Annotated in this window: 33 protein-coding genes and 3 tRNA genes; 11 read left to right on the forward strand and 25 right to left on the reverse strand. The window is 64.1% G+C overall.

Annotation, left to right across the window (positions count from 1 at the left end; all coding sequences use genetic code 11):
• Nucleotides 1–51: 51 nt before the first annotated feature.
• The 5 genes from VNN55_00710 to VNN55_00730 form a co-directional block, all read right to left on the reverse strand.
• Nucleotides 52–930 carry a plastocyanin/azurin family copper-binding protein gene (locus VNN55_00710; GenBank protein ID HWO56068.1) on the reverse strand — a complete coding sequence of 293 codons (879 nt, stop codon included), beginning with the start codon at nucleotides 928–930 and terminating at the stop codon, nucleotides 52–54.
• Nucleotides 931–993: 63 nt separating this feature from the next.
• Nucleotides 994–2,706, reverse strand: coding sequence for an Ig-like domain-containing protein (locus tag VNN55_00715; protein HWO56069.1), 1,713 nt, complete (start codon nucleotides 2,704–2,706; stop codon nucleotides 994–996).
• A gap of 225 nt (nucleotides 2,707–2,931) precedes the next feature.
• Nucleotides 2,932–3,017, reverse strand: a tRNA-Leu gene (locus tag VNN55_00720).
• Nucleotides 3,018–3,224: 207 nt separating this feature from the next.
• Nucleotides 3,225–3,296 (reverse strand) — tRNA-Cys (locus VNN55_00725).
• A 153-nt stretch (nucleotides 3,297–3,449) separates the two neighbouring features.
• Nucleotides 3,450–3,526: transfer RNA gene (locus VNN55_00730), tRNA-Gly, on the reverse strand.
• A 155-nt stretch (nucleotides 3,527–3,681) separates the two neighbouring features.
• On the opposite strand from VNN55_00730, the gene VNN55_00735 reads away from it, so the two are divergent.
• A complete protein-coding gene (locus VNN55_00735; GenBank protein HWO56070.1) occupies nucleotides 3,682–6,210 on the forward strand; it encodes a right-handed parallel beta-helix repeat-containing protein in 2,529 nt (842 codons plus the stop codon).
• Nucleotides 6,211–6,351: 141 nt separating this feature from the next.
• On the opposite strand, the gene VNN55_00740 is transcribed toward VNN55_00735, so the two are convergent.
• Both VNN55_00740 and VNN55_00745 read right to left on the reverse strand, forming a co-directional pair.
• On the reverse strand, nucleotides 6,352–9,630 hold the full coding sequence (locus VNN55_00740; protein ID HWO56071.1) for a hypothetical protein: 3,279 nt from the start codon (nucleotides 9,628–9,630) through the stop codon (nucleotides 6,352–6,354).
• 402 nt (nucleotides 9,631–10,032) lie between these two features.
• Nucleotides 10,033–11,265, reverse strand: a complete 1,233-nt coding sequence (locus tag VNN55_00745; protein ID HWO56072.1) for a dicarboxylate/amino acid:cation symporter — start codon at nucleotides 11,263–11,265, stop codon at nucleotides 10,033–10,035.
• Between the two features lie 169 nt (nucleotides 11,266–11,434).
• Here VNN55_00745 and VNN55_00750 point away from each other — a divergent pair, with 169 nt between their 5' ends.
• On the forward strand, nucleotides 11,435–12,199 hold the full coding sequence (locus tag VNN55_00750) for an FAD-binding oxidoreductase (protein ID HWO56073.1): 765 nt from the start codon (nucleotides 11,435–11,437) through the stop codon (nucleotides 12,197–12,199).
• Between the two features lie 215 nt (nucleotides 12,200–12,414).
• Here VNN55_00750 and VNN55_00755 read toward each other — a convergent pair whose 3' ends face one another.
• From VNN55_00755 to cobO, 3 genes are all read right to left on the reverse strand, one after another.
• Nucleotides 12,415–14,274, reverse strand: coding sequence for a hypothetical protein (locus tag VNN55_00755; protein ID HWO56074.1), 1,860 nt, complete (start codon nucleotides 14,272–14,274; stop codon nucleotides 12,415–12,417).
• Nucleotides 14,275–14,318: 44 nt separating this feature from the next.
• The gene (locus VNN55_00760) at nucleotides 14,319–15,863 is read right to left on the reverse strand and encodes an HD domain-containing phosphohydrolase (protein HWO56075.1); all 1,545 of its coding nucleotides are present in this window, start codon (nucleotides 15,861–15,863) and stop codon (nucleotides 14,319–14,321) included.
• 128 nt (nucleotides 15,864–15,991) lie between these two features.
• On the reverse strand, nucleotides 15,992–16,552 hold the full coding sequence (gene cobO, locus VNN55_00765; protein ID HWO56076.1) for a cob(I)yrinic acid a,c-diamide adenosyltransferase: 561 nt from the start codon (nucleotides 16,550–16,552) through the stop codon (nucleotides 15,992–15,994).
• Between the two features lie 197 nt (nucleotides 16,553–16,749).
• Between cobO and VNN55_00770 the strand changes: the two genes are divergently transcribed.
• Both VNN55_00770 and VNN55_00775 read left to right on the forward strand, forming a co-directional pair.
• On the forward strand, nucleotides 16,750–18,240 hold the full coding sequence (locus tag VNN55_00770) for a hypothetical protein (protein HWO56077.1): 1,491 nt from the start codon (nucleotides 16,750–16,752) through the stop codon (nucleotides 18,238–18,240).
• A 50-nt stretch (nucleotides 18,241–18,290) separates the two neighbouring features.
• A complete protein-coding gene (locus tag VNN55_00775) occupies nucleotides 18,291–19,790 on the forward strand; it encodes a hypothetical protein (GenBank protein ID HWO56078.1) in 1,500 nt (499 codons plus the stop codon).
• 305 nt (nucleotides 19,791–20,095) lie between these two features.
• Here the strand turns inward: VNN55_00775 and VNN55_00780 are convergent, their stop codons facing one another.
• Nucleotides 20,096–20,383, reverse strand: coding sequence for a DUF6504 family protein (locus VNN55_00780; GenBank protein ID HWO56079.1), 288 nt, complete (start codon nucleotides 20,381–20,383; stop codon nucleotides 20,096–20,098).
• A gap of 83 nt (nucleotides 20,384–20,466) precedes the next feature.
• Here VNN55_00780 and VNN55_00785 point away from each other — a divergent pair, with 83 nt between their 5' ends.
• Nucleotides 20,467–21,174 (forward strand): hypothetical protein, encoded by a 708-nt coding sequence (locus tag VNN55_00785; protein HWO56080.1) that lies wholly within the window; start codon nucleotides 20,467–20,469, stop codon nucleotides 21,172–21,174.
• 94 nt (nucleotides 21,175–21,268) lie between these two features.
• Here VNN55_00785 and der read toward each other — a convergent pair whose 3' ends face one another.
• Nucleotides 21,269–22,597 (reverse strand): ribosome biogenesis GTPase Der, encoded by a 1,329-nt coding sequence (der, locus tag VNN55_00790; GenBank protein ID HWO56081.1) that lies wholly within the window; start codon nucleotides 22,595–22,597, stop codon nucleotides 21,269–21,271.
• Nucleotides 22,598–22,784: 187 nt separating this feature from the next.
• Here der and VNN55_00795 point away from each other — a divergent pair, with 187 nt between their 5' ends.
• From VNN55_00795 to VNN55_00810, 4 genes are all read left to right on the forward strand, one after another.
• Nucleotides 22,785–23,060, forward strand: coding sequence for a hypothetical protein (locus tag VNN55_00795; GenBank protein HWO56082.1), 276 nt, complete (start codon nucleotides 22,785–22,787; stop codon nucleotides 23,058–23,060).
• 150 nt (nucleotides 23,061–23,210) lie between these two features.
• Nucleotides 23,211–23,555 carry a hypothetical protein gene (locus VNN55_00800; GenBank protein HWO56083.1) on the forward strand — a complete coding sequence of 115 codons (345 nt, stop codon included), beginning with the start codon at nucleotides 23,211–23,213 and terminating at the stop codon, nucleotides 23,553–23,555.
• Nucleotides 23,556–23,688: 133 nt separating this feature from the next.
• The gene (locus VNN55_00805; protein HWO56084.1) at nucleotides 23,689–25,203 is read left to right on the forward strand and encodes an efflux RND transporter periplasmic adaptor subunit; all 1,515 of its coding nucleotides are present in this window, start codon (nucleotides 23,689–23,691) and stop codon (nucleotides 25,201–25,203) included.
• Nucleotides 25,193–28,312 (forward strand): efflux RND transporter permease subunit, encoded by a 3,120-nt coding sequence (locus tag VNN55_00810; protein HWO56085.1) that lies wholly within the window; start codon nucleotides 25,193–25,195, stop codon nucleotides 28,310–28,312. Before VNN55_00805 ends, VNN55_00810 begins: the two co-directional genes overlap by 11 nt.
• On the opposite strand, the gene VNN55_00815 is transcribed toward VNN55_00810, so the two are convergent.
• The gene (locus VNN55_00815) at nucleotides 28,204–28,707 is read right to left on the reverse strand and encodes a hypothetical protein (protein ID HWO56086.1); all 504 of its coding nucleotides are present in this window, start codon (nucleotides 28,705–28,707) and stop codon (nucleotides 28,204–28,206) included. The genes VNN55_00810 and VNN55_00815 overlap by 109 nt on opposite strands.
• A gap of 633 nt (nucleotides 28,708–29,340) precedes the next feature.
• On the opposite strand from VNN55_00815, the gene VNN55_00820 reads away from it, so the two are divergent.
• Nucleotides 29,341–30,951, forward strand: coding sequence for a DNA methyltransferase (locus tag VNN55_00820; GenBank protein ID HWO56087.1), 1,611 nt, complete (start codon nucleotides 29,341–29,343; stop codon nucleotides 30,949–30,951).
• 645 nt (nucleotides 30,952–31,596) lie between these two features.
• On the opposite strand, the gene VNN55_00825 is transcribed toward VNN55_00820, so the two are convergent.
• The 12 genes from VNN55_00825 to VNN55_00880 form a co-directional block, all read right to left on the reverse strand.
• On the reverse strand, nucleotides 31,597–32,163 hold the full coding sequence (locus tag VNN55_00825; GenBank protein HWO56088.1) for a hypothetical protein: 567 nt from the start codon (nucleotides 32,161–32,163) through the stop codon (nucleotides 31,597–31,599).
• A gap of 242 nt (nucleotides 32,164–32,405) precedes the next feature.
• A complete protein-coding gene (locus tag VNN55_00830; protein HWO56089.1) occupies nucleotides 32,406–33,545 on the reverse strand; it encodes a hypothetical protein in 1,140 nt (379 codons plus the stop codon).
• Between the two features lie 90 nt (nucleotides 33,546–33,635).
• Nucleotides 33,636–34,220 carry a hypothetical protein gene (locus tag VNN55_00835; protein HWO56090.1) on the reverse strand — a complete coding sequence of 195 codons (585 nt, stop codon included), beginning with the start codon at nucleotides 34,218–34,220 and terminating at the stop codon, nucleotides 33,636–33,638.
• Nucleotides 34,221–34,256: 36 nt separating this feature from the next.
• Nucleotides 34,257–34,544 carry a hypothetical protein gene (locus VNN55_00840; protein HWO56091.1) on the reverse strand — a complete coding sequence of 96 codons (288 nt, stop codon included), beginning with the start codon at nucleotides 34,542–34,544 and terminating at the stop codon, nucleotides 34,257–34,259.
• A 16-nt stretch (nucleotides 34,545–34,560) separates the two neighbouring features.
• Entirely contained in the window at nucleotides 34,561–34,935 is a 375-nt protein-coding gene (locus tag VNN55_00845) for a hypothetical protein (protein HWO56092.1), read from the reverse strand.
• Nucleotides 34,936–34,965: 30 nt separating this feature from the next.
• Nucleotides 34,966–35,790: a hypothetical protein gene (locus tag VNN55_00850; GenBank protein HWO56093.1), complete on the reverse strand. Its 825-nt coding sequence runs from the start codon at nucleotides 35,788–35,790 to the stop codon at nucleotides 34,966–34,968.
• Nucleotides 35,791–35,815: 25 nt separating this feature from the next.
• Nucleotides 35,816–37,270 carry a hypothetical protein gene (locus VNN55_00855; protein ID HWO56094.1) on the reverse strand — a complete coding sequence of 485 codons (1,455 nt, stop codon included), beginning with the start codon at nucleotides 37,268–37,270 and terminating at the stop codon, nucleotides 35,816–35,818.
• Nucleotides 37,271–37,578: 308 nt separating this feature from the next.
• The gene (locus VNN55_00860) at nucleotides 37,579–38,682 is read right to left on the reverse strand and encodes a hypothetical protein (GenBank protein HWO56095.1); all 1,104 of its coding nucleotides are present in this window, start codon (nucleotides 38,680–38,682) and stop codon (nucleotides 37,579–37,581) included.
• A 63-nt stretch (nucleotides 38,683–38,745) separates the two neighbouring features.
• Complete coding sequence (locus VNN55_00865; GenBank protein HWO56096.1) at nucleotides 38,746–39,168, reverse strand: hypothetical protein; 423 nt, start codon at nucleotides 39,166–39,168, stop codon at nucleotides 38,746–38,748.
• Between the two features lie 11 nt (nucleotides 39,169–39,179).
• Nucleotides 39,180–39,455, reverse strand: coding sequence for a hypothetical protein (locus VNN55_00870; protein ID HWO56097.1), 276 nt, complete (start codon nucleotides 39,453–39,455; stop codon nucleotides 39,180–39,182).
• Nucleotides 39,456–39,638: 183 nt separating this feature from the next.
• Nucleotides 39,639–39,905, reverse strand: a complete 267-nt coding sequence (locus tag VNN55_00875; GenBank protein HWO56098.1) for a hypothetical protein — start codon at nucleotides 39,903–39,905, stop codon at nucleotides 39,639–39,641.
• Complete coding sequence (locus tag VNN55_00880) at nucleotides 39,902–40,684, reverse strand: hypothetical protein (protein ID HWO56099.1); 783 nt, start codon at nucleotides 40,682–40,684, stop codon at nucleotides 39,902–39,904. Before VNN55_00880 ends, VNN55_00875 begins: the two co-directional genes overlap by 4 nt.
• A gap of 187 nt (nucleotides 40,685–40,871) precedes the next feature.
• Here VNN55_00880 and VNN55_00885 point away from each other — a divergent pair, with 187 nt between their 5' ends.
• Nucleotides 40,872–42,293 carry a DEAD/DEAH box helicase gene (locus VNN55_00885; protein HWO56100.1) on the forward strand — a complete coding sequence of 474 codons (1,422 nt, stop codon included), beginning with the start codon at nucleotides 40,872–40,874 and terminating at the stop codon, nucleotides 42,291–42,293.
• The last annotated feature ends 66 nt before the right edge of the window (nucleotides 42,294–42,359 follow it).

Below are 42,359 nucleotides of genomic sequence, written 5' to 3' on the forward strand. Positions count from 1 at the left end.
GGGCCGCGGCCCGGAGGGGCCGCGGCCCGTAAGAGCGGGAGTCTCGATCGGTTACAGGCAGGGGTCGACGTAATTGGCCGCGGCGGTCTGGCCGCGGAAGGCGACATTGACCACCTTGACCACGTCGGTGACGCTGGTGACGCCATTGGCGTCGACATCGGTGCGCTCATTGGGACAGCCGGCGTCCACGGTCGGCGCCGCGCCGCGAAAGGCGACGTTGACCGTGATCACGACATCCTGAACGTTGGAAATAATACCGTCACACTGCGGATCAAACTTGCAGGGGCAATTGCAGGGAGTGGACACATAGACGGTGGTGCGCATGTTGGCGAATTCGTGGGGCGTACAGAAAAACGGATAGACACCAGGGGAGTTAAAGGTCAGTTGTATGGCCGGGACGCTGGCATCCAGCGGAGAGTTGATCAGATTGCCGGCGTTCGGATCGCCCGAACCGGTGCCCGAAGTCAGCGTGTGGGCATCGTTCCCGCTCCAGTAGAACTCGACCGTCTGCCCGGTGAGCACCGGCACAGAATCAGGGTCAAAAGCCAGGATGTCGGTGGCGCGGACATGCGCGGCCACGGTGGGCGTGACCACGACCTTGCCGGTCATGCCGAACAGTTCATGCGGGATGCAGAAGTTCTGGTAGGTGCCGGGGGCGTTGAACTGGTGCTGGAAGATGGGCTGGCCTGTGCCAAACGCGCCGTTGTAGTCGTTGCCGGCGTCGGGATCGCCGGAGCCGGTCCCGGAGGTGGCGGTGTGGTCGCCATTGATCTGGTACCACTGCAAGGTGTCGCCGGCGGAAATCTGCACGGAATCGGGCACGAAGGTGGGGCTGGGGGTTTCGATACCGCCAACTTTGATGACCGCGGCGCGCACGGCCAGGGTGGTGGCGGCGAACAAGACGCAGAGCGCAATCACGGCTTTCTTCATCTGACCTCTCTCCTATCCGATGGAGCCGGGGTTGCCGCCCCGGCACATTCTCTTTCCGACCGTCTATGGGCACGGGCTGGCGCAGGCGTCGCAGAACGGCGACGCATCGCCGCGGAAGGCGTGGTTGACCATGCTGACCACATCGAGCACGCTGACGACGCAGTCGCAGTTGAGATCGGCGCGGCCGATGTGGGTGCACTGCGGGTCGACGGTGTCGGCGCCGCCGCGGAAGGCGATGTTCACCACCGAAACCACATCCTGGATGTTGGGCACCTGATCGCAGACCGGGTCGGCGTGGCAGGAGCAATCGCATCCCTCGGCGACGTTGATGCGGATGGTGGCGGTGTTGCCGGGGCCGTCGCCGTCATCGGCGTGGTAGCGGATCGAATCGGGGCCGACGTAGTCGAGGTCGGGCGTGTAATCGAAGGAACCGTTGGCGGCGTTGAAGTTGGAGACCGTGCCATGAAACGGCCCCAGATCGAACGCGACAGTAAAGGCGACATCATCGACATCGATCACCGGTAGCGCAGGGACATGCGCGAGTGTGTTCTTGATGGCGTTGAAGTTGGCGTCCGCGGCGACGGGAGGATCATTGACGGCGGCGACATCGATGCGCAGCGTGCCGGTGTTGGACGTCGCAAAGCCGTCATTGACTGTGAACCGCACTGAGTCGGGGCCGAAGTAGTCCTGGGCGGGAGCGTAGGTGTAGGTCCCCGCGTTGGCGTTGATCACTTGCAGACTGCCGTGGAAGGGGCCGCTGGCGACGGTGCGCGGTATCGGGTCGCCGTCGGGATCGAAGGCCTGCAAAGTGACGCCCAGCGGCGTGTCCTCCTGCGCCGCAACCGCGGAGTCGCGCGCGACCGGAGGATCGGTGACTTCGTTGACGGTGATCGTGACCAGTTCGGAGTCGGCGAGCGCGCCATCGGAGACGATGAAGCGCACGACCGGGGCGCCGGACTGCGTGAAGCCCGGGGTCCAACTGAAATTGCCGGTGCCATTGCCGTTGTCGGTGAAGACGGCGCCCGCGGGCAGGCTTTCGGCGGCGAGGGTCAGCGGGTCGCCGTTGCCGTCGGAAGCGCTGACGCCGAAGGCCAACAACTGTCCCTCATTCACATTCCTGGGGCCGATCGACGCCAACACGGGCGCGACGGGCGGACAGGTCAGTGTGGTGGTCTGGCCGGCGTTGTTGCGCGGGGTGGCGGCCGATGCTATCCCCCACTGGGCGGCGTTGTCCTTGGGCAGGATGTAGTCGTGGATGTTGCGCACCAGCGAACGGCAGCCATCGGAAGGAAGCGCCGGCGCCGGCGAACCAAAGTTGGTGTTGCTGCCGGTGTAGTTGCCGTAGGCGACCGCGTCGACCATGGTCGGAAATGGCGGCGGATCCTCGAAGATGACACGGCCGTTGCCGAGGAAGATCGAGTTGGCCGGTATGATGAAATCGGGGCTGAAACCCAAATCGTCGGCCATGGCCGCGGTGGCCAAGAGAATAGTCTCGTTTGCGTCCAGGGCGGGGAACAGCGCGGTGAAATCGAAGACGACATTGGTGTCGGTGCCGTCGGCGTTGAGCGCGATCAGCCAGGTGGGCGCGAGGTTGGTTTGACCGGCGGACCCGGCAAAGAGTTCGATGAATTGCTTGGAGCCGTCGGCGTTGGTGTAGACCTCGTTGATGTCGATGATGTGAAAGGTCTGCGGATCCGCCATAACCCGAGTCGTCGATAATCCGACAATCCCCCAGACCAGAAACAGTGCGGCGGCAAATCGAAGACGTCTCGACATTCAACCTCCCTGAAGAGCCGCCGGTGGCGGCTCGTTTTGTTGAAATTGTGGAACGTGCGCAGACGGCCGTGGAAGCAATGGCCAGCCTTAATCGTGCAACAGGGAGGGATTCGGTTTTGTTTCAGGCGCGGTTAAGAATTTGTGACAGCGCGGGAGCAGAGGCCGCCTAAAGTAAAATACGCATCAACGCGCATATCATATTGTTGTGCAATATGATATATAAAGTGCCGGAGGCCGGAATCGAACCGGCACGTCCCTTGCGGGACAAGGGATTTTAAGTCCCTGGCGTCTACCAATTCCGCCACTCCGGCAGAAGGACAAGGAAAAGTACGAAGCAGGCGGTGATTTGGGAATAGGTTTGCGGAAGGGCCGCCCTGCCGCGGGCATCGCCTCGTTCGGCGGACCATGAGACGACCCGGCTCGCGGAAGAACAAAGACTCCAAGCCGATCGCGGCATAGAGCGCCGCGCCCGACTTGGAATGACGGACTATTTCACGAAATCGGATCTTCGGGGAGAGAGGCGGGTTCCGGAATCGAACCGGAGTATAGAGGTTTTGCAGACCTCCGCCTTACCGCTTGGCTAACCCGCCTTCAATCGGCGCCTTTGTCGTGACGCCGCCACTGCGCAAACAAAAAGGGCCGTCGCTGCGGCGGCCCAAACCAGGAACAGACTTCGGCACCGCCGGGACTAAGGGACCGGACAACAAAGATCGAAATCGGCGCCGTGTGTCGTCATCTTGGTATGGAGCGGGAAACGGGATTCGAACCCGCGACATTCACCTTGGCAAGGTGATGCTCTAGCCAACTGAGCTATTCCCGCCTCATTCGCTCCGTCCAGCCAACCGCTGGACTGTCATTAAAGTATCGGCCGCCGGGGCGGGAGTCAAGAGGGATTGGGATTGGGCGTTTACGGGGGAGAAATTTAGGTTATCTTAGAATTCAGGGGGCGAACCGTTCACAGTCGGGGAGCCCGGTATGCGTCTTCCCATCAGTCATTGCCTTTGTGCCATACTCTGGCTTATCCCATCGGGCTCTGTCTCCGCGACGGTGATCGCGGTCCCGGGCGATCATGCCACGATTCAAGGGGCGATAGCGGCCGCGGCGCCCGGCGATTCGATCCTGGTCTCCCCCGGCTTCTATAAGGAAAACCTGGACTTCCTCGGTAAGTCGCTCGCGGTTATCAGTGTGGCGGGGGCGGAGTTTACGCATCTGCGCCCCGTCGACACCGGCGCGCCCACGGTGCTCATTTCCGGCCCCAGTGCCGCCGGCGCGGAATTTCGCGGGTTCGACGTTCAGGGTTCCGGAGGGTCATCGATCATTGCCTGTCAGTACAGCTCTTACAGCGCCATCCGTGACAACATCATTCACAGGAACGCCGGTTCGGGCGACTGCATCGGAGTCTACGACGATAATGTCCTGATTGCCGGGAATATGATTGCGGCGAATGTGACGCGGCGGGCGATCGGCATCGCCATCGGCACTGCGACTATCCTCGACAACACCATCGACGGCAACTGGGAGGGAATCATGTTCGGCGCCGGTTCGAACGGACTGGTGCGCAACAATGCGATCACCGCCTGCAACCAGCATGGGCTCGCGGGACATCCCGACACTGCCGACTACAATCTCATCTATCTCAACGGCGACGATTACGAGTGCGATGGCTGTTATCCCAACAACCTCTCCCTCAACCCGCTGTTTCTGGGATCGACCTCAGGAGAGTACCTGTTGCGCGATGGGTCGCCCTGTCTGGATGCCGGGCATCCCGACCCGGGCTACAACGATGCCGACGGGTCCCGTAATGACATCGGGGCGTTTCCGAAGGTTCCGGCGGGAATGGTCCCGTGGAATGTGCGAATTGGAAACAACGACCGTTATCATGTCATCGAAGCCGAGCCGTTGATCGCCTGGTTGCGCTATCCGAGCGGCTCGCCATCGCAGGAGGCGTGTGAAATCCAGGTCGGGACCGACCTCGACTGGACGGTGGCAGAAGTCTGGGCGCCGTGGCCATTCACCAGCGCGGCCACCTACCGGTTGTATCAGGGGCCGGAATTGCAGGACGGTGTGACTTATTACCTGCGGCTGCGTCTGCGCGCGGCCGGTGTCTGGGGGCAGTGGCGAACCTTCGATCTGCGCACCAACAGTCTTCCCACCGCGCCGACCCCCCTCTCCCCCGCCGCCGATGCGTTGCTCCCCGCCCGGGCGCAGGAATTGACCGTGATCAACGGCGTGGACCCCGACGATGACCCGCTAAAGTATGAGTTCACCATCTACCGGGATCCGGAGCTTTCGAATGTCGCGGGATCACGTGTCAACATCCTTGAGACACCCGACCAGACCGCATCGGGCAACTTCAAGCCGCTGTTTCCGGGGGCCGAGTACTGGTGGCGGGCGCGGGCGCACGATGGATATCAGTGGGGGGCCTGGTCGGATTCGCTGCGGTTTTTCACCCGCGCCGGGCGAACCCATCATGTGCCATTGGAGTATGCCTCCCTGCAGGCGGCGGTGGATTCGTCGGGCCAGTTGGACACAATCCTGGTGGGCCCCGGCGAGTACAGCGAGAACATCCTCCTGCGCGGCTGGGACCTGGTGATCACCTCCAGCGATGGTCCGGCGGCAACGATCTGGCATCCGGGGTATCATTACGGCAAGACCATCACCGTCGGCAACGCCGAGGGGGCGTCCACGCGCATCAGTGGCTTCACCTTTGGCGGCGGATACGCCGAGGCGTATATCGACGTCAACGGTGGCGCCGCCCCGGAGATTACCGGCAATATCTTCCGCGATTACCAGCCGATGTTCTGGGCGTTTCCGGTGGTCATCACGTGCTCCGACGCGGCGCCGTACATTCATCACAACCTGTTTGTCAACAATGGCGGGATTTCCTGTATCGGGAACAACTTCGGCGGGCGCGCGCGGATCATCAACAACACCTTCGCCAACAACCAGCGCGGCTTCTACTCGATCAGCGGCGCGGGGCTGGCGGCCAATAACATCGTGGTCAATTCGGCCGAGTACGGCATCTACGGCTTCTTCGCTTTGCAGCATCACAACAACGTCTGGGGCAACCATCCCGACTACGACGGCGGGGCGACGGCCGATCCGACCAACCTGTCGGTCGATCCCTGGTTCTGCGATCCGGGCAATGGGGGTTACGCGCTCGCGTCGATCTCCCCCTGCGCGACCGCGGCATCCAACGGCGGGTACATAGGCGCCTTTGCGCCCGCCTGCGGCTTTCCGGCGACCTGCCATTGCGAGTGCCACGCCGACCCGGAATGCGATGGCGCGACGGACATGATGGACATCGTGCGCACCATCGCGCGGGCCTTCAATGCCGACAGCACGGTGTTTGACACGGCGTGTGTGTACCACGGGCCGCTGGCCGACGGGCGCACCGATGTCGATTGCAATGGCGGGACCGACATTGCCGATGTGACGCGGATGATCGATGTGGTGTTGCGCGGGGCCGATCCGGCGTTGCGGTTTTGCGCGCCGTGTGAGTAGCGGAGGGAAGAGCAACAAAGATTCCAAGGGGTGTCCGCAAAGAGCGCGGACACCCCTTGGAATGACGGGGGATGAGTTTTGGAGTCGGGCGCGCTGACACCCCGTCGGATGACGGTTACGTTGTCCGTTTCCCCGACTCGGTCAATCGCCGCAGCCAAAGCACGGATCGATGTAGGTGGCCGCGATCATCTGACCGCGGAAGGCGACACCGACCACCTTGACCGCATCGACGATGTCGGTGACACCGTTGGCGTCGACATCGGAGCGCGCCACCGGACAGCCCGGATCGAGAATCGCCCCCGCGCCACGGAATGCCACGTTCAGCGTTGCCACCACATCCAGTACATCGGAGCGCACCATGTCGCACTCCGGATCGGCCCAGCACGGACAGGCGCATTGCACCCCGCTGCACAGATCGGGTGAACAGGCCAACGCCAGCCCCGCATCCACCGTCGCCAGGAACGAGGCCTCGCTGATGGTGTCGGAGGCGAAGATCGCGACATAGGTCAGGGTCTCGGCGGGGGCAAGAGATCGGCCGCGGTCCAGCGCAAACAACGTGTACAGATCGGCGGCCGAGTCGACGAACATGTCGGCTCCGTTGGCAGGGAGCGTCAGGATGCGATAAAGGAAGCCATCGCTCGGCCCTCCCCCCGGCTGCAAATCGGTGTAGGCGTTGCCGACCTGGGCGTAACCAAACGGCGCCCGTGTCGCGATCCCGGCGCGGAACCGTGTCGCGGTGTTCTGACCCACAGGGACATGGCCGGCGGTGTCGGATCCCTGCACACCCAGCAGATTCCGATTCATGTCCGCAACCGGCGTGTTCGCGGCGCCGTACTGCACCGCCCCCAGGCGTTTGGCGGGCATCGCATTCAGATCGGCCAGCAAGCCGATGGCCAGGTCGGTCACCGGGACCTGCGGGTTGTGGCGGTAGATGCGGTAGCGGGCGATGACGAACTCATCTTTGGCGTAGTCCTGCGGGAAGGCCCACTCCACCGAGATGCCCACCACCGAATCGCGGGTGCACAGCCGGGTGGACGCGTAGGCGCATCCCATGCCGGTGCCATAGGCCGAGGTGTCGATGATCAGATCGCTCAACGGACGGAATCCATACTGGCCGTTGGATGGCCGGTCATAGAACCGCAGGAACACGGTGGTGTCGGGGGATTGCGGGCCATGGGCGATGAGCAGCGAGGCGTCGAAGACCGACCACGACGAATCCGAATGCCGCCACAGCCCGCCCTTGTCATACTGGTCGGCGATACGGCCGTTGTTCTCCACCAGCAACGCCAGCGAACCGGGGCTGGCCACGCCGGTCTTCATGATCACCGGAGATTCCGGGCAGAAGAACTCATCGAAGACGAAGAACTCCACCGGGAAGACCTGCGGCGACGGCTGGGACGGATCGTTGTGCGTGACCGCAATGCTCCCGGTGTACATCCCCTCCGGACCGCCGTTGGCGGTCATGGTGACGGTCAGGATCAGATCGGGGTCGCCGGCGGGAATGGAGTATGGCCCCGGCGCGCTGACCGCCAGCGTTGGGTTGCCGGGGAAGTCGGAGACGCTGACGTCACCGGTCAGTTCGGCGTTGCCCAGGTTCATGATCGTCAGGGTGGTCTGCGTCTGGCTGTAGGTCGGGGCGTGGAACTCGCAGACAGGATCCTCCGCCAGTATGGCGGCGAAGTTGGGCGCCAGATTGGGGCAGAGGTACTGCGCATCGGTGGTGCCGCCGGGAAGGCGCAGGTAATGCACCGGATTCAACTGCCAGGTGCCTTCACCAAGAACCGCCGCGCCCGCGTCCAGGTCGCTGATGAAGAAGATATCGAGGTCGGAGACGACCAGGCCGATGGAGGCCCAATGTTCCGAGCGGCAAACGCTGTCGGGACGCTGGGGAATCCCAGTGAGGGTATCGGCCGGGCCGGGATTGCACTGCGGCGTCTTGGTGTTGGTCAAGTTGACTGACGGGCCCCATGTGAGCCCTCCGGTCGGCGACATTGCAAGATAGAGCTCCCCGTTGGCATACCCCAGCGCGGAGATATCCTCCTGCTCGGCCTGAGACTGTCCGCCAAATCGCGTGTAGACAATGTAGACATAGTTGTTATTGGACTCGGCGCCTCCCCGGCAGGGTGTCGCGCCGTCGCCGATTCCCATCGTCAGTTCGGACACGTTGAGATTGAACAATCCGGGGAGTGGCGACAATGACCACGAGGCGTCGACCGCCGTCCGGATGGTGTTGCGGAGGGAATTCCAATGCTTAATCGACGATGCCGTCGATGCGTTGGCTTCATGCTGCATATCGAAGGCGATGTGCAATATCCCGCTATTGTCGTAGCAGGTTGAGATGTGCAGCCACGCCTGCGGACCTTGGGGATTCGAATAATTGGTGATGACGTGCTTGACGATGGGTTCGGTGCCGTCGATCCAGCCGGCGCCATCGGTGGCTGATTCCAGATAGGCCACATTGTTGAGGCCGTTCATCGCCGTGTAATTGTCGACGTGGACGGCCACGGCGACTTTGTCGCCAGTCGGATCATCGGCAATCGCATAGGAAGGCAGCGGCGTCGAGTCGATCGGCACCGGGCCGGTCCAGCTAGCGCCATTGTAGCGCCAGTACCAAAGGAGATCGATTGGGCAGTCGTTGACATTGGAATGCGCAAGGATGTGCAGGGTCCGATCGCCATCGCGGGAGGCGGCGATCAGCGGCCAGAGGGCTTCGTTGCAGGGCGCGGTCAAACCACTCAATCCCTCAGCGATGTGCGAGGCGTTGCCGGGGGTGGGGAAGCCCAGATGCCAGGGACCATAGGGGAGATTGGGGTCTTCGCGCTGATGCAGAGTGGCCTGGAAGGTGTTGTCCTCGAAGACGGCGCCATTGCCGAATCCGGCGCGGGCGAGCGTGGAACCGCCAATCGCGACACCGCCGAAGGGTTGGATGAAGTTCCCACCGGACACGGTGTAAGACTGGTAATTCACGCTGCGGTCATTATCGTCGATATCTCTGGGAATCCGGTCCCAGGACATCCAGATGAAATGCACGATGTCGGCGCCGGAGGCGCGGGCGGTCTGATACCCATTCCAGCCCTCACCTTGGAAATCGTAGGAGGTTTGCGCCAGCGCCAGGCCGGGAGAGGGCGGCGGCGGTGAGGCGGCCGCACTCTGCGAGACCGTCTGAAGAGGCGATGTTTCGACAACGATCGTGCGGCCGGCATCGGGCGCGAGAGGCCTGTCACCGCGGAGACTGGCGCGTACCTGGCGCAGGTCCAGTGATTGCCGTTTGATTGCCTCGATGCGGGCCTGATCGACGGCGCGGCGGGTTTTCGGGGACGCTATGGGGCTGGTTTCGTTGGCGTGAGGGGTTTGGAAACCGAGGATGGCAGCGACCGACAAGGCCAGGGCAATCCCGACAGACCGTTTCGCAATGCGCATAGAGCACCTCCCGCGGAATACCGCCAATAATATAGTTGATTTCCTCACGGTGTGAGGACCGCGAGAGAGCGAAGGGGTGTGACCGTCCTACGCTTAGAATCTGAGCGTGTGGGGCAGTCTTGTCAAGATGAAATCGGGACATCGATGCGGGGTTTTGACAGCCGTGGTGATCGGGGGCAAACAAAGATTCCAAGGGGTGTCCGCAAAGAGCGCGGACCCCCCTTGGAATGACGGTGGGAGAGTTTCGGAGTCGGGTGCGCGGACACCCTTTGGAATGACGGGGGATGAGTGTAGGAGTCGGGTGCGCGGCCCCCCCTTGGAATGACGATGGATGAGTTTTGGAGTCGGGAGCGCGGACACCCCCTGGAATGACGATTCCTGCTGATGATTTCAACCGGATTCCTACGTGGATTCGCCTTTGGAGACGACCACGGCGGCGGCGAGGTCGCCGGTGACGTTAAGGGTGGTGCGGCACATGTCGAGGAAGCGGTCGACGCCGAGGATCAGGCCGAGACCCTCGATCGGCACATGGACCATGCCGAGTATCATCGCCACCACTGGCAGCGAGCCGGCCGGGATGCCGGCGGTGCCGATGCCGCCGAGGATGCAGATGCCGACCACCATGATCTGCTGGGCGAGCGAGAGATCGACGCCATAGAACTGCGCCAGGAACAGGACGGTCACGCCTTCAAACAGGGCGGTGCCGTTCTGGTTGGCGGTGGAGCCGATGGTGAGGACGAAGCGGCTGACGCTGGGCGGGAGTTTCAGGTTCTCCTCGGCCACGCGCAATGTGGTGGGCAATGTGGCGTTGCTGGAGGCGGTGGAAAAGGCGGTCAGCATGACCTCCTGAATGTCGCGGAAAAACCGCCGCGGACTCATGCCGCCGAGCAACTTCACCGAGAGCGAATAGACCACAAAATGGTGGATCGCCATCGCCGCCAGCACGACGATCACATAACGCAACAACTGCAGAATGACCTCGTATCCCAATTGGGCGGTCAATGTGAAGAGCAAGGCGCCGACGCCGATCGGGGCAAACGAGATCACCAGACCGATGAGGCGCATGGTGATGTCGTAGAGGCCGGAGAGGGCCTCCTCGAAGCGGCGCGCCGGCTCGGTCCTGGTCATGATGAGGCCGATGCCGATCATCAGCGCGAAGAACATCACCGCCAGCATGTCCATGTCGACCATGGCGCGGATTGGGTTGTCGGGGACGATGCGAACGAGGAAGTCGAGGTCGCCCTTGCCCGATTCGGGACGGGCGGTGATCGCGGCGGCCCTCTCCCCCGCGCCCTCGAGGAGCCGTGCGCGGGTCTCCTCCGACATGCCGCCGCCGGGCTGGAAGAGATTGACCAGGAAGATGCCGAGGAAGACGGCGATGGCGGACACGACGAGCGTGTAGGCGAACATCTTGACGCCCACGCGTCCGAGACGGCGCGGATCGCCGATGCCGGCGACACCCAGGGCGAGCGCCGCGAAGATGAGCGGGATGACCAGCATGAACAGCAACCGGATGAAGATCTGCCCGACCGGCTGGGTGACATAGCGGATGAGGTCGCGCAGCGCGGCGGAATCGCCGAAGAGAAAGTGCGAGGCGGTGCCGAGGATGATGCCACCGGCCAGACCGATGGCCATGCGGGTGTGCAGGGAGCCGCGCATGCCCAACGATGGCACGCGACGGGACGCGGCGCAACCGGGATTACGAGGCGGCGAAAACCACTCAAGTTCAGTGTAGACCGGAGTCGATTTCAGGAGTATGATGATCCCGGTTGCCGCCGCCGTGCGCCGCGCGACTCTGGAGACCATGACCGAGACCAAACACATCACCGCGCGTCTGCGCAGCCGCTTTGAGATCGCCGAGGGGCTGGCGATCTTCGTCTTTGAGCCCGCCGCGCCGATGCGCTGGGAGCCGGGGCAGTATGCGACGATCGGCGTGGCCAACGGCGAGCGGATCATCGAACGTCCCTACTCGATCTGCTCGACCGAGGCGCAGGGCTTCCTGGAGTTCTTCGTCGAGTTGGTCCCGGGCGGGACGTTGACGCCGCTTCTGTGGAACCTCAAGGTCGGCGAATGGGCGATGGTCCGTCCGAAGACCAAAGGGCATTTCCTCCTCGACACCGAAAGCGGCCGGACCACGCATCTGATGGTGGCCACGGTCACCGGGATCGCGCCGTATGTGAGCATGTTGCGGCGCTATCGCGCCGATTTGCTTTCCGGCAAGGAATCGACCATCCATCACTTCATCATTCTCCACGCGGGAAGCCGTTCGCACGAGCTGGCCTACCAGGAGGAGTTCCAGGCCTTGTCGATGGATGTGAAGATGCTTCGCTATGTCGCCTCGGTGAGCCGTCCCTGGGAGGAGCCGGACTGGACCGGCGAGGTGGGCCGCGCCGAGGATGTGCTGCGCAAGTACATCGACGCCACGCGGGTGAAGCCGGCGCAGATGACCGCGTATCTGTGCGGGCATCCGGGGATGATTCAGACGGGGTCCGGGGTGTTGCAGCGTGTCGGGATGCCGAAAGAGAATATCCGCATTGAGCAGTATTTCCCCCCGTCGGCGGGGGAGTGAGATTCCCGCACAGGTGAACAAAGATTCCAACCCGGCCGCGGCCAAGAGCGCCGCGACCGGGTTGGAATGACGCCGCTGGAATCATGCGGCCGGGCGGCCCTGCCGTGTGTATCGCCTCGTTCGGCGGGTCCCAAAAGCGGACCCGCCGAACGAGGCGATGGACAGACAGGAATGTCTGTCCTCCTGAATTCAAATCAGACAGTTGGGGGATCTGATCAATTCGCCAGCCAGGGGGCGAGGCGTTTGATTTGCGAATTGGCGTAGGCGACCTGGGCGGAGTCGCCACGGGCGAGGGCGACGACGCCGATGGTCTGCCAGGCGCTGACCATGAAGGAATCGATGGCCAGCGCGCGGTGGGCATAGGCGAGGGCGCTGTCATCCTGGCGCATCTGCATGAAGGCAGTGGCGAGGAAGGCGTCGGCGGCGGCCCAGTCCGAGGGTCCGATCGCTTTCAACTCGTGCATACGCTGAACTGCGCCGGGAAGATTGTCGGCGACCAGTTCGTTGTAGGCGGCGTTGAGCTTGTGCGCCAGCTCGATGTCGGGCCAGACCTCGTCGGGCTTGTTGTAGGGGCCCTTGCGCTTGTGGATGGCCAGCATCCGGGTGGTGCCGGGAAAGAGCACGGTGTAGTAATTGTTGCGGAACTCGGAATGCAGGATGAGGGCGCGTTCGGCCGGCGCCGACGGTTTGTGGCCGGTGGAAAACAGGATCCAGTCGGGGTCCTGCGAGAGGACATAGGTGGCGTTGAAGTTGCGCTCGCGCCAGGTGGTTTCGTTGCCGGGGATGGTTTCGGGATGGCGCGCCACGGTCGAGTCGGTCAACCCCAGCATGTCGATGATGCGGCGTCCGGGGAGATCATAGGCGATCTTGCCGATGGTCGAGACGGCGATGGTGAAGGGACGGTCATCGATGCGGCGCAGATAGTCGGCGATCGTGGTCATCTTGGCGATCAAGCCCAGCTCGAGATTGCGGGTCGAGGTGAGAATCTCGCGGGGTTGAGTGATCGAGAACGTGAGCAAGGCGGTGGTGGCCGCAACGGTGCCGATATAGGGCATCGGCAGACGGCGTGTCCAGGACGGCAGCCAGGCACCGCCGGCCATGATTGCCGCGGCCATGAGAGGCAGAATCGGCACGAAGAACCGATGCGGGCGCAGGACATCGCCGCCGATGACGATGATGTAGCCGGTGTAGATCAAAAACAGCAGCGGCACACACTTCCAGCGTCCGGGCAGCTTCCACACGGCGATGCCGACAGGGAGGAGCATAACCCCATAGATCATGTAGTGCCGGAGGAAGAGCCAGGCGTACTGCAGGCCGCTTTGCACATACTCCCAGGCCAGCCCGGTCTTGGCATAGAATGGATTGGGCAGCAGGCCGCCATAGTAGAGCAGTTTGAACAATCCGAATGGCGCGAGCAGAATCGCGGTGAGGCCGAACAGATACAGCGCGCGTCGCCCGTCACGGCTGATGACATATTCGCATCCCGACAGCAGAATCCAGAACAGCCCGCCTTCGGGACGGGTCATGGTGGCCAGCGCCAGGGCGATCGGGGTCAGCCGCGACTGGCCAAGCCAGAGCCAGACGGCAAGCGCCACGAGGAAACCAAACAGCGCGGTCTCCAGCCCGGAGACCGCCCAGTAGGCCAGGGAGCCATTGACGCCGGCAATCAACGCGCCGGAGAAACCGGCCCAGTGGCCGCCGCGGTCATAAATCTGCTCCCAGCAACGCCGTGACAGCAGCGCGGCAAGGATGATCATGCCTATCCCCGCGGCCATGCCCAGCGCCTTGGCGGCCGGATCGAAGTCGATGCCGACCAGGCCGCAGAGGACCAGCCAGATCACCCAGAGGAAGTTGGTGTACCCTTCGACGCGCTCGCCGATGTTGAACACCAATCCATGCCCCTCGAGGGCGTGGCGGGCATAGCGGTAGGAGATGAAGGCGTCATCCTGGGTGAACCAGAGCTGGCGGGCATTGACGATAAAGACAATCACGGCGGCGACGACGCCGAGGACGACGACCACATGGCTCAACAGCGCGGCGTTGTCCGGAGCATGGGCTTTGGAGCGGGGCGGCATGACGGCCTAAAGAACAGCGGCGTCGCGCCGCTGGCAATGCCTTCTCACGCCGGGGACTGCACCGGGATGGTCGTCAGGTTGTCGGCGTCGCGGTGGCGCTGCGAGACGATCCACGGGAAATCGGTCGAGTCGAGGACCTCGAAGAAGATGTCTACGATCGCCGGGTCGAACTGGATGCCGGAAAAGATGCGCAGTTCCTCGCGCGCGGCGGCCAGCGACTGGCCGCGGCGGTAGGGACGGTCGGAGGTGATGGCATCGAAGGCATCGACCACGGCCAGGAGGCGTCCTTCGATCGGGATCTCCTCCCCCGCCAGGCCGCTGGGGTAGCCGGTGCCGTTGTAGCGCTCGTGGTGATAGTACACATACGGGATTGCGGCCCTCAGAAACGGCACGCCCTCGATGATCTTGGCGCCGATTTCGGGGTGGGTCTTCATCACGGCGAACTCATCGGGGGTGAGCGGGCCGGGTTTGGAGAGGATCGAGTCGGGCACACCAATCTTGCCGATGTCGTGGAGCGTGCAGCCAATCCAGAGATTGGTGAGCCGTTCGGGGTCCCAGCCCATCTTGGCGCCGATGGCGCGCGCGAGCACCTTGACCCGATCGGTGTGTCCGTGGGTGTAGGGATCGCGGATTTCGATGGCGTTGGCCAGAGCGGTGACGGTCTCGACGTAGGTCGCCTGGAGGTCCTTGTAGAGGCGGGCGTTGTCGATGGCGATCGCCGCCTGCTGGGCGATCATGCCGATCGCGCGCAGGGTGCCATCGCCGACCGGCCCGGCGGTGGCGCGGCGCACGATGTTCAGCAACCCGATGGCCTGACCCTTCACCACCAGGGGCTGGCAGATGCGCATGGCGCCATCGTGGTCGTTCGGGAACAGCGCGATCTGGCTGTCCTCGAGCACGACGGTCTGGCCGTTGGCCAAGGCGGCGTTGGAGGTCACGGTCTCGCCGCGCAGGAAGCGCGCCTGCGGGGGCTCCTGCAGGAGGGCCGGGTCGCCATGGAAGGCGCGCATCTCCAATTGACCGGTCTCGGGATGGCGCAACAGCACGCTGGCAGCCTCGGCGGCGCATTCGCGCACCACGGTCTCGTTGACCGCCTGCAGAATCTGATCGACGCCGGAGATGGTGCCGACGGCGCGGTTGAGCTCGGAGACGGCAACCTGCTCGCGCAGTTCCATGTTCTCGCGGCGCAGACGGCAGTTGTCGAGGGCGCGGTGAATGGCGGCCGAGAGCATCTCCAGACGGAATGGCTTGATGATGTAGTCGTAGGTGCCATGCTGCAAAGCCGAGATGGCGGTCTCGACGGTCGGGTGCGCGGTGATCAGAATCGAGACCGCATGCGGCTGGACCTGACGGGCGCGGCGAATGACATCGAGACCCGAGCCATCGGGCAAAAACAAGTCGACCAACAGAAGATCGACGGCGCGCTTGTCGAGCAGGTCGATGGCTTCGTGGACATTGGCGGCCACATGGACGGTCATGCCCGGCTGATCGGCCAGCCAGTCGTGGAGCAGGATGCGGATGCCGGGCTCGTCATCGACGATCAGCACGGCCGCCGGGATCGGCATGGATTGATACAGGGAGTGGGTCATGTCTATGAGATTATCGGCGCGCCCGGGCGAAGCGTTATGCGAAAGATGACACAGCCCCCGGCGAGGGCCGGGGGCTGTGCAACGGTTTGCGTGTCGGTATGGGGACGCCCCCATTGGGGCGCGGCGGCTCAGTAATCGACGCCTTTTTGCGCCAGTTCGCCCTTTTGGTAGGGGTGTTTGATCTCGCGCATTTCGGTGACGAGGTCGGCGCGTTCGATCACCTCGGGCGGCGCGCCTCGTCCGGTGAGCACCAGATGGACGTTGGCGGGCTTGGTGTCAATCAGGGCGACCAGATCGGCGCCGGTGAGGAAGCCGAGTTGGCAGGCAACGAAGATTTCATCGAGGATCACGATCTGCCAGTGTCCCGAAGTGATTTCATCCTTCACCTCGGTTAAGGCGGCGAGGGCGGCCTGGCGGTGGACCTCGCGGGGGAGTTTGTCGTCGACGATGCCGACAAATCCCTCCCCTTTCTGGCGCAGTTCGACATAGGGAGACAACAGTTGGAGGCCATCCAGTTCGCCGTAGTGCCAGGAGCCCTTGATGAACTGCCAGATCAAGGTCCGCCAGTTGTAACCGGCGGCGCGTACGGCCATACCGAGGGCGGCGGTGGTCTTCCCCTTGCCGTCGCCGGTGTAGCAGATCACCAGGCCCTTCTGGACGCGGATTTTCGGGGGTGCGGGCGTCGTCATGCCGCAATGATGGCACGGCGCAAGGGGGCATTCAAGGGAATCCGGTCGCGAAGGAGTTGACAACCGGGAATAATCAGCGACTTTATCGGTAGAGAGATACGAGATGTCAAACCCGCCCGGTCCGGGCGGACAATCGAATCAAGCGGTGCGCGACGCCCGCCGGCGTCGCGGTCCGGCCCAGGCCGGAGGGGGATGCCATGAGACGCTGTGTCATCGTGGTGGCGGCGGCGGCGTTGAGCGCCTGCGGCGCGGTGCGTGTGGGCACCGGTGTGCCCGATTCGGTTGATCGGGAACGGATCCTGGCCTCGGCGGCCGGCCCGGCGGACTCGACGTATGTCCGCGAAATGACGGAGTTCATCAAGATCATCGATCCGGAGTACTGGAAAAGCGAGGTGCGCCCCGCGGCCAACGCGGCGGAGTTCCGTGCCCGGATCGAAGAATTCTTCGCGCGCCAGGACCGGCAGACGCGTCCGGACACGCCGCATCGCAACGAGTGGCGCGAGGAGATGGAGCGTCGGATCGCCTACTGCCGGGAGAAGTTGCTCAGCACAATCGACGCGCCGATCCGGGATGTGCGCTGGGAGTTGATTCTGCGGCTGGGGATTCCGAGTTATATGGTCAGAGCCATCGATACGGCCGTCATTGATACCTATATCCTCGAATGGGATAATCGTGGCATTACTCTGACATGCAGCTCGCTCAACGGTGGCGGCCCTCCGGTCATGCTCAACCGCTATGACGGTGACGACATGATCTCTGCAATCGGAACGACGCAGAATTGCCTCGGCGGCCAGTGCGGACAGAGCGCGTCAGCCCTCGCGGCATCGACGATCGGCTATCAACGACTCGTGGCCGAGGAACTGCAGAAACCACCCGCGTTCGTTCCCTTCCCTGGCCTCAAGCAGATCATCCACTCCAACGTCGCGCCCTTGGTCTTCCCAAATGCGGATGGGACATCGGACCTGTGGATCGCCACGCTGACGCGCGGGGATCAGTTCAGCGATTCGACGTTGGCGCGCGACCGTCTGGGTCTTGAGTTGATTGTTTACGACCGGGAACAGCGGCTGATCGGGCAGGACAGTTGCACGATCGGCGGACTGGCGCAACTGCAGACGCTTGCGGAGCGTGAGGCGGTCGCCATACCGGGGTATGTCGGGCTGAGGGGATTGGCGCCGGGACCGTATGAGTTTGTCCTGTCGCTGCGGGGCGGTGGGCCGGACAATATGGGTGTCTATCGCGACACGGTGACCATTCCGACACGGCGCGCGTTGCGTGGGGCCAGCGACGTGGTGGTGGCGTTTCCGCCAGGGGCGGTGCAGGGCGGCGGCATTCCGCGGCATGGACGGCTGATCCACGCCAACCCCTCGGGACGGTTCGCCCCGCGCGACTCGCTGGCATTGTATGTGGAGTTCCCGCTGGCGGAGATTCCCGACAGCGCCTACCGGGTCACGGTCAGTCTGATCCCGCAGGGGAATCCGTTGTTCAGCGGCCGCGTGTCGCGACGGGAACGTGTCCTGCAATCGGCGATCTACCCGCGCGAGGCATTGGACGGCGCATTCCAGGGGGATGTCCGTCTGGCAGATGTGCCAAGCGGGCGGTACTTCCTCTCGGTGCAGGTGGCATCGCGCTGGGAGGACCCAACCGGCGAAAAACCGGTGATGGCCTGGACGGAGATCGAAGTGAAGTGAAGTGACGGCGACGGCATCATCCCCGACGGAGTACCGGGAGGGATCGCGACATGGAATGTGGCGGTCAGGCCAATAGACGAATAATTACGGCGTTGACGCTGGCGGCAATCGCGATATACAGCGTCGCGGCGGCGGATGAACCGGTGCGGCGGTGGTTGCCGCGCGATCTGGTCGATGCCGCCGATTCGGCCCGCTTTACGGAGTTGTCGTATGTGGCGCAGATGATCGACAGCGGCTGGTGGTCGCTGTACCTGCAGGCGCCGCACACCCGCCAGTCGTTTCTCTCCCTGATTCAGCGGCATCAGGCGGACCATCCCGAAGATTGGGCGCGCGCGCAGGCAGGGCTGGCCTGGGGACGCGACAGCGCCCATTGCGGCGAGCCGCCGTGGGATCCGTACGGTGACGTCCGTTGGCCCTTCTTGCTGCGTTATGGGCCGCCCAGCTCCTGGTGGGAGACCTGGGCTGTGACACCGACGTATTATCACCGCGACACGACACGCACGTGGTATTACTGGTGGTCGGCCGCCGACCGCGGAGCCGCTTTTCAGGCCCCGCGCGGAGACTCGATTCCACGGGCAGCGCTGGTGCCCGATCGACGGAAATCAGAAATCTGGCTGCGCATCGACCCGGTGATCGAGCTGGTGTCATTTCCCAATCGCGACTCCACCGACGATGTCTGGATCGCGGTGGGAGTCAACGGAAGCGATCTCAACCGGGAGAGCATCGCCGCCAAGACGTTGGAGATCGAGTACACGGTTCGCGATGACCAGGGCCACACGATCCGTCACGAGCAACAGCGTTATGGGCTGGGGCTGACAGGCGTGGTGTTGTCGGTGGTCGGCAATCACCGTAATGTGCGGGTGCCGATCCATCTGTGCGTACCCGGTTTGAAACCCGGACATTACGAACTCGATTTGACGGTGCGCGGCCACCGGCACAACCGCGGCAGCGTATCGCTGGATTTTACCGTGCCCTCGCCTTTGGCTTCGCGCGGGATGAGCGACCTGTTGCTGGCGTATACCCGCGGCCCGCGCGGGTTCGATCTGGCGCCCGGGGTCCAGCGCGGCGGACGCAATCTGTACATTGACACGGAGCCGGTGTACGCCGTCGGCGACACGGTTTTCCCCTATGTCGAGATTGCGTTTCCCGAGGGGGACGATTGGTCGTACGCGGTGAGCGTTTATCTGCGGCCGGTGCGTGCGGTCAAGGGCACGCTGGTCCGGACCGGACGCCCGGTGGTTGTGGCCGACAGCGCCGAGACGCCGTTGGCGCGCTGGGCGGGCATCGACATCCGCCGCGAACTGACGGTGCTGGGCATCGATGAGCCGGCGCGTCCGCACAGCGTGACCCTGCTGGCGGCGCGGGTCTACCGCGGCGGCGGGTCGGATTGTGTCTTTGAGTCGGAATTCGTCATCAACGAAAATGTCAAAAGCGGGGAGTACTGGCTGACGGTCGAGATCGAGGGCGCCAACCCGCAGGGACGGCATCTGTGGCGTGCGGCGCAGAAACAGATTGTGATTGGGCGGTCGTGGCGTAATCGAGGGTTGTAGCCGTCTGTCGGCCGTGTCTTGGTATCGTTGCGATCTCTACTGGCGAATGCGTGGGCGTGTCTCTTAGAGCCAAGGGACGAAGCGATGTCGAAGGCCGGGTGTCTCCCCTGACGCCCCTTTTAGGACCACTTATCTACAAGTGTTTCCGCTTTTGTGCTGGCAATTGCCGCAAGTCAATTCCTGATCGCCCCTTAGCGTGTCCCAATTCGCGGAAACGACAGGGGAGTCGTGACGATCCGGAGACGCTTAACACTGCCGCTGCCAGAGGCCGCCGGTGGTCCGTGGCGCCATGCGACATCACCGATTTAGTCAAGGATTTGATACAGGAACCACTCCCCTTCGGCGCTGGACGGCGGGCGGTCGAGGTAGATTTCGCAGATGTCGCCGTTGTCGAGCTTGACGCGGAAGTAGTTCCGGTGGCGGCGGGTGCGCCAGTTCTTCTGGGTGGCCGCCGGCGAGAAACCCCAGTCGAACCAGGCGGCGATCACCTCGGTCACGCCATGCCGCTGTCCGCGCCAGACCAGCGCGACCGGCTGCTTGACGGTCCCTTCAGTTTCGACGTCGATCCTCTCCCCGACAAAGCGCGGTGACATGGCCGCTCCGAATCGCCGCTTGCCCGATCTGCCGACACGCGGCATGTTACGCGGCAGATCCCGTCCAAGATGCGGAGATGACGATGGCCAGACAACTGCTGCTTCTCCCCCTGTGCGCGGCGCTGTGGCATTGCGGCAGCGCCTCCGAGGCGCCGGTCTCGCGTCACACGTCGCCCTCCGGACGGATCGGGATCGCGATCCAGATGATCGCCGATGTCAAAGCGGATGATCCGCTCAACGAGGCGCAAATCGCCTTCATCCGCTACGCCATTGTCTTTGAGGATTCGCTGGGGCAGCCGCTGGCCACCACCACCTTCGATGATGTCTATGGCCTGGAAGGCGAGACGCTGGATCCGGTGAACCTCGTGCGCTGGATGGTCTGGTCGCCGGGGGAGGATTTTGTCCTGTTGCCGCCGGAGAGCTGGATGACGGCGCCGGGGACGGTGGCCGTGAAGGCGGTGAATCTCAACCCGAAGTTTCCCTGGTCGACCGCCGAGGTGGCCATCGACAACCGCTTTTGGATCGACTCGCTGCGGGTGATCGGCGATGACATTTCCGATTGCGCCTACTCGGTGGTGATGTTCGATGGACGCACCGGCCAGACGCGGCTGATCAAGGCCGGCGAAAGTCCGGTCGGCTACCAGATTGAACAGATCATGGACAAGTCGATCCTCATCCGTTCACTGCCCGACAACTGCGCCGATGAGCAATTTCGCGCCGCGTTTGTGCCGGAGTGTTGGAAGTTTTCACTCGAGCTTTTCGCGGTGACAAAGGTGGAGTGTCGGCCCTGAGCCGGAGCGCGTTGCAAGTCGGGACGTCGCGCGCGCATGTGGCCCCTCACCCCGGCCCTCTCCCCCTCCCGAGAGCGGGGAGCAGCGGATCGCCTCAGTCGCGCGGGCTTTTGCTGCGCCACCAGAGACGAATGGGCGCGCCAGTGAAGCCGTAGCGTTCGCGGATGCGGTTGACGACGAAGCGTTGGTAGGATTCGCCGATCAACTTCGGGTGGTTGCAGAAGACGATGAAGGTCGGCGGGGTCGCTTCTGTCTGGGTGATGTAGTTGATCTTGATGTGCTTGCCCTGCACGGCCGGTGGCGGCTTGTCGCGCATGTCGTTGAGGACGGTCTCATTGAGCTCGGCAGTCGGGATGCGCTTGCGGTTTTCGGCGAGCACCTCGCGGGCCATGTCAAGAATCTTGACGGCGCGTTGGCCGGTGAGCACGGAGATGAAGACCACCGGCGCCCAGGCGAAGGAGCGGGCGCGTATGCGCAGGTCATGCACATACTGCCCGGCGGTGGACTCATCCTTTTCGATCAGATCCCACTTGTTGATGACGAAGAAGAGCGCCTTGCCGGCCAGGGCGGCGGCCTCGGCGATCTTAAGGTCCTGAGTGCCCAGTTGTTGGGAAGCGTCGATCAGAACACAGACGACGTCGGCGCGCTGGACCGCCTTGACGCTGCGCAGGGTGGTGTAGAACTCGAGCGACTGATGGACGCGGCTGGCGCGTCGTAGGCCGGCGGTGTCGATGAGCGTGAAACGAACGCCCTCGTACTCCAGAACCGAGTCAACCGAGTCGCGGGTGGTGCCGGCGCGGGCGGAGACGATCATCCGTTCCTCGCCCAAGAGACGATTGACCAGCGAGGACTTGCCGACGTTGGGGCGACCGACAATCGCCAGCGCGATCGACTCGATCTCTTCGGGCTCTTCGGCCGGTTCCTCCGGCGGCAGGATGGCGACCAGCCGTTCGAGCAGATCGCCGGCGGCACGCCCGTGCAAAGCGGAGATGCCCAGCGGCTCCAGCGGGCCGAGGCGGCTGAAGTCATAGATGTCGGCATCCTGTTTGGGGCCGTCGATCTTGTTGACCGCGAGAATCGCCGGCTTGCCGGAACGCAGGAGCATGCGTGCGATCGCCTCATCGTCCTGGTGGATGCCGACTTTGCCGTCGACCAGGAAGATCACCGCATCGGCTTCCTCGATGGCGATCTGCGCCTGCGAGGCGATTTCGCGCTGCATCTCATCATCCGATTGCATGACGAGGCCGCCGGTGTCGACGAGTGCGAAGCGGCGGCCATCGCACTCGGTTTCGGCGTAGAGACGGTCGCGGGTGACGCCGGGGGTCGGATCGACCACCGCCAGGCGCCGTCCGACCAGACGGTTGAACAGCGTCGATTTGCCCACGTTGGGGCGTCCGATGATGCAGACAATGGGCAGGCGCATGAGGTCTCGATCCGAATCGAGCAGGGCAATATACGCACCAAACCTGATCCCATCAGGTGTTGGATTGAAACCATCTTTCTTCTCCTGCCGCCCCAGTCGGCGCTGATCGTCACTTGACCAGTTACTTTAATGTTCTGTCGTAACAACTTGTGCCGTATGCGATTGCGTTAGTGTTCAACGGCGCGACATGCTGGGCAAGTCCTTTGCGATGCTTGGGGGAGTAGGCACGCTGACGAAGCGCAACGAAGCGGAGAAGGAGGCGGATGTCATGAAGCGCGGCTGGAGAATGGCAGGAGTGTTCGCGGTGGTGATCGTGCTCATGAGTTTGTTTGTCATGGGGTGCGGCGATGCGCCGACCGGGCCGATTACCGCCGGTGATGATGGCATCTATGTGCCGCCGGATCATGCGGGCGGCGGCCCGAATGTGAACCTCGATACGAAGGGCTCAAACAATCAGCAGTAGGCCTACGGATGGCTGCCTGTGGGTTGCGGACCACGCGGCCCTGAGTGACACACCGCCTCGGCGCTTCGGCGCCGGGGCGGTGCTGTGTTGTCCGACTTGAGTTATTCTCTCCGGTATACTATCGTTGGGTCCGTGAAGCCCGCCACCGCCATGAAGCGATTGACCGGTGCGATTTCGACCGTTGTGTTGCTGGCGGTCTGGGTCCTCGGGATTCCGGCGCACATCGCCGAGGCGCATGCCGAGCATCCCTCATCGCCGGCAACGTTGGCGGCCGAGTCGCCCGCGCACGATCATGATCACGCCGCGGGCGACCATGACTACCGGGCCTGGCGCGGTATGCGCGGGCCGCTGCACCTGGCGCCGGCGCAGTATTTCGCGGTGTTGCCGCCGCCCGAAGCGCGCTCGCTTCTCATTGCGGTGAGAGCGGAGAATCCCCGGCCGCTGTGCGACACCGGTCCGCCGCTTCTCCGCTCGCCTCCCCTGTATCCCCTGTAATCCCCTGATCATTTCATCAGAGTGAGTCTCTGTCTCCGCCCCTGGCGGCGGCACGGACCGCATCGCAGCGCCTGCGCTCTCCCTGGGAGCGCGGGGCAACCGCCATCCCGGTGATGGCTGCAAGGAGATGACTGTGCGGGCAGTCTTTCGAACATTGATCGTTGTCCTGGGACTCCTGGCCGTGTCATGCGCGCATGAACACGACGAAGCCGACGGCGGGCATGCGCACGGCGGCGAGGCGGCCGAGACCGAAAACTGGGCGGTGACCGCCTGGGGCGAGCACTTCGAGATCTTCGCCGAAGCCGAACCGCTGGTGGTCGGCGCGGTGTCACGATCGCACACGCATGTGACGATCCTCGATGGCTTCCAGCCGCTGGTGGAGGGACGTGTCGCGGCGATCCTGCGGTCCGCCGGCGGGACCGAGGAGGTCTTTGTGCGCGAGGAGGCGTTGCGCGCGGGGATCTTCTCCATCGACATCGCTCCCTCCGTGGCGGGCGAGTATGATTTGTTCTTTCGTGTCCAGACCGCCGCACGCGACGAATTGATTCCATCGGGCCGTGTGAGTGTGGGCACGGCGGCATCACCGGGCGGGCTGGTGGAGCCGCCGCCGGGACCATCGAGCGACGGCGCGGGCGGCTCGGCGCCGGTGGGATTCCTCAAAGAACAGCAATGGAAGACATCCTTTGCGACGGCATGGACCGGGCACGGCGCGATACGCCGCACGGTGATCGGCGCGGGGCGTCTGCGCCCGGCGGCGGGCGGGGATGTGGTGGTCTCATCGCCGGTCAACGGCGTGGTGGACAGCGACTGGCGCGGGTATCCGGGCCTGCGTGTGCGCGCCGGGGAACCGCTTCTGCGTCTGCGTCCCCGCGCCAGCGCCGAACAGTCAATCTCGGAATTGCGCAGCGAGCTGGCGCTGGCGCGTCTGCAACTGGAACGCGCGGAGAAACTACGGGCCACCGGCGCGGTGAGCGAGGCGGATGTCGAGCCGCTGCGCGCGCGGGTGGCGGCGCTGGAGCCCTTGGTGGAATCCTCGGCGGCGGAGGAGATTTTGGTCGCCTCTCCCCTTTCGGGCGCGGTCGCCGAGGTGTGGGTGACGGCGGGCGCGGCGGTGGACGCCGGCGACTCGCTTCTGCGTGTGGTGAAGACCGCTCCGGTCTGGCTGGAAGCGGCGTTGCCGCCGGCGGGCGCGGCGGCGGTCAGCGCCGGGGTCACCGGGCTGCATCTGCGTCTGCCGGGCGAGGCGGAGCCGTTGTCATTTGTGGGTGATGCGCTGCGACTGGTCGCGCTGTCGCCGGCGGTCGATCCGGCCACCGGCACGGTGACCGCGCTTCTTGAGATCGTCCCGGTGGATGAGCGGCTGCGTCTGGGCGCGGCGGTGGAGGCGGCGATCGCGGTGGCCGCGCGCGACAGCGGCGTGGTCATCCCCGCGGCGGCGCTGGTCGACGACGGCGGCACGACGGTGGTCTACTGCCAGATTGAAGGGGAAGCGTTCACGCGTCACGAGGTGCATGTGCGGGGACGCGAGGGAACCTGGGCGCTGGTCGAGGGAATCGCGCCGGGGATGCGTTTGGTCACTCGCGGCGGCGCGATGATCCGGCGGGCATCGCTTTTGTCCTCCGGAGGAATCGAGGGCCATGTCCATTAGCGGAGACCAGGGACGGGAGACGGGGCGCGGGTTGCTCAATCGCCTGATCGCCTTGTCGTTGCGGCACCGCGCGCTGGCGCTGCTGGGGGCGGGCTTGGCGCTCTTGGCCGGCTCGCTGTGGATTCTCGAAACACCGGTCGATGTTTTCCCCGATCTGACCGCGCCGTCGGTGACGGTGATCACCGAAGGACAGGGGTATGGGCCGGAAGAGATCGAGGCGCTGGTCACCTTTCCGCTGGAGTCGGCGCTGAACGGCGCGCCGGGAGTGAGACGGGTCCGTTCGGTGTCGGCCGACGGGATCTCGGTCATCTGGGTGGAGTTCGCCTGGGGCGAGGATGTCTACCGGGCGCGTCAGGTGGTGGCCGAACGGGTGCAGCGGGCCTCGCTGCCCGAGGAGCTGGAGCCGCCGCAACTGGGGCCCATCAGTTCGATCATGGGCGAGATCACCTTCATCGCGCTGACCGCCTCCTCGGACTCCGTGTCGCCTTTGGCCCTGCGCCTGATCGCCGAGACCACGGTGCGTCGCGGGCTCCTGGCGATTCCGGGCATCTCGCAGGTGACGCCGATCGGCGGCGATGTCCGCGAGTTCCAAATCGAGTTGGAGCCGGCGCGGATGATCCAGCACGGTCTGGGCGTCGAGGAGGTGGCGCATGCGCTGGAGGAGGCCTCGGCGCACCCGGCGGCGGGGTTCCACATCGACCAGGGGCAGGAGTATCTGGTGCGCGGATTGGCGCGGGCGCGGCATGTCGACGATCTGGCGGCGGCGGTGGTGCGTGTGCGCGACGGCGTGCCGTTGCGGGTGGGCGACCTGGGCACGGTGCGCGAGGGCGCCGAACCCAAGCGCGGCACCGCCTCATACCGGGCGCGTCCGGCCGTCATCCTCAGCGTGCAGAAACAACCCGGCGCCAACACGCTGACGCTGACGCGGGCAATCGATGAGACGCTGGCCGCCTTGGCGCGGTCGCTGCCTGAAGGTGTGGTGATCGAGAAGGAGAACTTCCGCCAGGCGGACTTCATCACCGTGGCGATTCACAATGTCCTGGTGGCGATGCGTGACGGCGCCATCCTGGTGGTCGGGGTGTTGCTTTTGTTTTTGGGCAATCTGCGCAGCACGCTGATTTCGGCGGTGGCACTGCCGTTGTCGCTGGTGGCGGGGATGCTGACGTTGGCGTGGTTCGGTCTGTCGATCAACACCATGACGCTGGGCGGCCTGACGATCGCGATCGGGGCGCTGGTGGATGACGCCATCATCGATGTCGAGAATGTCGTGCGGCGTCTGCGCGAGAACCGGACGCTGCCGGAGACGGCGCGTCGCGGGGCGATCGAGGTGATCTACGCCGCCTCCTCCGAGGTCCGGGGCGCGATCTTCTTTGCGACGTTGATCATCGGGTTGGTCTTTGTCCCGCTGTTCTTCCTGCCGGGGATGGAGGGGCGGCTGTTGCGGCCTCTGGGGATTGCCTATGTCACGGCGCTGGCGGCCTCGCTGGTGGTCTCGCTTACGGTGACGCCGGTGCTCTGCTACTATCTGCTGCGCGACGCCAAGTCGCTGGGCAAGGATGAACCGCCGCTGATGCGCGGCCTGAAGCGATTGTATGCGCGCACCCTGGATGTGGCGCTGCGGCGGCGTGGCTGGGTCATCGGGGCGACCGTCGCCATGCTGGCGGCGGCGCTGGCGCTGGTCCCGTCGCTGGGCCGCAGCTTCCTGCCGCCGTTCAACGAGGGGTCGCTTACGGTGGCCATTGTCAGCGTGCCGGGGATCACGCTGGCGGAAAGCGATGCGATCGGCCAGCAGATCGAGTCGGCCCTGCTGGGATTCCCGGAGGTGGTTTCGACCAGCCGTCGGACGGGACGGGCCGAAAAGGACGAACATGTGCAGGGTGTGAACGCCTCGGAAATGGAAGTGGTCCTGCGACCCGGCCGCCGCAAGGAGGAACTGCTGGCGGCGATGCGGGCGGCGGTGGCCACGATCCCCGGGGCGAATGTGAGTTTCGGCCAGCCGATCAGCCACCGGATCGATCACATGATCTCGGGCAGCAAATCGAACCTCGCGGTGAAAATCTTCGGGCCGGACCTGTCGGTCCTGCGCGGATTGGCGGCGCAGGCCGAGGCGACGCTCGCCGGAATTCCCGGCCTTGTCGATTTAAGCAACACCGAGCAGGCCAGCATCCCGCGTCTGATGATCGCCTACGACCGCGCGGCGATGGCGCGTCACGGGCTGTCGGCGGCGGATTTGTCGCAGACCATCGAGGCCCTCTATCAGGGGACCGAGGCGGGCGAGATTGTCGAGGATGGAATCGCCTCGCGGGTGGTGGTGCGTTATCCGGAGCGGTTGCGCGCCGAGCGCGAGCGGCTGGGGGACTTGCCGGTGGTCACACCCGCGGGGCACACGATCCGTCTGGCGGATGTGGCACGGGTGCAATTCGACTTGGGCCCCAGTCTGGTGCGGCGCGAGAATGTCCAGCGGGTCGCGATGCTGACCGCCAACATCGAGGGAGCGGATCTCGCCGGAACGGTCGAGCGGGCGCGTGCCGCCATCGACGCGGACATCGCCCTGCCGCCGGGATATCACATCCGGTTCGGCGGCCAGTTCGAGGAAGCGGCCAAAAGCGTGCGCAACCTCTTGGCGCTGGCGGCGCTCATCCTGGTGGCCATCTATGCGATTCTCTACCGGGCCTTCGGCCATCATCGGCACACGCTCATTGTGCTGGTCAATCTGCCACTGGCGTTGATTGGCGGGATCGTCGCGGTGGCGATGGGGGCCCAGACGTTGAGCGTGGCGACGCTGGTCGGATTCATCACGCTCTTTGGCATCGCAACGCGCAACGGCGTGCTGTTGGTCACACACTACCAGCACCTGATGCGCGACGAGGGCATGGCGTTGGCCGAGGCGGTGCGGACCGGATCGCTGCAGCGGCTGGGGCCGGTGTTCATGACGGCGTTGTCGGCCGGGCTGGCACTGATTCCATTGGTGATCGCCGGCGGCCAGCCCGGCAACGAGATTCAAAGCCCGATGGGGCAGGTGATTTTGGGCGGGCTGTTGACATCGACGTTTTTGAACATGGTGCTGGTGCCGGTGCTGTTCGTTCGCTGGGGCGGGGTAAAGTCGTAGCCGCGGTGTCTGCGAGGCCTCTGGTCGCCGGCTTCCAGATGAAAGTGCGGCGCGCGCCGATTATACGGCGGTCCTTCGATGACGAAATCCCACCCCTCCCCCCGGCTTTGCCAGAGCGATTTCATCGATGCGGCATACCGGTCGAATCCACGCCGTCGGATGTCGATCGCGCGGCAGGGTCTGGCCAGGTGGAGCGATGCCGGATGGCCGCCGAGGCGGGCATTCTCAGCATCCGTGCGGGCGATGCAGGTGATGACCAGCGGTGGGGCGCCCAGCTCATGGACACACGCTGCGCTGAATCGGATGAATGCCTCGCGCAGAGGCGGCCAGAGGAGCAGCCAGTCGGAGGCGAGACGGTCGGCGATGTCGGGTTTGAACAGGTAGGTGGGTCGCATGATCCAAAACGCTATCGAACCGTGCCGGTCCGACATGGGACCGCTTGCACTGCACGACAGCTGACAGAATCAGCTCGGAGGGTGATTGCGCTCACGAAGGGCACGCACCGTTGTATGCATGCCAGCGAGAGCGGAGAGTGCAGAAAACGCACCCACCCTACCGGGACAACAGGGCGCGTTGCATCGAGTGGCCCACGACGGCGCCATCGGGATTGACGGGAAGGCGGTTGCGCCGTGTGGCGCAGCAGCATACCGGCGGGCGGGCACGAAATGACCCGGACGGCCCCCCGTCGGTACGAGGGGCCGCCCTTGGTAGTGCCACGCGTGCAGGTGGCAGTTCAGGTCCGATTCTTCCCCGCTCCCTGCCGCGCGCTTTCAGGATAGGCAGGGGGTGTGACAGAACCTGTCAGTGGAAATTCGCGAAATCCAAAAAAAAACGCCCCGGTCCGGGGGAATCGGGCCGGGGCGGCGGAGTCGATGCAGCACTATCTCCATCCGAAGTTGTGCGGCAAAGCGAAGGAACAAGGACTTGATTGGGAGGCCTCAAATCGGCCAATGCTAAACTGATCGCCGGCACCGAAATCGTGCTTGACGAATTTGCCTGCGAGGGGCTGTTTTTGTCGGAGAGGCGACATGGCAGACGGCAACACACTCTATTACGGCGATAATCTCGAAATTCTGCGCCGCTACATCGCTGACGAATCGGTGGATCTGATCTATCTCGACCCACCTTTCAACAGTGCGCAGGATTACAACGTGTTGTTCAAGGAACAGGACGGTTCTCGAGCGGCGTCCCAGATCAAAGCGTTTGAGGATACGTGGCGCTGGGATGAAGCGGCGGCCTTGGCGTTTCAAGAGACTGTGGAGCGCGGAGGGCAGGTGTCCCGGGCTCTGTTGGGATTCCGATCGTTTCTCGGCGATACGGACATGCTCGCGTATCTGTCGATGATGGCCCCGCGATTGGTCGAATTGCGGCGAGTGCTCAAGCCAACGGGGAGCATCTATATGCATTGTGATCCTACAGCCAGCCATTATCTCAAGATGCTCATGGATTCTATCTTCGGACCGGACCAATTCCTAAACGAGATTATCTGGCAGCGGTCTACGCCGAAGGGACATGCATTCACTCGATACGCGAGCTCCCATGATGTTCTGTTGTTCTATGCTCGGGACAAATCCGCGACACGCTGGAATCCATCGTTTCTCCCGCACAACGAGAAGTACCTCGAGAGTCATTACAATCGTATCGACACCGACAACGGTAGGCGGTACCGTCTCGACAACTGCCTGAATCCAAATCCGAATCGCCCAAACCTAACCTATGAGTGGAACGGGCTGACGCGCGTATGGCGCTGGACAAAGGAGAGAATGCAGCGCTTGCATGATGAAGGACGGCTCGTTTATTCAAAGTCGGGAATGCCCCAGTACAAGCGCTATCTGGACGAAATGACGGGCACTCCCGTTACAAGTGTCTGGACCGACATCCCCCCGATCAATTCTCAAGCTGCTGAACGACTCGGCTACCCCACCCAAAAGCCGGAAGCGCTCTTAGAGCGAATCCTGTCGGCGAGCTGTAACGAGGGCGATACCGTGCTCGATCCGTTTTGCGGATGCGGGACAACAATCGCCGCCGCTCAGAAGCTCAAGCGGCGCTGGATCGGCATAGACATCACTCACTTGGCGATTACTCTGATCCGGCATCGGTTGCATGATTCATTCGGGGATTCGGTCCAGTACAAGGTCATCGGAGAGCCAGTTTCGGTCGCGGATGCTCAAGCGCTCGCCGTGGCGGACCGCTTCCAATTCCAATGGTGGGCACTTGGTCTGGTGGACGCCAGGCCCATCGAGCAGAAGAGGGGCGCGGATCAGGGGATCGATGGTCGCCTCTACTTCCACGATGAAGGTCCGAAAGGCACGACGAAGCAGATCATTCTGTCTGTGAAGAGCGGTGGGGTTTCGGTCAAAGATGTTCGCGACCTTCGGGGAGTCATTGACCGCGAGAAGGCCGCAATCGGCGTCCTCATCACTCTTGAGGATTCGACCAAGCCGATGCGTTCTGAAGCGGCGAGCGCGGGATTCTACAATTCGCCGTGGGGAACAAAGCATCCTGTCTTGCAGATCCTGACAATCGAGGAGCTGCTAGACGGAAAAGGCATCGACTACCCACACCACACAAACAAGACCTTCAAGCAGGCGCCGCGAAAGAAGACCGGGGATAAGAGCAAGCAGGGGGAAATGCTGTAGCACCAAAGGGCGCACAAAGTGATTCGATTTTGTGAGAATGTGATTGCGATGACGAGCGGGACTTTGTAGGTAGGCCCGTGTTACCGCCAGAATACCCTGGCGGGGACCCAAGGGGGTGAAGCACTTGAGCGCATTCTTCCAAGCGCTCTTTTTGCCGTCCCACGGTAGTGCCTACGTGAGTAGACACGTAGCGTGACTCGAAAAGGGCTGTGAGTTGGGACGGATCAGAAACGGGCACGCGAACGACAAGTTCATGGCGGATGACTGCCCGGGGGGCAGTCGCGTACCGAACCATGTGCGTAGCGTTTTGGTGTCTACCGAATCTACGGCCCCCATCTACTTGGGGGTTGGTCAAAGTCTGGAGGGGAGTCTGAGTCGCGGGTAAGGATCGTTTAGAGGCAATGATAAAGGTTCGCGAATGCGAATCGGCCCCGCGCTGCTTGCCGTTTCTACCGACTCCCCACCAACTCTATTCATGAGAATTCAGGAGGAATCGTGGTATGTCAGAAACTAGAGATCAAGCCTCGCCACCGTCACCGCCGCCGCCTCCGTCGCCACCACCTCCGCCACCTCCACCAGCACCCGTACAGGGGATACAAGGTCAGTTGGTGACGGAGGCCTTTGTGCCCCCGGCTCGGTCAAAAATCACTTAAGTGACCATGCGAGCGGGAAGGCCAGCAACACCCAGATAGCTGCGGCATACAGCAGCCAGTACGCACGCCGGACGGCAGCTCCTGTGCTATGAGTGTCTTCGGCACGGGCATGTGCAGACTCGGAGATCGCCGCTGCGACCTTGCCCATGACCTCATTTGACGCATAGTCAGGTCCGTATGCTTTTGCTATCCGGTCAATGTCGATGATGTCGGGTAGTGCTGGCCGCTTCCTTGGTGTCTGTGCCCGTAGCGCGAGGGCGCCCGACACCGCAGCAAGCGCCATTCCAATCCACAGCACCAGAATAAGGTGACTCGTGTTATGATCTGGCAGCTGAGTCATCGCGGCCGCGAGGATTGAAATGACTGCGACGGCATAGCCGGCGGCACGATCGGCTTTTGACCAGACGTTCGTTTGGGCTTCACGGGCTATCGAGTGACACTTCAATGCGTGCTCATAAATCCATCGATACTCAATGTCCTTCGATGGTATGAATTCCTCATTGAAATTATGAAGGTCTTCCAATGAATGTACGCCGGCTCTCGGTGAATTCTTCGGCATCCCCAATACCCTCCGCAACAGACTCATTTGCCTCCATGGCCGTTCCGTAAGACTTACGTTGCAACCCGTCTTAGTGCGGGATTTTTCAGGGCGTGTGGCCTTGGGTGTGACGCTGCGCCGAGCTGCTCTTGCGCCCAGATCGACCAAGCAGCAAGCCAGGGTACGCTCGCTCCCCGCAAAGGAATTACCAACCCTGTCACCAGCCACCCTGCTTCGCTAGAGCTACGCAGGGCAGACGCCTCTCACCAAGTCAGAAGCCAGGTGGTGGTGTTGGGGACGGTGATCTTGCGGCGGAGGATCGCGCCGTTGGTGTAGCGGATCTCGAATTCGTAGCGGGTGGCGTCCGGTGTCAGAAGCTCGCTGGGATACAGATCGAGGTACCAATAGCCGAGCGAATCGGTGGTGGTGCGGCGTTCGTAGGGGGAGATGATGATGCCCTGGTACCGGAGGGGCGTTTCGGCGATGCGGGCGCGGACTTCGGCGCCGGCGATCTGCCCGGAGGAGAGATCCTGCACCCAGCCATAGACACGGCACAATGACGCGGTCGCCGGTGTCCCGGGGTCGAGATTATATCCCAAGATCAGCAGAGTGTCCGGTGACGCGCCGGCGGTTGTCGTAAGCGACGTGATGGGCCACACATAGCCGACGAGCGCCGGCACGGCGACGTAGGCGGTCGCCGCGTTCACCGCAAAGACAATTCGTCCCGGCGGCAGGGCTCTCCCCTGCGCGAGATTGGCGCTTTGCCCGGCATCCTTAAGCGAGACGAGAACGTCGGGGATTGTGTCATCGACGCCCGATGTGTCAATCAGATACACGACCAGCGACTTTGTCCCGGCGCCCAGCCCGACATCGCCGAGGCGCGCCAGCGAATTCCCCTCGCTCCAGCGCAACGAACGCAGGACCGAGTCGCGCTGGCTGTCGCTCCAGTTGGAGTTGAAGTACTGGTCATCGAGGTAGTCGGTGAAATCGGCGGTGGTGTAGAGCGTGAAGGCGCCATGCCAGGCGGTCTCGAGGTCGGCGCCGGTGTTGTCCTGCACGGTCAGCACATAGCGATAGATACCGTTGGTGCCGGCGCCATCGAGGTTGGCGACGGCGTCACGGAAGGTGTAGGCCTCGCCGCGATCAAAGTCCTCCCAGTCGGCGGCGGTGATCCGGGCGTTGCTGTGGGCCATCGAGTCGCGGTGGCAGAGCGCGCCCGACGGCCCAAAGACCAGCAGGTAGATCGAATCCCCGGCCGCCAGCGCCACCGGCCGTCCGAGGGAGTCGAGACATTGGAAGGTGATGGCAAGCGAGTCCTGCGCGGCTGTGCCTGCGTTGTTGAGGATGACGGCGTGAGCGGGCAAGGCGGGAAGAAGCAGCAGCAGTGTTAACAGTATGCGCATGGCGTTCGGTTCTCGATTCGCAATCCATCGCAGGGGCGGGTCTGAGATCCGGCCCGGTTTTCTGGTCCCGAGGATGAACGTGCGCGGGACTCAGCGCGGGGTGGCGATGAGACGACGGCGCGGGGGCGGGCCGAGGGTTGGTGTGTAGGTGACATAGATCGACATGCGGAAACTAGCGGCGCCGGAGGAGGGATTGAGCGTAACGGGGACGCCGGATTCGTAATTGGCATTCTTCGACACCAGCGTTGCGCCGCCGGAACTGACGCCGACACGCGCCAAACCGGCGCCGGTGGCGCCGGCGGTGTCGGCGAAGATGGCGATCAGGTAGGTGGTGTTGGCATTGATGGCGGGCTTGGGATCGGCGAAGGCGAAGCCCTGCCAAATGAAGGCGGCGTTGGCGGCGAAGCGGCGTTCGACGCTGACCCCGCCTGCGACCAGCACGGTGTCGGAGCCGGCGATCGTGTAGAGCGCGGCGCGCGCCTTGCAGGAGTCGAGGTTGAACTTCAGGTAGGCGGTGATCGAATCGCAGCGGCCGGATTGCGACGGCGTGCCGGCAACCGCGGCGACCACATCTTTGACGGTGAAGTTGGTGCTGTAGGCGGTCGGATCGCCGAAAGTGACCGCCGTGGCGGTGGCGGTGAAGGCCAGGAAGGCGATGATCAGGCGGGGCAGCATGGCAATGGTGTGAGAGGATGGAAAACCATTCGCGGCTCAGCGTGCGTCTTCTTCCCTGTCCGACGGGGCGACGGGCGCGGATGTGTCGCGCGCAAGTTCCTCGCGGCGCATCTCATCGATCAGCCGCCAGAAGGTGGCTTCGGCATCGACGGTCGGCTGGAGTTTGGCGCGGAATTCGAGCAGACGGACAAAGTCGGCGAGTTTGACATTCAACTCGGCGCCTTCCAGTTCCTGCTCGCAGCGTTCGATCAACCGTTCGATGGCGGCCAGGTCGCGCGCGATCGAGCGCGGGGCGATTGCGGAGTCATCGAGATGGATGCGCATGCGGAAAGCGAAAGGGTCAGTCGCGGGCCTCGATGATCCAGAGGTCGACCAGGGCGAGCTCGGCGGTGCCGGCGGTCTTGGCGATGCGGAAGCCCGACGGTGTCGGCGGGGCGGACAGCGCGACCGGGATGGCGTTGCGGAGAATCGGAATCACCACCGGCGCGGCGATGGTGGCCGGCAGCGGGTTGCCGCGATGATCGACCAGCGACGCGAAGGCCACCTCCTGCGGCGTCCCGGCCACCGCAAACTGATAGAAGACGACGCGGCGTCCGGTTCCTTCGGTTTCGGCGCCGAGCGCGGCGATGGTGTCGGTGTGCAACTGGCCATGCACCGCCAGGTCGCGCACCAGCCAGGCGCGACGGGCGTTGAGGAGGGTGAAGGTGGAGTTCATGGGGCAAGGGGACGGATGGGCCGATGGGGCTTATCCGCGTTGAAGCGGTGCGCGGGCGGCGACGGGGGCGGCGTAGCGAGAGAGGAACGTGCGCGCGGAGCGATCGTATTGGGCGGCGATCTCCAGCCACAGTTGCGCGGCGGCGCGTGCGGCCGGCGCGCCGGTGCTCGCATCCGCCAGCACGGCCGCGGCGCGCATGCGCGCCAATTGCGCCACCGCCAGGTGCGTGGCGCCGACCACCACCCCGGGCGCGGGAGCGTCATGGTAGACCGGCGCGACAATCTGCAGGGCCAGCTCCCCCGATTCAGCGATGGCCTGATCGATGATGGTGTCGGAGACGGCGCCGAGGGCGACGGTGTAATCGACCAGCACCTCCTGGCCATCGGCGATCGCGCCATCGGCGCGGCGTGTCAATTCGCCGCGCGCCGTGTCGACGGTATAGTCCTCTCCCTCGCTGTAGAGATGATAGTGGAGATACCAGACGGCGACGGTCTGGCCGGCGGCGATCGCGCCATTAACCAGACGGCGGATCCGTCCGCCGGGCGCGTCGACGATGTAATCGACATTCTCGCTGAACCACCGGCCGAGCGAACTGTCGGCGGCGATCAGCACGGTGCCTGGGATCAATTGGGCATGACTGAGGATGGCCCAACCGGCATCGAGCGTTCGCCATTCGAGCGTCGGGGCGAAGTCGCGCGGGGCCTTGACGATCACCGAGCCAGTCGCCAGGCCGGCATGCGGGAACGCCGCGGGGATGTCGCCGCTGAGCACCACCGGGACGGCGCGGATCGGGACTTCGCCGAGGCTGGCGAAAGTGAGATGAGCGCGTACGAGATCGCGGGAGGTGAAGGACATGGGAATCTCTGTGCGTGGCGCGGTATCAGATGGAGACCGCGGTCAGTTCGGTCACGGCGGTGATCTGTGTGCCGATTGGGACAGTGGCGTAAGGTGAGCCGCACAGCGCACGCAGCCAGAACTGATGCGCGCCTTGGAGCGTGTGTTTCTGCCAATCGGCGGGGATGGCGAGGGTGTCGCTGAAGAGACGCACCCCGGCATTGGCGGAGTCGAAATGATACGGGCCGGAGGCGGGGACAAATTCGCTCCACGAGGCGCCGTTCCAGTACGCCCAGGTCACCGTGCCGCCTGCGCCGCTTTGCGAGAGGATGACGCGAACGAAATCGAAGCGATCGGCGGCGCCCAGGTAGAGCGCATCGCCCGCCGCCGCCAGCAATGCGCCGGAGGCCGGGTGAACGATATCGGCAACGGAGCTCGACGCGGCGGCCGCGGTCAGGTCGGCGAAGGGTATGGGGGCGTCGGAATCAAAACAGAAGACGGCGGCGAAGGCCGGCTGTTCGCTTAAGACCGGCTCGGGCGCCACAAATGCGTTGCCGCTGCGGTGGGTGGCATAGAGTCGGTTCTGATCGGCGCCGACGTTGCGCAGGAAGAAGGCGTAGGGCAACAAGTCAAGATAGCGAAGGATGGGCGCGACGGCGGGTTGAGCGGCGACGGTCTGCAAGGCGCCCCAGGTTGCACCATCGTACTCCTTCAGAACCAATTGCCCCTCGGCGGCAAAGAGCGCGCCGAGCCGTCCATCGGCGGCGACCGCGCCGGTGATGTCGGCGCCGAGACCGGAGCCGGTGTAGAGCAGATCGGCCGGATCCCAGAGTGTGGCATCGAGCGTGATGCGGCGATGACGCGCCTCGGTTCCGTTCACCGTATAGAGGCAATGCAGATGAGTCGGACGCGGCGCAAGATGTGGGAAGACGGCGCTGACGGTGCCGGACAGATCGGTTCCCGGATCGGCCGTGCCCGCGCCCCAGGTGGCGCCGTCATCGCTTGAGGACTTCACCCGCAGCGAGATGGCGCCGGCATCATCGCGCGCCCAGGCAATCCAGAGACGATTGTAAGCATCAAGTGTGATGGACGGCTGACGATTGGCCGACGACGCCGAATCGAAGACCGTGACCGGGGTCTGCGGCGCCCAGGCGCCATTCAGATGCGCGAGACGGACCACACGCAGCGCGGCGGTTCCGGATTGTGTGTAGGCGACGGTGACATGGCCATCACGATCGATCACCGCATCGAAGGGCAGGTCATCCGATTCGGTGAGAAAGTCGACCGGGTCGGTCCAAGCGGTATGCGGCGGATCGGACCAGCACAGGGCCAGATTGGACGGTGTGCGCGCAAACAGCGCGAGGAGCCGTCCGGCATACGCGCCGTGGGCGAGACGGAAGATCCGTTTCTGCGTCGGCAGACCGGCGGGGAATTGGGCGGTGGAGGTGTCGAGGAGGATGTGCATGAGCGATGGGATTGCGGAGTGTGCGGGTGCCCTCACCCGCTCTGCTCCGCAGAGCGACCTCCCCCAGAGGGGGAGGTGAACGTCCTATTCAGAAGAACCGGATGCTCTTGGGGAGGGTGAGCCCCGAAGGTGGCGAGCCGCGCGCGGCGTGGGGCGCGAGAAGAGCAGGCCCAGCACCTCCGGGCTTCGCCCTCCCCGAGAGCGAATGTCAATGTGATGTAAGCAGAAAAGGCGGCGGGCGGGGCCCGCCCTGCAGGTTAGTTCAACATGGACGGAAAAGAGTTCGCCTCTGCCTGAGGGAGAGGCCGCCTCACGCCGATGGGCGTGAGGCGGGTGAGGGGTCGCTACGGCCAGACGGTGTCGAGGGCTTTGGCGGCGTCGGGAATGACCTTGGCGTAGGCGACCGATTCGGAGATCACCGCCTCCTCGAAGCGCTGCTCGATAATCTTGTCGTATTCGACGGTGAGCGGCTGGGTGATGACCTCCTCGGCGGCAAAGCGGCGATCGATGCCGATGACCAGATCGGCGGGGACTTCATCGGAGCGCACCAGCGAGGCGCCGATCGGGCTGACCAGTTCGCCGGTGCTCTGAAACCGGAACCCGGCGTTGGCGTCCTTGAATTCATCCATGGTGAGGATGGCGGCCAGCTTCGCCTTACCGCAGATCAGCGTGTTCATCTCGAACGGATGCAGTTCCGACCAGAAGGCGACGAGGTCATCGTAGGTGAAGGCGCCGGAGACGGCGGTGTTGATCACGTCGGCCGGATTGTCGTTGCCGTCGCCGTTGAGCAGGACATCGACCAGCAATCCGAGTTTGTCGACCTGCATGCGGTAGCCAATGTACCAGAGCAGCACCTTGAACTGCGGCATGGTGCGGTGACGCAGGGCCTTGTACGAGGCCTTGAGCGCCAGGCCATAGTCGGGAATGTCGATCGAGTTGACCCGTTCGGTGACCACCACCGCCGGGACATGGGCGCCATCGCCGGTCGGACGCAGCGACCATTTCGGATCGGTGACGGCGGCATCGACATCGAAGGGGGTGTAGCGGCTGGCGGTGATGCGCGAGGTGGCGCCGACCAGGCCGGCCAGCTCGGGCCGCATCGCCATGCCGGCGCGGATTTCGCGCATCATGAATTCGGGCAAAAGCGCCGGCGCGCCGCGATGGAACAGCTCGACGGTGACCGGGTTGGATCCACCGACACGCAGTCCGCGCGCGGCCAGTTGCCGTTCGAAGGCATCCAGCGGGCTGTCGGCGGGGCTGGGGTCGAAGTCGGGGGACTCGAGCAGCTCGGAGAGGGTCAGGCCGCGCGACTCGGCTTCAAGGTAGGTGTCGCGGGTGATGGACAGTTGACGGGCGCGTCGCAGATCGACGGGGCCACCGGACGGATCGGCGGATGCGCGCGCCAGCAGGTCGGCGGGTGGATCGGAGAGAAGTTTATCGAGGTCCATGGGGTCCTTGGGGCGGCGCAAGCGGCTGAAAGCCCCTTGCGCGCGTGGAGAGTGTGTTGAGGATCAATTCAGCAGGATGATGCAATCGGTGGCGCCGTTGACGGCCAGCACGGTGCCGCGGGCGGTGGTGCCGCCGGCGGGATCGTTGCCGGTGAGACCGGGCGCCTGCTTGACCGTGGCGTTGGCGGCGCAGACGACGCGCTCGCCGACCGACGGAAACGGCGCACCGATGGGCAGTCGGCAGACGCCGGCGATCTGCACGGTCGCGAGACGGCGTCCGGTGTCGCGGTCTTCGTGCCTCAGGTCGATGAGTTTGCCGATCAGCACGGCGTTGTCGCCGCCGGGGCCGACTTCATTGGAGTCGGTGAGCGTGACCGCGCGGCCGATGTGGGAGTCATCGAGGTCATCGACGCCGGCGGTCTGCTTGACTTTGAAGGTGGCGTAGAGTTCGCCGATCGAGTCGAGGTTGTGATCGCGGATGGGCATGGGGGTTCCTCTCAGCGGGTACGGAATTCATGGTTGGCGGTGACCGTCGGCCCGCCGGGGATGGGGAGCCGTGCCGCGCGCGGCCGGGCGGCGGCATCGAGCGCGCGGTCGACCCGTTCGGCCAGGGCCCAGAGCGCGGCGGCGTCATTGCCGCAAGTATCCAGTTCCTGGTCGATAGCCTCCGGGTCGGGCGGGCCGCCCTGGAGGCGTTGCAGGGCGATGAAGCGGCGACGGATGCGTTCGGAAAGGCGGGAGCGGATGATCTCCCAGTTGGTGTCGGCGGGCATGTGGTCCTTTCGGGGGAAACAAAGATTGCTTCGTCCCGCCAAGAGCGCGGGACTCGCAATGACGGATGACGCGGAGTGGTGCGTGGGGGCTTGAACAAAGATTCCAAGCCGGCAAAGAGCGCCGGCCTGGAATGACGGAGTGTGGCATGATCGGCGTTGCGAGGTGGAGACCGGCCATCGCTGTCAGCGCGACTCGAGGAGAGTCTCGATGCGGGTCAAGCGGTTGTCGAGGGCGGCGCGCAGTTCGAGAAGGTCGGTCTGGCGCGCGATGTCGGTGCGCAGGAGCGTTTCGATGGTGACCAGGCGGCGGTCGATCTGCTCGACGGTGGCGCGGTCGGCTTTTTCGCTGACGGTCAGACGGATGCCATAGACGGTGGTGTAGTACGCGGCCAGCGCGCCGGCGACGATTAGCACGATCGATGCCAGCGGCTTGATCCAGTTGTTGTTCATTGTGCCTCCCATTGCGGCGGGGGCCCATGGCCGCGCCGGAGTTGCGGACGCGGCCATGGGGTGTGACGGGCGGGACAGTGGTAGGCAGACAGAGCGCGGGAGGTTGAGGGGGACACCCGGAGAAGGGTGGGAAGGTCGGAGTTAATGGCCGCGTCCCGGTCGGAGAAGAGCGGATAATGAACGATTCGTGTGCCGGGCGTCGCGCCGCGGTAGACCAGCGAGGTTTCGAGCACCCGCTGGATGCCGCGGTACTCGTAGTGGGCGACGACGCCGTCGTAGGCGCGTCCGGGGATGTGCTCGCAGGCGCGGATGTCTTGCCCGCAGAGAGCGCAGCGGGGGTGTTCGAAGACAAACCCGATCGAGCCCTCCTTGACGATGCCGGCGTCGATGTCGCAGGCGAGTTGGTCGTGGAGCGGCCCCTCGCCGCGCCGCCAGTAGAACCAGGATTCGACCCAGGCGCGCTTACCATCGTCAACACAACGGGCGGCGAAATTGCGCGCCACCGGCAGACGGCGATGGTCATGGCCGATCAGGACGGGCGAATCGACCAGCAGTTCGCAGAGACGGGCATGCTCATCGCGCGGGAAGCAGCCGCCGAGATCGTTGATGCCATCGGAGACGACGCGCAGGGCGCGGATGTGCAACAGATCGAGCGAGAGAGGCGTCGGCGGCTGGATGCGCTCGTTGATCAGGGCGGCGAGACGTTCGCGCGCGGTGTCAGCGGCCAGCGACACGCCGCCGGTGGCCGCGGCCAGTTGGCCGTACAGGAGTGACTTCATAATCGGATGACAATCGCCTCTACCCTACCCGGCGGCGTGACCGGCACCCCCGGAATGGGGGCGGTCGACGGTGGACGGCAGGAACGCAGAGATAAGGGGAGGAATCGGCGGAGGTTTTCCGTATACTTACTGGTCTGTCCGCGGCGCACATGGTGTGCGGCCGGAGGAGACAGCACTGTGAGGCTTATTGATTTCGAAGACCGGGGCCGCGGCCGCCCCTGACACGGCCGCCAAAACCATCGACGTATCCGGGGATTTCGCCTCGTTTGGATTGCATCCCGACTTGCTGCGCGGGGTCGCCGACCTGGGGTTTCGCACCGCGACGCCGATTCAGCGCGACGCCATCCCGCCGGCGCTGGAGGGACGCGATGTCCTGGCCTGCGCGATGACCGGGTCGGGGAAGACGGCCGCTTTTGTCCTGCCGATTCTGCACCAACTGCTGGGGAAGCGTCGCCGCACCACACGCGCGCTGATCCTCACGCCGACCCGCGAACTGGCGGCGCAGATTGCCGAACATCTGGAACTTCTGGCGACCCACACGCCGCTGTCGAGCGCGGCGGTCTTCGGCGGGGTCGGCATGGGACCGCAGGAGCACGCGTTCCGTGTGGGCGTCGATGTGATCGTGGCCACGCCGGGACGTCTTCTGGATCACTTTCAGTATCCGTACGCGAAGCTGGCCGGGCTGGAGATTCTCGTGCTCGACGAGGCCGACCGGATGCTGGACATGGGCTTTCTGCCCGACATCCGGCGGGTGCTGGACCATCTGCCGCCGCGCAAGCAGACATTGTTCTTCTCGGCGACGCTGCCGCCGCCGATCGTCGAGTTGGCGCGCGAGATGCTGAAGAATCCGGTGGCGATCAACATCGACCGCAAGTCGGCGCCGGCGACCGGGATCGCGCAGGCGGTCTATCCGGTGCGCCGCGATTTGAAGTCTCCCCTGCTTCTGGAACTGATCCGTCAGGGCTCGATCAAGAGCGCGCTGGTGTTCACCCGGACCAAGCACCGTGCCAACCGTCTGGCGGAGTACCTGCAGAAGCACGGAGTTCGTTGCGAACGCATTCACGGCAACCGCAGCCAGAACCAGCGCACCGAAGCGCTGGAGGGATTCAAGAAAGGGAAATTCCCGGTGCTGGTGGCCACCGACATCGCGGCGCGCGGAATCGACGTCGAGGCGCTGTCGCATGTGGTCAACTTTGATGTGCCGGAGATGCCGGAAAGCTACATCCACCGGGTGGGACGAACCGCGCGGGCTGCGATGACCGGGGATGCGTTGACGTTTGTCGCGCCGGAGGAGGAGTCCGACCTGCGCGCGATTGAGAAGGCGGTCGGACAGAGGCTGCCGCGGCTGACGCTGGCGGGGTTCGACTACAACGCCAAGGCGCCGGAAAAGCTGGAAATCCCGCTGCACGAGCGGATTGCGGCGATCAAGACACGCAAGGCGGCGGAGCGGGAACGCTCGCGGGCCAAGGAAAAACGGCGTGTGCCCGCGGCCCCGGTGTCAAAACCGGCGGCGCCGGCGAAACCAAAACCGGCCGGCGGCGGTTATGGACGCCGTACGAGCAAACCGGCCGGACGGCGCGGTCCGGGCAAACCACGGCGCGCCGCTTAAGCCCCCATTGAACGATCGCACTTTGACTGGAGCACGCTGCTGTCCCGTGTAGACACCTTCGCCGAC

This window comes from bacterium, from assembly GCA_035559435.1.
Lineage (GTDB): Bacteria > Zixibacteria > MSB-5A5 > WJJR01 > WJJR01 > JACQFV01.

Coding starts and splice junctions, on each gene's coding strand:
- VNN55_00715 (HWO56069.1), bottom strand. CDS start 2,706: ATGTCGAGACGTCTTCGATTTGCCGCCGCACTGTTTCTGGTCTGGGGG.
- VNN55_00775 (HWO56078.1), top strand. CDS start 18,291: ATGGAATGTGGCGGTCAGGCCAATAGACGAATAATTACGGCGTTGACG.
- VNN55_00820 (HWO56087.1), top strand. CDS start 29,341: ATGGCAGACGGCAACACACTCTATTACGGCGATAATCTCGAAATTCTG.
- VNN55_00830 (HWO56089.1), bottom strand. CDS start 33,545: ATGCGCATACTGTTAACACTGCTGCTGCTTCTTCCCGCCTTGCCCGCT.
- VNN55_00810 (HWO56085.1), top strand. CDS start 25,193: ATGTCCATTAGCGGAGACCAGGGACGGGAGACGGGGCGCGGGTTGCTC.
- VNN55_00755 (HWO56074.1), bottom strand. CDS start 14,274: ATGCCGCCCCGCTCCAAAGCCCATGCTCCGGACAACGCCGCGCTGTTG.
- VNN55_00800 (HWO56083.1), top strand. CDS start 23,211: ATGAAGCGATTGACCGGTGCGATTTCGACCGTTGTGTTGCTGGCGGTC.
- der (HWO56081.1), bottom strand. CDS start 22,597: ATGCGCCTGCCCATTGTCTGCATCATCGGACGCCCCAACGTGGGCAAA.
- VNN55_00835 (HWO56090.1), bottom strand. CDS start 34,220: ATGCTGCCCCGCCTGATCATCGCCTTCCTGGCCTTCACCGCCACCGCC.
- VNN55_00840 (HWO56091.1), bottom strand. CDS start 34,544: ATGCGCATCCATCTCGATGACTCCGCAATCGCCCCGCGCTCGATCGCG.
- VNN55_00780 (HWO56079.1), bottom strand. CDS start 20,383: ATGTCACCGCGCTTTGTCGGGGAGAGGATCGACGTCGAAACTGAAGGG.
- VNN55_00735 (HWO56070.1), top strand. CDS start 3,682: ATGCGTCTTCCCATCAGTCATTGCCTTTGTGCCATACTCTGGCTTATC.
- VNN55_00740 (HWO56071.1), bottom strand. CDS start 9,630: ATGCGCATTGCGAAACGGTCTGTCGGGATTGCCCTGGCCTTGTCGGTC.
- VNN55_00770 (HWO56077.1), top strand. CDS start 16,750: ATGAGACGCTGTGTCATCGTGGTGGCGGCGGCGGCGTTGAGCGCCTGC.
- VNN55_00785 (HWO56080.1), top strand. CDS start 20,467: ATGGCCAGACAACTGCTGCTTCTCCCCCTGTGCGCGGCGCTGTGGCAT.
- VNN55_00860 (HWO56095.1), bottom strand. CDS start 38,682: ATGGACCTCGATAAACTTCTCTCCGATCCACCCGCCGACCTGCTGGCG.
- VNN55_00825 (HWO56088.1), bottom strand. CDS start 32,163: ATGCCGAAGAATTCACCGAGAGCCGGCGTACATTCATTGGAAGACCTT.
- VNN55_00875 (HWO56098.1), bottom strand. CDS start 39,905: ATGAACAACAACTGGATCAAGCCGCTGGCATCGATCGTGCTAATCGTC.
- VNN55_00815 (HWO56086.1), bottom strand. CDS start 28,707: ATGCGACCCACCTACCTGTTCAAACCCGACATCGCCGACCGTCTCGCC.
- VNN55_00870 (HWO56097.1), bottom strand. CDS start 39,455: ATGCCCGCCGACACCAACTGGGAGATCATCCGCTCCCGCCTTTCCGAA.
- VNN55_00795 (HWO56082.1), top strand. CDS start 22,785: ATGCTGGGCAAGTCCTTTGCGATGCTTGGGGGAGTAGGCACGCTGACG.
- VNN55_00865 (HWO56096.1), bottom strand. CDS start 39,168: ATGCCCATCCGCGATCACAACCTCGACTCGATCGGCGAACTCTACGCC.
- VNN55_00760 (HWO56075.1), bottom strand. CDS start 15,863: ATGACCCACTCCCTGTATCAATCCATGCCGATCCCGGCGGCCGTGCTG.
- VNN55_00750 (HWO56073.1), top strand. CDS start 11,435: ATGACCGAGACCAAACACATCACCGCGCGTCTGCGCAGCCGCTTTGAG.
- VNN55_00845 (HWO56092.1), bottom strand. CDS start 34,935: ATGAACTCCACCTTCACCCTCCTCAACGCCCGTCGCGCCTGGCTGGTG.
- VNN55_00850 (HWO56093.1), bottom strand. CDS start 35,790: ATGTCCTTCACCTCCCGCGATCTCGTACGCGCTCATCTCACTTTCGCC.
- VNN55_00745 (HWO56072.1), bottom strand. CDS start 11,265: ATGGCCATCGGTCTGGCCGGTGGCATCATCCTCGGCACCGCCTCGCAC.
- VNN55_00880 (HWO56099.1), bottom strand. CDS start 40,684: ATGAAGTCACTCCTGTACGGCCAACTGGCCGCGGCCACCGGCGGCGTG.
- cobO (HWO56076.1), bottom strand. CDS start 16,552: ATGACGACGCCCGCACCCCCGAAAATCCGCGTCCAGAAGGGCCTGGTG.
- VNN55_00710 (HWO56068.1), bottom strand. CDS start 930: ATGAAGAAAGCCGTGATTGCGCTCTGCGTCTTGTTCGCCGCCACCACC.